At 61.9% G+C, this 57,671-nt stretch carries 47 protein-coding genes and 2 pseudogenes (2 of these 49 running past the window's edge); 27 read left to right on the top strand and 22 right to left on the bottom strand.

Features of this window, described 5'->3' with window-relative positions; genetic code table 11:
• The 4 genes from hrpA to GGI48_RS07110 form a co-directional block, all read left to right on the top strand.
• Window positions 1-3,587, top strand: the 3' portion of a protein-coding gene (gene hrpA, locus GGI48_RS07125; RefSeq protein ID WP_047302531.1) for an ATP-dependent RNA helicase HrpA. Its footprint begins 325 nt before the window's first position; the window shows 3,587 of its 3,912 coding nt (coding positions 326-3,912); the start codon falls outside the window, past its left edge; the stop codon is at window positions 3,585-3,587.
• Between the two features lie 220 nt (window positions 3,588-3,807).
• Window positions 3,808-4,929, top strand: coding sequence for a beta-ketoacyl-ACP synthase III (locus GGI48_RS07120; RefSeq protein WP_047302532.1), 1,122 nt, complete (start codon window positions 3,808-3,810; stop codon window positions 4,927-4,929).
• Window positions 4,930-5,009: 80 nt separating this feature from the next.
• Window positions 5,010-5,624, top strand: coding sequence for an RNA polymerase sigma factor (locus GGI48_RS07115; RefSeq protein WP_016964978.1), 615 nt, complete (start codon window positions 5,010-5,012; stop codon window positions 5,622-5,624).
• Window positions 5,618-5,851, top strand: a complete 234-nt coding sequence (locus GGI48_RS07110; protein ID WP_179597625.1) for an anti-sigma factor family protein — start codon at window positions 5,618-5,620, stop codon at window positions 5,849-5,851. Before GGI48_RS07115 ends, GGI48_RS07110 begins: the two co-directional genes overlap by 7 nt.
• A 135-nt stretch (window positions 5,852-5,986) precedes the next feature.
• Here the strand turns inward: GGI48_RS07110 and GGI48_RS07105 are convergent, their stop codons facing one another.
• The 3 genes from GGI48_RS07105 to GGI48_RS07095 form a co-directional block, all read right to left on the bottom strand.
• A complete protein-coding gene (locus GGI48_RS07105) occupies window positions 5,987-7,309 on the bottom strand; it encodes a putative porin (RefSeq protein ID WP_016964976.1) in 1,323 nt (440 codons plus the stop codon).
• A 324-nt stretch (window positions 7,310-7,633) separates the two neighbouring features.
• A complete protein-coding gene (locus GGI48_RS07100) occupies window positions 7,634-8,035 on the bottom strand; it encodes a DUF4440 domain-containing protein (RefSeq protein ID WP_179597623.1) in 402 nt (133 codons plus the stop codon).
• Window positions 8,016-9,383, bottom strand: coding sequence for an MFS transporter (locus GGI48_RS07095; protein ID WP_179597621.1), 1,368 nt, complete (start codon window positions 9,381-9,383; stop codon window positions 8,016-8,018). Before GGI48_RS07095 ends, GGI48_RS07100 begins: the two co-directional genes overlap by 20 nt.
• Before the next feature lie 73 nt (window positions 9,384-9,456).
• Here GGI48_RS07095 and GGI48_RS07090 point away from each other — a divergent pair, with 73 nt between their 5' ends.
• Window positions 9,457-10,362: a LysR family transcriptional regulator gene (locus GGI48_RS07090; protein ID WP_016964973.1), complete on the top strand. Its 906-nt coding sequence runs from the start codon at window positions 9,457-9,459 to the stop codon at window positions 10,360-10,362.
• A gap of 86 nt (window positions 10,363-10,448) precedes the next feature.
• Entirely contained in the window at window positions 10,449-11,573 is a 1,125-nt protein-coding gene (locus GGI48_RS07085; protein ID WP_179597619.1) for a GNAT family N-acetyltransferase, read from the top strand.
• 16 nt (window positions 11,574-11,589) lie between these two features.
• Here GGI48_RS07085 and aqpZ read toward each other — a convergent pair whose 3' ends face one another.
• The 5 genes from aqpZ to GGI48_RS07060 all read right to left on the bottom strand — a co-directional run bounded on the left by aqpZ (window position 11,590) and on the right by GGI48_RS07060 (window position 16,872).
• A complete protein-coding gene (aqpZ, locus tag GGI48_RS07080; protein ID WP_179597617.1) occupies window positions 11,590-12,288 on the bottom strand; it encodes an aquaporin Z in 699 nt (232 codons plus the stop codon).
• Window positions 12,289-12,624: 336 nt separating this feature from the next.
• On the bottom strand, window positions 12,625-14,457 hold the full coding sequence (locus GGI48_RS07075) for an ABC transporter ATP-binding protein (protein ID WP_179597615.1): 1,833 nt from the start codon (window positions 14,455-14,457) through the stop codon (window positions 12,625-12,627).
• Window positions 14,458-14,548: 91 nt separating this feature from the next.
• Window positions 14,549-15,112, bottom strand: coding sequence for a peptidylprolyl isomerase (locus GGI48_RS07070; protein ID WP_016967472.1), 564 nt, complete (start codon window positions 15,110-15,112; stop codon window positions 14,549-14,551).
• Between the two features lie 3 nt (window positions 15,113-15,115).
• The gene (locus tag GGI48_RS07065; protein ID WP_016967471.1) at window positions 15,116-15,919 is read right to left on the bottom strand and encodes an alpha/beta fold hydrolase; all 804 of its coding nucleotides are present in this window, start codon (window positions 15,917-15,919) and stop codon (window positions 15,116-15,118) included.
• A 29-nt stretch (window positions 15,920-15,948) separates the two neighbouring features.
• Window positions 15,949-16,872, bottom strand: a complete 924-nt coding sequence (locus GGI48_RS07060; protein WP_016967470.1) for a LysR family transcriptional regulator — start codon at window positions 16,870-16,872, stop codon at window positions 15,949-15,951.
• A gap of 49 nt (window positions 16,873-16,921) precedes the next feature.
• Here GGI48_RS07060 and GGI48_RS07055 point away from each other — a divergent pair, with 49 nt between their 5' ends.
• The 3 genes from GGI48_RS07055 (at window position 16,922) to GGI48_RS07045 (ending at window position 19,116) form a co-directional block, all read left to right on the top strand.
• Window positions 16,922-17,236: a hypothetical protein gene (locus GGI48_RS07055; RefSeq protein ID WP_016967469.1), complete on the top strand. Its 315-nt coding sequence runs from the start codon at window positions 16,922-16,924 to the stop codon at window positions 17,234-17,236.
• Window positions 17,237-17,394: 158 nt separating this feature from the next.
• Complete coding sequence (locus tag GGI48_RS07050) at window positions 17,395-17,994, top strand: FMN-dependent NADH-azoreductase (protein ID WP_179597614.1); 600 nt, start codon at window positions 17,395-17,397, stop codon at window positions 17,992-17,994.
• Between the two features lie 258 nt (window positions 17,995-18,252).
• The gene (locus tag GGI48_RS07045) at window positions 18,253-19,116 is read left to right on the top strand and encodes a carboxylate/amino acid/amine transporter (RefSeq protein ID WP_016967467.1); all 864 of its coding nucleotides are present in this window, start codon (window positions 18,253-18,255) and stop codon (window positions 19,114-19,116) included.
• Window positions 19,117-19,260: 144 nt separating this feature from the next.
• Here GGI48_RS07045 and GGI48_RS07040 read toward each other — a convergent pair whose 3' ends face one another.
• Window positions 19,261-20,559: a mechanosensitive ion channel family protein gene (locus tag GGI48_RS07040; RefSeq protein ID WP_016967466.1), complete on the bottom strand. Its 1,299-nt coding sequence runs from the start codon at window positions 20,557-20,559 to the stop codon at window positions 19,261-19,263.
• Window positions 20,560-20,752: 193 nt separating this feature from the next.
• Between GGI48_RS07040 and GGI48_RS07035 the strand changes: the two genes are divergently transcribed.
• A complete protein-coding gene (locus GGI48_RS07035; RefSeq protein ID WP_042941946.1) occupies window positions 20,753-22,093 on the top strand; it encodes a DEAD/DEAH box helicase in 1,341 nt (446 codons plus the stop codon).
• An 85-nt stretch (window positions 22,094-22,178) separates the two neighbouring features.
• On the opposite strand, the gene GGI48_RS07030 is transcribed toward GGI48_RS07035, so the two are convergent.
• A complete protein-coding gene (locus tag GGI48_RS07030; protein ID WP_103741196.1) occupies window positions 22,179-22,487 on the bottom strand; it encodes an addiction module antidote protein in 309 nt (102 codons plus the stop codon).
• Window positions 22,484-22,783 (bottom strand): annotated as a pseudogene (locus tag GGI48_RS07025) (type II toxin-antitoxin system RelE/ParE family toxin). The gene GGI48_RS07030 and the pseudogene GGI48_RS07025 overlap by 4 nt, the downstream one beginning before the upstream one ends.
• Window positions 22,784-23,102: 319 nt before the next feature.
• Between GGI48_RS07025 and GGI48_RS07020 the strand changes: the two are divergent.
• The 4 genes from GGI48_RS07020 (at window position 23,103) to GGI48_RS07005 (ending at window position 34,258) form a co-directional block, all read left to right on the top strand.
• Window positions 23,103-24,848: a ShlB/FhaC/HecB family hemolysin secretion/activation protein gene (locus GGI48_RS07020; RefSeq protein ID WP_313771305.1), complete on the top strand. Its 1,746-nt coding sequence runs from the start codon at window positions 23,103-23,105 to the stop codon at window positions 24,846-24,848.
• Window positions 24,849-24,875: 27 nt separating this feature from the next.
• A complete protein-coding gene (locus tag GGI48_RS07015) occupies window positions 24,876-32,885 on the top strand; it encodes a DUF637 domain-containing protein (protein WP_179597612.1) in 8,010 nt (2,669 codons plus the stop codon).
• 1 nt (window position 32,886) lies between these two features.
• On the top strand, window positions 32,887-33,183 hold the full coding sequence (locus GGI48_RS07010; RefSeq protein WP_260620631.1) for a hypothetical protein: 297 nt from the start codon (window positions 32,887-32,889) through the stop codon (window positions 33,181-33,183).
• A 640-nt stretch (window positions 33,184-33,823) separates the two neighbouring features.
• Window positions 33,824-34,258, top strand: coding sequence for a hypothetical protein (locus GGI48_RS07005; protein ID WP_179597610.1), 435 nt, complete (start codon window positions 33,824-33,826; stop codon window positions 34,256-34,258).
• Between the two features lie 120 nt (window positions 34,259-34,378).
• Here GGI48_RS07005 and GGI48_RS07000 read toward each other — a convergent pair whose 3' ends face one another.
• Window positions 34,379-34,684, bottom strand: coding sequence for a hypothetical protein (locus tag GGI48_RS07000; RefSeq protein WP_260620630.1), 306 nt, complete (start codon window positions 34,682-34,684; stop codon window positions 34,379-34,381).
• Window positions 34,685-35,133: 449 nt separating this feature from the next.
• Here GGI48_RS07000 and GGI48_RS06995 point away from each other — a divergent pair, with 449 nt between their 5' ends.
• From GGI48_RS06995 to GGI48_RS06980, 4 genes are all read left to right on the top strand, one after another.
• Complete coding sequence (locus tag GGI48_RS06995; protein ID WP_179597608.1) at window positions 35,134-35,715, top strand: hypothetical protein; 582 nt, start codon at window positions 35,134-35,136, stop codon at window positions 35,713-35,715.
• 261 nt (window positions 35,716-35,976) lie between these two features.
• Window positions 35,977-37,104, top strand: a complete 1,128-nt coding sequence (locus GGI48_RS06990; RefSeq protein WP_179601936.1) for a merozoite surface protein 3b — start codon at window positions 35,977-35,979, stop codon at window positions 37,102-37,104.
• Between the two features lies 1 nt (window position 37,105).
• Complete coding sequence (locus GGI48_RS06985) at window positions 37,106-38,533, top strand: DUF6384 family protein (protein WP_179597606.1); 1,428 nt, start codon at window positions 37,106-37,108, stop codon at window positions 38,531-38,533.
• Window positions 38,533-39,849, top strand: a complete 1,317-nt coding sequence (locus GGI48_RS06980) for a hypothetical protein (protein ID WP_179597605.1) — start codon at window positions 38,533-38,535, stop codon at window positions 39,847-39,849. Before GGI48_RS06985 ends, GGI48_RS06980 begins: the two co-directional genes overlap by 1 nt.
• A gap of 79 nt (window positions 39,850-39,928) precedes the next feature.
• Here the strand turns inward: GGI48_RS06980 and GGI48_RS06975 are convergent, their stop codons facing one another.
• Together GGI48_RS06975 and GGI48_RS06970 are read right to left on the bottom strand one after the other, a co-directional pair.
• Window positions 39,929-40,876 carry a GyrI-like domain-containing protein gene (locus tag GGI48_RS06975; RefSeq protein WP_179597603.1) on the bottom strand — a complete coding sequence of 316 codons (948 nt, stop codon included), beginning with the start codon at window positions 40,874-40,876 and terminating at the stop codon, window positions 39,929-39,931.
• 118 nt (window positions 40,877-40,994) lie between these two features.
• Window positions 40,995-41,738: a thioredoxin family protein gene (locus GGI48_RS06970; RefSeq protein ID WP_179597601.1), complete on the bottom strand. Its 744-nt coding sequence runs from the start codon at window positions 41,736-41,738 to the stop codon at window positions 40,995-40,997.
• Between the two features lie 194 nt (window positions 41,739-41,932).
• On the opposite strand from GGI48_RS06970, the pseudogene GGI48_RS06965 reads away from it, so the two are divergent.
• Window positions 41,933-42,326: pseudogene (locus GGI48_RS06965) on the top strand (transcriptional regulator).
• 1 nt (window position 42,327) lies between these two features.
• Here the strand turns inward: GGI48_RS06965 and GGI48_RS06960 are convergent.
• The 3 genes from GGI48_RS06960 to GGI48_RS06950 form a co-directional block, all read right to left on the bottom strand.
• A complete protein-coding gene (locus GGI48_RS06960; protein WP_179597599.1) occupies window positions 42,328-43,203 on the bottom strand; it encodes a DUF6279 family lipoprotein in 876 nt (291 codons plus the stop codon).
• A gap of 66 nt (window positions 43,204-43,269) precedes the next feature.
• Window positions 43,270-43,989 (bottom strand): TorF family putative porin, encoded by a 720-nt coding sequence (locus GGI48_RS06955; protein ID WP_179597597.1) that lies wholly within the window; start codon window positions 43,987-43,989, stop codon window positions 43,270-43,272.
• A gap of 198 nt (window positions 43,990-44,187) precedes the next feature.
• The gene (locus tag GGI48_RS06950) at window positions 44,188-44,376 is read right to left on the bottom strand and encodes a hypothetical protein (RefSeq protein WP_016962619.1); all 189 of its coding nucleotides are present in this window, start codon (window positions 44,374-44,376) and stop codon (window positions 44,188-44,190) included.
• A gap of 353 nt (window positions 44,377-44,729) precedes the next feature.
• Between GGI48_RS06950 and GGI48_RS06945 the strand changes: the two genes are divergently transcribed.
• From GGI48_RS06945 to GGI48_RS06935, 3 genes are all read left to right on the top strand, one after another.
• Window positions 44,730-45,566, top strand: a complete 837-nt coding sequence (locus tag GGI48_RS06945) for a S1 RNA-binding domain-containing protein (RefSeq protein ID WP_103742133.1) — start codon at window positions 44,730-44,732, stop codon at window positions 45,564-45,566.
• Window positions 45,567-45,594: 28 nt separating this feature from the next.
• Complete coding sequence (locus GGI48_RS06940; RefSeq protein ID WP_179597595.1) at window positions 45,595-46,023, top strand: DUF2177 family protein; 429 nt, start codon at window positions 45,595-45,597, stop codon at window positions 46,021-46,023.
• Between the two features lie 101 nt (window positions 46,024-46,124).
• Window positions 46,125-47,048 (top strand): DMT family transporter, encoded by a 924-nt coding sequence (locus GGI48_RS06935; protein ID WP_179597593.1) that lies wholly within the window; start codon window positions 46,125-46,127, stop codon window positions 47,046-47,048.
• Between the two features lie 8 nt (window positions 47,049-47,056).
• Here the strand turns inward: GGI48_RS06935 and GGI48_RS06930 are convergent, their stop codons facing one another.
• On the bottom strand, window positions 47,057-48,217 hold the full coding sequence (locus GGI48_RS06930; protein ID WP_179597591.1) for an MFS transporter: 1,161 nt from the start codon (window positions 48,215-48,217) through the stop codon (window positions 47,057-47,059).
• Between the two features lie 103 nt (window positions 48,218-48,320).
• On the opposite strand from GGI48_RS06930, the gene ptrR reads away from it, so the two are divergent.
• Together ptrR and GGI48_RS31125 are read left to right on the top strand one after the other, a co-directional pair.
• A complete protein-coding gene (gene ptrR / locus GGI48_RS06925) occupies window positions 48,321-49,214 on the top strand; it encodes a putrescine utilization regulator PtrR (RefSeq protein WP_047302599.1) in 894 nt (297 codons plus the stop codon).
• 133 nt (window positions 49,215-49,347) lie between these two features.
• Window positions 49,348-49,476 carry a PA1414 family protein gene (locus GGI48_RS31125; protein WP_011059908.1) on the top strand — a complete coding sequence of 43 codons (129 nt, stop codon included), beginning with the start codon at window positions 49,348-49,350 and terminating at the stop codon, window positions 49,474-49,476.
• Window positions 49,477-49,718: 242 nt separating this feature from the next.
• Here the strand turns inward: GGI48_RS31125 and GGI48_RS06920 are convergent, their stop codons facing one another.
• Both GGI48_RS06920 and speB read right to left on the bottom strand, forming a co-directional pair.
• Complete coding sequence (locus GGI48_RS06920) at window positions 49,719-51,107, bottom strand: sodium:solute symporter (RefSeq protein WP_016962624.1); 1,389 nt, start codon at window positions 51,105-51,107, stop codon at window positions 49,719-49,721.
• A gap of 334 nt (window positions 51,108-51,441) precedes the next feature.
• On the bottom strand, window positions 51,442-52,392 hold the full coding sequence (speB, locus tag GGI48_RS06915) for an agmatinase (RefSeq protein ID WP_011059912.1): 951 nt from the start codon (window positions 52,390-52,392) through the stop codon (window positions 51,442-51,444).
• A 358-nt stretch (window positions 52,393-52,750) separates the two neighbouring features.
• Between speB and GGI48_RS06910 the strand changes: the two genes are divergently transcribed.
• Together GGI48_RS06910 and GGI48_RS06905 are read left to right on the top strand one after the other, a co-directional pair.
• Window positions 52,751-53,644 carry a LysR family transcriptional regulator gene (locus GGI48_RS06910; protein ID WP_016962625.1) on the top strand — a complete coding sequence of 298 codons (894 nt, stop codon included), beginning with the start codon at window positions 52,751-52,753 and terminating at the stop codon, window positions 53,642-53,644.
• Window positions 53,645-53,653: 9 nt separating this feature from the next.
• Complete coding sequence (locus GGI48_RS06905) at window positions 53,654-54,259, top strand: tRNA-uridine aminocarboxypropyltransferase (RefSeq protein WP_179597589.1); 606 nt, start codon at window positions 53,654-53,656, stop codon at window positions 54,257-54,259.
• Between the two features lie 81 nt (window positions 54,260-54,340).
• On the opposite strand, the gene GGI48_RS06900 is transcribed toward GGI48_RS06905, so the two are convergent.
• Together GGI48_RS06900 and GGI48_RS06895 are read right to left on the bottom strand one after the other, a co-directional pair.
• Window positions 54,341-54,733: a YbaN family protein gene (locus GGI48_RS06900; protein ID WP_047302605.1), complete on the bottom strand. Its 393-nt coding sequence runs from the start codon at window positions 54,731-54,733 to the stop codon at window positions 54,341-54,343.
• Between the two features lie 10 nt (window positions 54,734-54,743).
• Entirely contained in the window at window positions 54,744-55,331 is a 588-nt protein-coding gene (locus tag GGI48_RS06895) for a YecA family protein (protein WP_016962628.1), read from the bottom strand.
• A gap of 275 nt (window positions 55,332-55,606) precedes the next feature.
• Here GGI48_RS06895 and recQ point away from each other — a divergent pair, with 275 nt between their 5' ends.
• A protein-coding gene (gene recQ / locus GGI48_RS06890) for a DNA helicase RecQ (protein WP_016962629.1) crosses the window boundary here: on the top strand, window positions 55,607-57,671 show its 5' portion. 62 nt of this gene lie beyond the right edge of the window; only the first 2,065 of its 2,127 coding nucleotides appear in the window; the start codon lies at window positions 55,607-55,609; its stop codon lies off the right edge, out of view.

The raw sequence follows: 57,671 nt of genomic DNA, 5'->3' as shown, positions 1-57,671 counted from the left end.
GCCTGGAGATCGGTCGCGGCCAGCATGGCCTGATCGGCCATACCCAGCCTCGGCGGATCGCCGCCCGCAGTGTTGCCAGCCGGGTCGCCGAAGAACTGGCCACGCCTTTGGGTTCGCTGGTGGGTTATCAGGTGCGTTTCGAGGATCAGAGCGACTCCAGCACCCTGATCAAGCTGATGACCGACGGCATCCTGCTGGCGGAAACCCAGAATGACCGCTACCTGGAACGCTACGACACGATCATCGTCGACGAGGCCCACGAGCGCAGCCTGAACATCGACTTCCTCCTCGGTTACCTCAAGACCCTGCTGCCACGGCGCCCGGACCTGAAGGTCATCATCACCTCGGCGACCATCGACCTGGAGCGCTTCTCCAAGCACTTCGATAACGCGCCGATCGTCGAAGTCTCCGGCCGCACCTTCCCGGTGGAAACCTGGTATCGCCCGCTGACCCTGGAGCAGGACGAGGAGGGCAACCGGGTCGAGGACGACCTCACGGTGGATCAGGCGATCCTCGCCACCCTGGATGAAATCGCCGCCTACGAGCGTAGCGAGCGGCGCAGCCCCGGGGACGTGCTGGTGTTCCTGCCCGGCGAGCGGGAGATCCGCGACGCCGCGGAGATGCTGCGCAAGGCCCAGCTCAAGCACACCGAGATCCTGCCGCTGTACGCGCGCCTGTCGCCGGCGGAACAGCAGCGCATCTTCCAGTCGCACCCTGGCCGCCGTGTGGTGCTGGCGACCAACGTCGCGGAAACCTCGCTGACCGTGCCGGGCATCCGCTACGTGATCGATAGCGGCACCGCGCGCATCAGCCGCTACAGCTACCGGGCCAAGGTCCAGCGCCTGCCCATCGAGGCGATTTCCCAGGCCAGCGCCAACCAGCGTAAAGGCCGTTGCGGCCGGGTCGAGCCGGGGATCTGCGTGCGCCTGTACAGCGAGGAAGATTTCCTCGGCCGTCCGGAGTTCACCGATCCGGAAATCCTGCGTACCAACCTGGCGGCGGTGATCCTGCAGATGCTCCATCTGCGCCTGGGGGAAATCACCGCCTTCCCGTTTATCGAGCCGCCGGATGGCAAGGCCATCAGCGACGGTTTCAACCTGCTGCAAGAACTCTCGGCGGTGGACCGCAACAGCCAGCTGACGCCGCTGGGCCGGCAACTGGCGCGCCTGCCGGTGGACCCGCGCATGGGCCGCATGCTGCTGGAAGCGGCCAAGCTCGGCAGCCTGCAGGAAGTGCTGATCGTCGCCAGTGCGATGTCGATCCAGGACCCACGCGAGCGTCCGCCGGAGCGTCAGCAGGCCGCTGATCAGGCCCACGCGCAGTGGAAAGATGTGGACTCGGACTTCGCCGGGCTGGTCAACCTGTGGCGCGGTTTCGAAGAGCAGCGCCAGGCCCTGAGCGCCAGCCCGTTGCGCAACTGGTGCCGCAAGAACTTCCTGAACTACCTGCGCCTGCGCGAGTGGCGCGACTCGCACCGGCAACTGAGCCTGATCTGCCGCGACCTGCAACTGAGCTTGAACAAGGAACCAGCGGACTACCCGAAACTGCACAAGGCTGTCTTGGTGGGGCTGCTGAGCCAGATCGGCCAGAAGACCGAAGACGGCGATTATCTGGGGGCTCGTCAGCGGCGTTTCTGGATTCACCCGTCCTCGGGCCTGGGCAAGAAACGCCCGCAATGGCTGATGACCGCCGAACTGGTGGAAACCACCAAGCTCTATGCGCGCATGGTGGCCAAGATCGAGCCGGACTGGATCGAGCCCCTGGCCGGCCACCTGGTGAAGAAGAACCACTTCGAGCCCCATTGGGAGAAGAAGCGCGGCCAGGTGGTGGCCTACGAGCAGATCACCCTGTTCGGGCTGATCGTGGTCGGTCGCCGGCCGGTGCATTACGGCCCGGTGGACCCGGTGGTGTCCCGCGAGCTGTTTATCCGCGAGGCCCTGGTGCGCGGCGAGATCCAGTCCAAGGCCAAGTGCCTGAGCGCCAACACCCAGTTGCTGGAGCAGCTCGACGCCCTGGAAGCCAAGGCCCGGCGCCGCGACATCCTGGCGGACGAGGAAACCCTGTTCGCCTTCTACGACGCACGTTTGCCGGCGGAGATCCACCAGACCGCGACCTTCGACAGCTGGTACCGGGTGCACAGCCAGAAGAACCCGCAACTGCTGATCATGCGCGAGGAAGACGTGCTGGCCCGCGAGGCCAGCGAGGTCACTGCCAAGCAGTACCCGGACACCCTGCATATCGGCGATCTGGAACTGGCCCTGAGTTATCACTTCGAACCCAACCATCCCCGCGACGGCGTGACCCTGCGGGTGCCGGCGCCGCTGCTGCCGGCGCTGCCCGCCGAACGCCTGGAATGGCTGGTGCCGGGGTTGATCGAGGCCAAGTGCATTGCCCTGGTGCGCAACCTGCCCAAGGCCCTGCGCAAGAACTTCGTGCCGGTGCCGGACTTCGTCAAGGCGGCCTTGCAGCGCATGGTCTTCGCCGAAGGCTCCTTGCCCCAGGCCCTGGGCCGCGAGCTGCTGCGCATGACCGGCGCGCGGGTCAGCGACGAAGCCTGGAGCGAAGCCGAACAACAGGTGGAAAGCCACCTGCGGATGAACCTGGAAATCGTCGACGCCCAGGGCAAGTTCCTCGGCGAAGGCCGTGACCTGGCCGAACTGACCGCGCGTTTTGCCGAAGCCAGCCAGGCCGCCCTGGCGGTGCCGCAGACCGCCAAGAGCCAGCAGCCGGTGGAAGCCCGTGTGTTCGCCGCGGTGGCGGAAAAGACCCAACAGAAGATCGCCGGGCTGTCGATGACGGTGTATCCGGCGTTGGTCGAGGAGGCGGGGACGGTCAAGGAAGGGCGTTTCTCCACTGCTGCCGAAGCCGAGTTCCAGCACCGCCGGGCCTTGCAGCGCCTGCTGTTGCAACAACTGGCCGAACCCGCCAAGTTCCTGCGCGGCAAACTGCCGGGGCTGACCGAGCTGGGCCTGCTGTACCGCGAACTGGGCCGGGTCGATGCGCTGGTGGAGGACATTCTGCTAGCCAGCCTCGACAGCTGCATCCTCGACGGCGAAGCCACGCTGCCTCGGGATGGCGCGGGGCTGGCGTCCCTGGCCGAGCGCAAGCGCGGCGCCTGGACCGAGCACGCCGAGCGTCTGGCGCGCCTGACCCTGGAGATCCTCAAGCTCTGGCACGGCCTGCAAAAACGCTTCAAGGGCAAGATCGACCTGGCCCAGGCCGTGGCCCTCAACGACATCAAGTCGCAGTTGGCGAATCTGGTGTACCCGGGCTTTGTCCGGGAAACCCCGGCCCTGTGGCACAAGGAACTGCCGCGCTACCTCAAGGCGGTGGAACTGCGTTTCGAGAAACTCGGCAGTCAGGTGCAGAAGGACCGGGTCTGGAGCAGCGAACTGGCCGGTCTGTGGAGCCAGTACCAGACCCGGGCGCAGAAACATGCCCAGGAAGGCAAGCGCGATCCGCAACTGGAGCTGTACCGCTGGTGGCTGGAGGAGTACCGGGTGTCGCTGTTTGCCCAGCAGTTGGGGACCAAGGTGCCGATTTCCGACAAGCGCCTGAGCAAGCAATGGAGCCAGGTCGAAGCCTGACCCTCGCGCGCTCCGTCGATCTTGCAGTTGCGGCGAAAGATCGATGGTTATGGCAAACTTCGCCGTCATAAATGCCGGCCCCGGTTAGCAGCACCCCAGCCAGCCCGGGCGGATCGGAATAAAGCGATGCCAGCAACGGCTCCCTCAGCGGGAGCCGTCCCTTTACGGTTTGGTACGACGGTGCCAATACCTTCTGCCTCAACACATTAGAGGAACGACCGTGCATAACGTCGTCATCAGCGGCACCGGCCTGTTTACCCCGGCCAACAGCATCTCCAACGAAGAGCTGGTGGAGTCCTTCAACGCCTACGTCCATCAGTTCAACAGCGACAACGCCGCCGCCATCGAGCGCGGTGAAGTGCAGGCCCTGACGGAATCCAACGCCGCGTTCATCGAAAAAGCCTCGGGCATCAAGAGCCGCTTTGTCATGGACAAGGACGGCATCCTCGATCCGCAGCGCATGACGCCGCGCCTGCCGGAGCGCTCCAACGACGAGTGGTCGGTGCTCTGCCAGATGGCCGTGGCCGCCGCCGAACAGGCCCTGCAACGGGCCGGCAAGACCGCCGCCGACATCGACGGGGTGATCGTCGCCTGCTCCAACCTGCAGCGCGCCTACCCGGCCATCGCCATCGAAGTCCAGGCCGCCCTGGGCATCCAGGGCTTCGGTTTCGACATGAACGTGGCCTGCTCCTCGGCGACCTTCGGCATCCAGGCCGCCAGCAACTGCGTGCAACTGGGCCAGGCCCGGGCGATCCTGATGGTCAACCCGGAAGTCTGCACCGGGCACCTGAACTTCCGCGACCGCGACAGCCACTTCATCTTCGGCGACGCCGCCACCGCGGTGATCATCGAGCGCGCCGACCTGGCCACCTCCCCGCACCAGTTCGAGATCGTCAGCACCAAGCTGCTGACCCAGTTCTCCAACAACATCCGCAACAACTTCGGCTTCCTCAACCGCGCCGCGGAAGAGGGCGTCGGCGCCCGCGACAAGCTGTTCGTCCAGGAAGGCCGCAAGGTGTTCCGCGACGTGTGCCCGATGGTGGCCGAGCTGATCGCCGCGCACCTGGAAGAGAACCAGCTCAACGTCAGCGACGTGAAGCGCTTCTGGCTGCACCAGGCCAACCTCAGCATGAACCACCTGATCGTCAAGAAGCTCCTGGGCCGCGAAGCCTCGGTGGAAGAGGCGCCGGTGATTCTCGACACTTACGCCAACACCAGTTCGGCGGGGTCGGTGATTGCCTTCCACAAGTACCAGGACGACCTGGCCAGCGGCTCCCTGGCGGTGCTCAGCTCCTTCGGCGCCGGTTATTCGATCGGTAGCGTCCTGCTGCGCAAGCGTTGATCTAGGCTGATGCGGGTGTGGCGCCGGGCGGCATTGGCGCGTCACACCCTCTTGAACCTGCATGATTGAACGAGGCACGAATGGCTGCTGCTGATGACACGCAACTGCTAGAGCGCCTGTTGGCGGGCGAACAAAAGGCTTACAAGGAACTGGTCAGCACCTACCAGAGCGCCATGCGCGCGGTGGCTTACGCGATTGTCGGCAATCGTCACGCCGATGAAGTGGTGCAGGACGCCTGGCTGTCGGTGGTGCGCAATCTGTCGGGCTTTCAGGGGCGTTCCAGCCTCAAGACCTGGCTGCTGACCATCACCGCCAACGCGGCCAAGGGCCGCTATAAACAGAATCGCCGGGAAGTCTTGCTCGATGATCTGCCCGCGCCTCACGGCACCGTGGGCGATGAGCGTTTCTCTTCCAGCGATGGCCACTGGCTGGTGGCGCCTTTCGCCTGGCACGAAGACACCCCCGAAGCCCTGCTGACCGAGTCCGAGCTGCGCGAGTGTCTGGAACACACCCTGCTCAGCCTCTCGGAACTGCAAAGCAGCGTCCTGCTGCTGCGCGAGCGCCAGGGCCTGGAGCTGGAAGAAATCTGTAATCTTTTGGGGCTCACGCTCTCCAATGTCCGGGTGCTGTTGCATCGGGCACGTCTGAAGGTCTTCGCCACCGTGGAGCATTTTGAGGAAACCGGCCAATGCTGACCTGTAAGGAACAAGTGGCACGTTCCAGCGATTATCTCGATGGTCAGTTGAGCTTTCGCGAGCGCCTGATGGTGCGCCATCACCTGTTGTTCTGCCCCAATTGCCGGCGTTTCATTCGGCAGATGCGCCTGCTCCAGGCCACCTTGCGGGTGTTGCCGGAGCCGCCCCTGGAGGGTTTGGATGACTTGGCCGAGCGTCTGGCGACGCAACGCAACAAGGACGTTTGAGCGGGAAAAACACAGGCCGGCGCGGCGACCACGAACGGATGATGGGGGAGCGTTGCCCCGCGCCGGACTGTTGAAACCCGGCAGACGTTGTGCGCGGTTGGCACGCCCAGCGTCTGCGGTGTACGAGCAGGTCGCTTAGAACTTGGCTTCGGCGTCCAGTTGCAGGGTGTTGGTATTGGCGTCGCGCTGGGTGCGGCTGGAGTAGTCGGCCTTGGTCAGGAAGTAGGTCGCGCCCAGGGCGAAGTTCTTGTCGATGTCGTAACCGACCTTGAACTTGTGACCGCGGGAACCGGTAGTGCCGTTGGCGAAGTCGGAGTCGGTAAAGGCGCCGACCACGGCATTGCGCTGCACGTCGCGGTAGTTGTAGTCGAGGTTGAAGCCGAAGACCTTCGACTTGGCGCCCAGCAGCCAGGCGGTGTCCTGATCGTTCACCGCATCGTTGTTCTTCACGTACTGGCCGTAGAACGACAGCGGCATCGGCAGGCCGCCGATGTCGATCTGGCTGAAGCCTTCGTACAGGCGGAACTGGTTGTCGGCCGAGTTGCCGTTGACCGCCAGGGCGCAAGGGGTGGAGGTGCCGGTGCAACGGCTGTCCTTGTCGTTCTGGTAGGCATAGACGCTGCCGCCGAGGGTCAGCTTCAGGTTGTCGGTGAGGGCGAAGCGGCTACCCAGTTGGCCGGCGGTCAGGCGCAGGTCATGACGGAACTGCACGCCTTCGCCGTCGACGTTGTCCTTGAGAGTGTAGTTACCCAGGCTGCCGAACAGTTCGGCACTGCCGCCCAGTGGGTATTTGTAGGTGACGGCCAGGCCTTCTGGGTTGATGTCACTGTCCCAGATCACGTCGCCCATGCTGACCCAGGGTTGCAGCATCTTGCCGCCGATCACGTGCAGGTTCTTGACCGCGTCCGGGTGATAGTCGATGTAGCCCAGGTCCAGCCAGATCTGTTTCTTGTCGAAGTAGTTGTCCATGTCCTGGTTGGTGGAGCGGGCATCGTCGCCGCCGCCGGTGGCGATGCGGATGCCGGTGTCCACCTGCGGGTTGATCTCGCTGTAGGCGCCCAGGCGAGCACGGATGCGCTGGCGATCCTTGTCGCGGCCGCCGTTGTTGGCTTCGCCATCGATCTTGACGGTTTCCTGGCGGATTCGAACGTCGCCCTTGAACTGCGTCTTGGCCGCCCAGGCCAGCTTCTGGTCGAAGGCGCTCAGCTCGTTGGCTTTCTTGGCCGCCGCCGCCACTTGTTCATTGGTTTCTTGCTGCGCTTGCTGAGCGATTTGCTGGGCCTTCTGATCCTTGGCCAGTTCGGCTTGCAGTTCAACGTACTGCGCCTGGGAAATCGAGCCGTTGGCCTTGAGCATGTCGAGCAGTTTGGCGTCGACCGCAGCACTGGCGGGCACGCTCATGGCCAGTAACAGGCCGCCACACAGGGCTGCCGCGGTTTTCGTGGAAGCAAGACGCATAGCAATCTCCGAAGGTAAGAGTGGATGGCTCAACCATCCTGGACACAACCGACCTGTGCAGATCGGAAAACAGTGGTCGGGTAGAACCCGGCGCTCTAAAAACAGGCGCCAGTATCACGATGGTTTATGACAGCGGGGTGGCAAAGTAATGGCGTGTCGATGACGATTGCTGACGGCCATACACCCCCGAGCGGGGGCGTGGTGGGTGCCGGGAAAGGGGAAATGTCGGGGGGCGTTCAGCCGCCGCTAAGCGAGTGGGTGCCGCCCAGGAAGAGGTCGGGGCATCGGGGTGAAGCGGCTTGGCCCGAGGTCGGGCCTGCGGGGTCAGGGGCAGGTGGTTTCGTGCAGGTACAGCCACTGCACCGAGTTGTCCTGGACACGGATGATCGCCAGGGACAGGCGCGCGGTTTCGAGCGAGTCCAGGCGCTGGATTTCCTTGTAGCGGATCGCCGCGCACTGGCCTTCCTGCCACACGCAATGCAGGTCGCTGAGCCTGATCTGCAGCCCCGGGCGCTTGCCCAGGCCCGTGCGAAACAGCTGTTGCACCTGCTCGCGGCCCACTAGGGCGCCGCCGGTGGTGACCATCTGGAAGTCTTGGGCGAACAGTTCCAGCAAGGGGTCGAGGCAGGCCGCGGCGTCCCCCTGCTGGTTGCTGAAGACGCGGTGAATCAGTTGGTGAATCCGCTGCACGCTGTGTTGCGCTTGTTCAATGATCGAGTTGGGCATGTGAGGCCTTCATGGAGGGGAGTCGGTTCAGGGTCAGCAGCGGCAGCAGACCGGCTGCAGCCGCCAGCAACAGGCTCAGGTGATAGGCGCCGGTGGCATCGGAGTACCCCAGCAGCAGGTTGTAGAGCATCAGCAACCAGGCGGCGCCGAGGCTGAATGCCACCTGCCGGTTGATGTTCCAGATCACGCTGGCCTGGTGCGTATCGGCGCCGTCGAAGTCCAGCAGGGCAGTGGTCTGCGCGGTGTTGGCGCCGGCACCGCCGCCCAGGCCCATCAGCAGGTAGGCCAGCGCCAGCAGCGGCAGATCGGCAGTCGAGTCGACCCCGCACAAAGTGGCGATGCCGGCGCTGTGCAGCACCAGGGCCGTGGCGAACAGCCGCGTGGCGCCCAGACGATTGTAGAAGCGCCCGCCCGCCAGCATCGCCAGCAGCGCGCCGGCGGCGTACAGCAGCATGAACATGCCGCTGTGCCGGGCGCTCAGGTGCAGGTGCTCCTGGAGGAAGAACAGGCTCAGCAGATTGACCCCGGTGAAGATCCCCGGAATGGCGTGATAGATCGCCACCGACAGGCTCAGGCGCGGGTTTTTCAGCAGTCGCAGTTCGACGATGGGCCGGGCACGGGTCTGGCAATGGCGCCGGTAGCACTCGGCCAGGAACAGCCCGGCGCCCAGGCTCGGCGCCGCCTGATACAACGGGTAGCCGCTGCCGTACAGCGACATGCCGAGCAGCAGGCCGCCCAGGCTGGCGCTCATCAGCAGCAGGCCGCGCAGGTCCGGTCGATCCGCGGGCGCCGTGGGTTCAGGGTTGATCCAGCACCAGGACAGCAGGGCCGCCAGCAGCGACAGCGGCAGGCTGGCGAAGAACACCCAGCGCCAGGAGCTGTGATCGACAATCGCTCCGCCCAGCGTCGGTGAAAGCGCCGGCGCCAGCAGGGCCACGGCCATCACCAGGGTGGAGATTCGTGCCCGTTGCACGCCCTGGAACAGGTTGAAGGTCAGTGCCTGCCCCAGGGGAATCAGCAGACCGCCGGCCATGCCCTGGAGCAGCCGCCAGAACACCAGCGACATGAAGCTGTCGGCCAGTCCGCACATCAGCCCCGCGCCACTGAACAGCAGCATCGAGGCGCAGAGTACCTGGCGGTTGCCGAAGCGTGCGGCCAGCCAGGTGCTGATGGCAATGACCAGGGTCAGGCCGAGGATGTAGGCGTTGGCGACCCAGGCCACGGCGGCGCTGGACACCTGCAAGTGGCTGGCAATGCTGGGCAGGGCCACCGCCGACATGAAGATGTTGACGCAGTCGATAAAGAACCCGAGGAGAAATACCACCGCCACTTTGTATCTGTCAGTCATGCCGTCTCCCTTTTTGCGCGCAGCTTAGGGAGCTTGGGGGCGGAGTGTCGATTGACGCATTGTTTAACGAGGCTTGACAGTGAGCGAGACTTTTCACAGCCAGTTGCACCGGGTGCAGACCTTCCTCGCGGTGGTCGACTTCGGTTCCTACACCCGCGCCGCGCAGTACCTTGGCATTAGCAAAGCCATGGCCAGCCTGCATATCAAGGCCCTGGAGCAGGCACTGGCGAGCACCTTGCTGGTGCGCACCACGCGGCAGGTGACCCTGACCGAAACCGGCCAGGATCTCTACGACGAATTCAAGGGGATTGTCGCCAATATCGACACGGCCTTCGACAACGTGCTGCATGGGCGCAACCGGGTCAGCGGCAAGTTGCGCATCAGTTCCACGGCGGAGTACGCCGAGACTTTCGTGCTGCCGATCCTGCCACTGTTCACCGCGCGCTACCCCGAGGTGCGCCTGAGCTATCACTTCAATTCATCGCTGAATGATCTGGTCGCGGAAAAGCTCGACCTGGTGATCCGCCTCGGCCATCTGGCGGACTCGGGATTCAAGGGGCGCAAGCTTTCGGACTACGCCATTGCCCTGGTGGCCAGCCCGGCGCTGCTCGAGGGCCGGGAGTTGCAGCAGATCGAGGATCTGAGCGCATTGCCGTGGATCGGCAACAGCAATCTGGCCGGGCCGCCCAGCTGGACCTTCAACCATCCGCGCCGTGGCGCGGTGGAGGTGAAGGTCGGCCCCGGGCACGAATCCAACTCGGCGACGGCGATTCGCGCCCTGGCCCTGGCTGGCCTGGGGCTGGCGGTGCTGCCGGAGTGGATGATCCTCGACGACCTGGGCAGCGGCCGCCTGGTGCGGGTCCTGCCGCAGTACGGCCTGGCCACGCAGCCGGTGCATGTGCTGTTTCCCAACAGCGCGCACCTGCCGCGCAAATCCCGGGTGTTCATCGATTTTCTCGCCGAGCATCTGGGGCGTTGAGGACGTGCCCGGCTGGCAGCGGTTTCGGTGAACCCGGGGATGGAGGATACTCGCCGGGTTGTCCGATCTGAATTCCGGGGACCCCGATGCCGCTGCAATCCTTGAACAGTCTGTCTGCCGTCGATCCCACGCAATGGGATGGCTTGCTCAAGGACGGGCAACCCTTTGTGCGCCACGCTTTTCTCAGTGCCCTGGAAGACAGTGGCAGCCTCGGTCCGCGCTCGGGCTGGCAGGCCGAGCACCTGTTGCATGTGGAGGACGGCCGCCTGCTGGCGGCGCTGCCCAGCTATCGCAAATTGCATTCCTACGGTGAATACGTGTTCGATCACGGCTGGGCCGATGCCTGCGCGCGGGCCGGGATCGACTATTACCCCAAGCTGCTGACGGCGGTGCCGTTCAGCCCGGTGAGTGGCGCGCGGGTGCTGGCGGCGACCCAGGCGGATGCCTTCGAGCTGTTGAAAAGCCTGCCCGGCTATCTGGAGATCGAAGGGCTTTCCAGTGCCCATATCAACTTCACCGACGACTTCAGCGACGCCGCCCTGGAACAGCAATCGGGTTGGCAGCAGCGCCTGGGCTGTCAGTTCCACTGGCAGAATCGCGGTTATCGCGACTTTCAGGATTTCCTCGACGCCTTGAGCTCGCGCAAGCGCAAGCAGATGCGCAAGGAGCGCGAGCAGGTGGCGGGGCAGGGCTTTGATTTCCAGTGGTTCGAAGGCCATGAACTGGACGAGGCGCAGTGGGATTTCGTCTACGCCTGCTACGCCAACACCTATGCGGTGCGGCGTCAGTCGCCGTACCTGACCCGGGCCTTTTTCAGCCTGTTGGCCGAGCGCATGCCCGAAGCGATTCGCGTGGTCCTGGCCAAGCAGGGCGGGCGCCCGGTGGCCATGGCCTTCAGCCTGGTGGGCGGCGACAGTTTCTACGGCCGCTACTGGGGCTGCCTGGCGGAGTTCGACCGCCTGCATTTCGAGACCTGTTTCTACCAGGGCATGGAGTACGCCATCGCCCAGGGGCTGCAGCGTTTCGACGCCGGCGCCCAGGGCGAGCACAAGCTGATTCGCGGCTTCGAACCGGTGATCACCCGCTCCTGGCATTACCTGCGCCACCCCGGCTTGAACGCCGCGGTGCAGGACTTCCTGCAACAGGAGCGGGCCGGGGTTCGCGCCTATGCCGAGGAGGCGAGGGACGCCTTGCCCTATCGGCAGGCGTGACCCTCGCCGCTGCCGGTCAGTTGTCTTCCTTGCCCAGCCAGCGGTAGACCACACCGCCGATCACCGCGCCGAGGATCGGCGCCAGCCAGAACAGCCACAGTTGCTGCAAGGCCCAGCCGCCGACGATCAGCGCCGGGCCGGTGCTGCGGGCCGGGTTGACCGAAGTGTTGGTGACCGGGATCGAGATCAGGTGGATCAGGGTCAGGGCCAGGCCGATGGCGATCGGCGCCAGTCCCGCCGGGGCGCGCTTGTCGGTGGCGCCGAGGATGATCACCACGAACATCAAGGTCATCACCAGCTCGCAGACAAACCCCGCAGCCATGGAATAGCCGCCGGGGGAGTGTGCGCCGTAGCCGTTGGAGGCCAGCCCCGAGGCCAGCTCGAAGCCCGGCTTGCCGCTGGCGATGAAGTACAGCAACGCCGCGGCGATCACCCCGCCGATCACTTGGGCGACGATATAGGCCGGCAATTCCTTGGCCGGAAAGCGTCCGCCCACCACCAGCCCTACGGACACCGCGGGGTTCAAGTGACAACCGGAGATATGGCCGATGGCGAAGGCCATGGTCAGCACCGTCAGGCCGAAGGCCAGGGCGACGCCCAGCAGGCCGATGCCGACATTGGGAAAGGCCGCGGCGAGCACGGAGCTGCCGCACCCGCCCAGGACCAGCCAGAAAGTACCGAGCATTTCGGTAACGGAACGTTTGAACAAAGACATGGAGGAGTCCTTGATAGGTCAACCTATCAACGCGATACAGCTGTTATGCATCCCGCAGGTTAACTACAGGTTCCGCTCCGGAACCTAGGGTGAGTACAGCAGGCTTTTGGCGCAATTCCAGCCCGCCCAAAAAAACGCCAGAGCCCTTGAAACCAAGGCCCTGGCGCGTTGTGCGGCGACTTTGTGTAACTGATCAGCACCCTGTAGCCGCTGCCGCAGGCTGTGACCGAGTCCGCAGGACTCGCAAGGCGGCCGCCGCGATTGACCAGGCAAACCGCGGATGCAGGTTCTGCGGCCCCTGCGGTGCCGATCGCAGCCTGCGGCAGCGGCTACAGATCAGTCGATGCCGACGAAGCCTCCGGTCTGGTGCTGCCACAGGCGTGCATAAAGACCGCCGTGGGCCAGCAGTTCGGCGTGGGTGCCAGTCTCGGCGATGCGCCCGTGCTCCAGGACCACCAGGCGGTCCATGCGGGCGATGGTGGAGAGGCGGTGGGCGATGGCGATCACGGTCTTGCCCTGCATCAGGGTTTCCAGGCTTTCCTGGATCGCCGCTTCGACTTCCGAGTCCAGGGCCGAGGTGGCCTCGTCCATGATCAGGATCGGCGCGTCCTTGAGCAGGACCCGGGCAATGGCGATGCGCTGGCGCTGACCGCCGGACAGCTTGACCCCGCGCTCCCCGACATGGGCATCGAAGCCGGTGCGGCCCTGGGCATCGGACAACAGCGGGATGAACTCATCGGCGCGGGCCTTGCGCACCGCTTCCCAGAGCTCCTCGTCCGTGGCGTCGGGGCGGCCGTAGAGCAGGTTGTCGCGGATCGAGCGGTGCAGCAGCGAGGTGTCCTGGGTGATCATGCCGATGCGTTCGCGCAGGCTTTCCTGGGTCACTTCGGCGATGTTCTGGCCGTCGATGAGGATCTGCCCGCCCTGCAGGTCGTAGAGGCGCAGCAGCAGGTTGACCAGGGTCGACTTGCCGGCCCCGGACGGGCCGATCAGGCCGATCTTCTCGCCGGGACGGATCTCCAGGTTGAGGTCGCTGATCACCTTGTTGGCCTTGCCGTAATGAAACTCCACATGCTCGAAGCGTACGCCGCCCTGGGCCACGGCCAGCTTGGGCGCCTGCTCGCGGTCGGTGAGCTGCAGCGGCTGGGCGATGCTCTGCAAACCGTCCTCGACCATGCCGATGTTTTCGAAGATGCCGTTGATCACCCACATGATCCAGCCGGACATGTTGACGATGCGGATCACCAGACCGGTGGCCAGGGCGATGGCCCCGGCGCTGATCAGCGACTGGCTCCACAGCCACAGGGCCAGGCCCGTGGTGCTGACGATCAGCAGGCCGTTGAGGCTGGTGATGGTCACGTCCATGGTGGTGACCACACGCCCGGCCAGCTGGCTTTTCTCGGTCTGCTCGGCAATCGCCTCGCGGGCGTAGCTCTGCTCGAAATGGGTGTGGGCGAAGAGCTTGAGGGTGGTGATGTTGGTGTAGCCGTCGACGATCCGCCCCATGAGTTTTGAGCGGGCGTCGGAGGCGTCCACCGAGCGCTGCTGGATGCGCGGCACGAAGTAGCGCATGGCGCCGATGAAACCTGTGATCCACAGCAGCAGGGGGATCATCAGGCGCCAGTCGGCGTCGGCGAACAGCACCAGGGAGCCGATGGCGTAGATGGTCACGTGCCACAGGGCGTCGATCACCTGCACCGAGGAGTCCTGCAGCGAGTAGCCGGTCTGCATGATGCGCTGGGCGATGCGCCCGGCGAAGTCGTTCTGGAAGAAGTTCAGGCTCTGGCGCAGCACGTAGCTGTGGTTCTGCCAGCGGATCAGGCTGGTCATGCCGGGGTTGATGGTCTGGTGCATCAACAGGTCATGCAGGCCCACCATCAGCGGCCGGAACAGCAGGGCCACCACCGCCATCCAGGCCAGTTCCAGGCCGTGGTCGCTGAACACCTGGGCGCTGGGCGTGCCCTGGGCCAGGTCGATGATGGTGCTCAGGTAGCTGAACAGCGACACCTCGATCAGGGCCACGAACAGGCCCACCACCAGCAGGGCGACGAAGCTCGGCCAGACTTGCTTGATGTAGTGGAAGTAGAACGGCAGGACCCGATTGGGTGGGGTGGCGCTGGGGGCGTCGCGGAAGATATCGATCAGTTGTTCAAAACGACGAAAGAGCATGGGGGTATTGAAGCCCGGGGTGCGGGCTCTCCTGTGCTGAAAGCGGACGGGGCGCCGGGTGGGGCGCCGCCGTCGGGACAGGCTGGCGGATTCAGTCGATGCGCTTGGCCGACTTGATCAGCACCGGGTCCACAGGCACGTTCTGCATGCCTTGCTTGGTGGTGGTCTGGGAATTGACGATCTGGTCCACCACGTCCATGCCGCTCACCACCTTGGCGAATACGGCGTAGCCGGCGTCGCGGCCCGGGTCGAGGAAGGCGTTGTCGGCGACGTTGATGAAGAACTGGCTGGTGGCCGAGTTGGGGTTGGAGGTGCGGGCCATGGACAGGGTGCCGCGCACGTTATGCAGGCCGTTGGAGGCTTCGTTCTTGATCGGGTCGCGGGTGTCTTTCTGCACCATCTGCGCGGTGAATCCGCCGCCCTGGACCATGAAGCCCGGGATCACCCGGTGGAAGATGGTGTTGGTGTAGAAGCCGCTGTCGACGTAGTCGAGGAAGTTCTTGCTGGAGATCGGTGCCTTGACCGGGTCCAGCTCGACTTCGATCTTGCCGAAGCTGGTGTCCAGCAGGACGTGGGGCGCCTTGGCCGGTTGCGCGGCCATCAGGTTGGCCGCGAACAGCACGGAGCCGGCGACGAGGGCGATTTTTTTCAGCATGGTTCAGTGATCCTGGGTGGTGGTGTCGACTGTGGTTGTGAAGTCCAGCAGGGTTTGGTTGAAGCGCTGCGGCTGGTCCAGCGGCGTGGCGTGTCGGGAATCCTCGATCACCACCAGCCGTGCATCCGGCAGCAGTTTGACATAAGCCTCCTTGACCGCCACCGGGGTGTAGTCGTGGTCGGCACTGACGACCAGGGTTGGACAGGTGATACGGCCCAGTCGTTCCTGCACCCCCCAGCCGACGATGGCGTCGAAGCTGGCGAGATAAGCACGTTTGTCGTTTTTTGCCCAGCGCTCGGCCATTTTTTGCCGCAACTCGCCTTGCTCCGGCTTGGGAAACAGCCGCTGGCCCAGGGCCTGGCCGATGGTGGCCAGGCTCAGCACCCGGGCCAGGCTCCAGCGTTTGAACCACTGCCAGTAGTCATTGGCGCTGCGCACCTTGACCTCGGGGGCGCTGTTGACGATGCACAGGCTCTTGAGCAGTTGCGGCTGATCCACGCCCAGCTGGAAGCCGACCATGCCGCCCATGGACAGCCCGACATAATGCGCGGGGCCCAGGTTCAGGTGTTCGATCAGCGCCACGATGTCGGCGGTGAAGCCCGGGATGCTGTAGCGCTCCCGAGGCTTGTCGGAGCGTCCGTGGCCACGCAGGTCGGGGACGATCAGGCGGTAGCGGGTCGAGAGCTCGGGGATCTGCTTTTCCCAGTCCTGGGCGCTGGAGCCCAGGCCGTGAACCAGCAGCAGGGGCTCGCCCCGGCCGTATTCCTCGTAGTGCAGGGTGCAACCTTCATGCTCGAAATAGGCCATGGCAGAACTCCTGTTCTGGTGAGTGGACGTCAGGCTTGCTCGGGGGCGGCAAAGGGCGCATCCAGGGGCGCGGTGTCGAAGGTGCGCAGCAGTTCCACGAGGATCTGCGTGGCCGGGCCCAGGGGTTTGTCCTTGTTGGAATAGAGGAAGAAGGTCGGGTGGCGACTGCCGCCCTGGTCCAGGGGCAGGACCTTGAGCAGGCCTTCGCGCAGTTCCCGTTCGATCAGGTGCCGGGGCAGCCAGGCAAAACCCAGGCCGCTGCCGACGAAGGTCGCGGCGGTGGCCAGGCTGCCCACGGTCCAGCGCTGCTCGGCGCCGAGCCAGCCGACATCCCGTGGCTGCTGGCGGCCGGAGTCGCGGATCACCACTTGCAGCTGGCTTTCCAGGTCCTGGAAGTGCAGCTCCCGTTGCAGGCGGTGCAGGGCGTGTTCCGGGTGGGCCACGGCGACGAATTCCACCGAGCTCAGCTCGGTGCCCAGGTAGCCGGAGATGTTGAAACTGCTGATGGCCAGGTCGGCCACGCCTTCGAGCAGCACTTCCTCGACCCCGGACAGCACTTCCTCGCGCAGACGCACGCGGCAGCCGCGGCTTTGCGGCATGAAGGCGGTCAGGGCGCGCACCAGCCGCGCGTTGGGGTAGGCGGCGTCCACCACCAAGCGCACTTCGGCTTCCCAGCCCTGTTCCATGTGGTGGGCCAGGTCTTCCAGTTGGCTGGCCTGCTTGACCAGTTGCCGGGAGCGGCGCAGCAGCACGCCGCCGGCTTCGGTGAGCACCGCCTTGCGGCCATCGATGCGCAGCAGCGGCACGCCGAGCTGGTCCTGCATGCGCGCCACGGTGTAGCTGACCGAGGATTGCGAGCGGTGCAGGGCTTCGGCGGCCTGGGCGAAGCCGCCGTGATCGACCACCGCCTGCAGGGTGCGCCATTGATCCAGGGTCACGCGGGGCGCTTTCATGAGGGACTCCTCTTGTCCTAAGCTGGCGCTCCTTATTGGAGACTGCCGAATGAGAAAATTCTGTTGTGTGTTGCTGGCGCTGTTGCCCCTCGGCGCCTGGGCCTATCCCATCGATGTCGAGAAGCAGTTGAACGGCCTGAGCATCGACTACACCACCTTTGCTACCGATGAAGACATCGGCTCCATCCAGCTGAACAACTTCGGCAAGAGCGACGCCGTGTGTTCGGTGGTGTTTCGCAATGGCCCCGAGTCGCCGCGCAACCGCAAGGTGGAAGTTGCCGCGGGGCAGAGCAAGAACGTCACCGCCAAGTTCAACCGCAAGATCATCAAGCTGCGCCTGGAACTGAACTGCCAGGCCAAGTGATCGAAGCCGGCTCGGCCCCGGGAATTGCGCTGAGGCCGGCTGTGCTTATAAACGAATTTATTGATTGGTTATAGCAGTTATTTGCGCTTTTTCATCGATATCACTCTGTTTAATCTGCCCCCCATCGACTTACGCATACCCCGATGGAGGCTTCAGCCATGTCCCGCGTCCTGATCATTGAAAGCAGCGCCCGCCAGCAGGATTCCGTATCCCGGCAACTGACCCAGACTTTTATCCAGCAATGGCAGGCCGCTCACCCCGGCGACTCGATCACGGTGCGTGATCTGGCCCGCCAACCGGTGCCGCACCTGGACGCCAACCTGCTGGGGGGCTGGATGAAACCCGCCGAACAGCGCAGCGCCGCCGAACAGGACTCCCTGCAGCGCTCCAACGAATTGACCGACGAACTGCTGGCCGCCGACGTGCTGGTGCTGGCCGCGCCGATGTACAACTTCGCCATTCCCAGCACCCTGAAGGCCTGGCTCGACCATGTGCTGCGCGCCGGGGTGACCTTCAAGTACACCGACACTGGGCCACAAGGCCTGCTCACCGGCAAGCGTGCCTACGTGCTCACCGCTCGTGGCGGCATCTACGCCGGCAGCAGCGCCGATCACCAGGAACCCTACCTGCGTCAGGTGATGGGCTTTATCGGCATCCACGACGTCGAGTTCATTCACGCCGAAGGCCTGAACCTGGGTGGCGACTTCCATGAAAAGGGCTTGAACCAGGCCAACGCCAAGCTGGCCCAGGTGGCCTGAGCGGCGATTCCTGAGCCGAGGCGCCGCTCAGCGAAGGGCTCTGCGGCGCCGTTAATCCGCAGATAATCCCCGGGTGTTCAAGTAGCGCCTGCGGATCCCCTTCAAGCCGGTTCGCGCATCGAACCTCCCTTTGCACTGGTTGCTCCTTCAGTGCCGACGCCCGATTGCACGCCTAGCGAGATCGGGCTTTTTTTTGCCCGGGATTTCATCTGCGCGGGCAAAACCGCTATCGTCGCCGCCATTCAAGATGAGGCGAACATGGGCTACCTACTTTTTGTCACCCTGATCCAGGCGTTTTCCTTCAGCCTGATCGGCGAATACCTGGCCGGGCATGTCGACAGCTACTTCGCGGTGCTGGTGCGGGTGCTGCTGGCGGGGCTGGTGTTTCTTCCGCTGACCCGCTGGCGCCGGGTGGAGCCGGCCTTCATGCGCGGCATGCTGCTGATTGGCGCGCTGCAGTTCGGCATCACCTACGTGTGCCTGTACCTGAGCTTTCGGGTGCTGACGGTGCCGGAGGTGCTGCTGTTCACCATCCTCACGCCCCTGCACGTAACCCTGATCGAAGACGCCCTGAACCGGCGCTTCAATCCCTGGGGCCTGCTGGCGGCGCTGGTGGCGGTGGCGGGCGCGGTGGTGATCCGCTACGACAGCGTCAATCCGGATTTCTTCATCGGCTTCTTGCTGCTGCAACTGGCCAACTTCACCTATGCCGCCGGGCAAGTGCTGTACAAGCACCTGGTGGCGCGCTACCCCAGCGACCTGCCGCACTACCGGCGCTTCGGCTACTTCTACCTGGGAGCCTTGCTGGTGGTGTTGCCGGCGTTCCTGCTGTTCGGCAAGGCCCATTACCTGCCTGATGCGCCGCTGCAATGGGCGGTGCTGCTGTTTCTTGGCCTGGTGTCCACGGCCCTGGGCATGTACTGGTGGAACAAGGGCGCGTGCCTGGTGACCGGCGCCACCCTGGCGGTGATGAACAACCTGCATGTGCCGGTGGGGCTGCTGGTCAACCTGCTGATCTGGAACCAGCATGAAGATCTGGGGCGCTTGTTGCTGGGTGGGTTGGTGATTCTCGGGGCGGTGTGGATCAGCCGCCGCGGCGGCCGGCCTGTGCAGGCCAGCTGAGAGCGTTGTGGCGAGGGAGCTTGCTCCCGCTCGGCCACCGTGGTGGCCGCAAGAGCTGCTTGTGCGATTGACCTGAAGCCATGCCCTGGCCGCCTTGGGCGGGCGCTGCCCGCCAGCGGGAGCAAGCTTCCTCGCCACACTTGCTTACAGTGCGTGTTTCTCCAATTGCGGCACATGGCTGGCGCCCGCTATCGCCGGCAGCAAACCGGCCCGCAGGTCGGTGCCGCTGGGCTGCTGGTACAGGTTCAGGCCGAATTCCGGCATCACCGCCAGCAGGTAATCGAAGATATCCCCCTGGATGCGCTCGTAATCGACCCAGGCGGTGGTGCGGGTAAAGCAGTAAATCTCCAGGGGAATGCCCTGGGCCGTGGTCTGCATCTGGCGCACCATGCAGGTCATGTTCGGCTGGATCTCCGGGTGGCTCTTGAGGTACGCCAGGGCGTAGGCGCGGAAGGTGCCGATATTGGTCATGCGCCGGCGGTTGGCCGACAGCGCGGCGACGTTGCCCTGGGCTTCGTTCCAGCTTTTCAGCTCGGCCTGCTTGCGCCCGATGTAGTCGGTGAGCAGGCGCACCTTGCTCAGCCGCTGTTCTTCGTCGTCATGCAGGAAGCGCACGCCGCTGGCATCGATGTACAGGCTGCGCTTGATCCGCCGACCGCCGGATTGCTGCATGCCGCGCCAGTTCTTGAACGACTCGCTCATCAGGCGCCAGGTGGGGATGGAGACGATGGTCTTGTCGAAGTTCTGCACCTTGACCGTGTGCAGGGTGATGTCCACCACATCGCCGTCGGCGCCGACCTGGGGCATCTCGATCCAGTCGCCGACCCGCAGCATGTCGTTGCTGGTCAACTGCACGCTGGCGACGAAGGACAGCAGGGTGTCCTTGTAGACCAACAGGATCACCGCCGACATGGCGCCCAGGCCGGACAGCAGCAACAGCGGCGAGCGGTCGATCAGGGTGGCGACGATGATGATCGCGCCAAACACGTACAGCACCATCTTCGCCAACTGCACATAGCCCTTGATCGAGCGGGTACGGGCGTGTTCGGTGCGCGCGTAGATGTCCAGCAGGGCATTGAGCAGGGCGCTCAGGGCCAGCAGTTGGAACAGGATGGTGAAGGCCATGGCCAGGTTGCCGAGGAACAGCAGGCTGGTCTTGCTCAGCTCCGGCACCAGGTGCAGGCCGAACTGGATCACCAGGGATGGGGTCATCTGCGCCAGGCGATGGAACACCTTGTTGTGGCGCAGGTCATTGAGCCAGTGCAGCGCCGGTTGGCGTCCCAGCAGCCTGACGGCGTGTAGCACCAGGTAGCGGGCCACTCGTCCGAGCACCAGGGCGATCACCAGTAACAGGGCCAGGCCGATGCCGGCGTGCAGGAGGGGGTGTTGATCGAGGGCTCCCCAGAGGTCCTGGGTATTGAGCCAGAGCTGTTTGAAATCCATGGGCTAAAACGATTCTTCTATGAGGCACGAGGGGAGGATTAGAGCATTTAACCCTGGGAAAGTTACGGTTAAGGACAAATCGGCTAACAAAAAACCAACTCTTTGCCACCGTTTGCACAAAGAAACTCGGCCTGCGCGCTCGAAACCGTTACCCTATGCAGCTGTTTTTTTGCATATCTTCGAGGTAGCACCCGTGTTTTCCCAATTCGCCCTGCACGAACGCCTGCTCAAAGCCGTGGCCGAGCTTAAATTTGTCGAGCCGACGCCGGTGCAAGCAGCGGCTATTCCGCTCGCGCTGCAAGGGCGTGACCTGCGGGTGACGGCGCAGACCGGTAGCGGCAAGACCGCGGCCTTTGTCCTGCCGATCCTCAATCGCCTGATCGGCCCGGCGAAGATCCGCGTCAGCATCAAGACCCTGATCCTGCTGCCGACCCGGGAACTGGCCCAGCAGACCCTCAAGGAAGTCGAGCGTTTCTCCCAGTTCACCTTCATCAAGTCCGGCCTGATCACCGGCGGTGAAGACTTCAAGGTCCAGGCCGCCATGCTGCGCAAGGTGCCGGACATCCTCATCGGCACCCCGGGGCGCATGCTGGAGCAGCTCAACGCCGGCAACCTCGACCTCAAGGAAGTCGAAGTGCTGGTGCTCGACGAAGCCGACCGCATGCTCGACATGGGCTTTGCCGAAGACGTGCAGCGGCTGGTGGATGAATGCCCGAACCGCCAGCAGACCATGCTGTTCTCCGCCACCACCGGCGGCTCCGGCCTGCGCGAGATGGTCGCCAAGGTCCTCAACAACCCTGAGCACCTGCAACTCAACAGCGTCAGCCAGCTCAACGAAACCACCCGTCAGCAGATCATCACCGCCGATCACAACCAGCACAAAGAGCAGATCGTCAACTGGCTGCTGGCCAACGAGACCTACCAGAAGGCCATCGTCTTCACCAACACCCGGGCCATGGCCGACCGCATCTATGGCCGCCTGGTGGCCCAGGACTACAAGGCGTTCGTGCTGCACGGCGAAAAGGACCAGAAGGACCGCAAGCTGGCCATCGACCGCCTGAAGCAGGGCGGAGTGAAGATCCTCGTGGCCACCGACGTCGCCGCCCGTGGCCTGGACGTGGACGGCCTGGACCTGGTGATCAACTTCGACATGCCCCGCAGCGGCGACGAATACGTGCACCGCATCGGCCGTACCGGCCGTGCTGGCAACGATGGCCTGGCCATCTCGCTGATCTGCCACGGCGACTGGAACCTGATGTCGAGCATCGAGCGCTACCTCAAGCAGAGCTTCGAGCGCCGCACCATCAAGGAAGTCAAAGGCACCTACAGCGGCCCGAAAAAGGTCAAGGCGTCCGGCAAGGCCGTTGGCGTGAAGAAGAAAAAGACCGACGCCAAGGGCGACAAGAAAAAGTCCGTGGCCAAGGCCCCGACCAAGCGCAAGACCGCCAACCGGCCGAAAAGCGACAGCCTGGTCAGCCAGGACGGCCTGGCGCCGCTCAAGCGCCGCAAGCCACAGGCACCGGCGGCTGAATAAAACCGCCGCCAGCGGTAAACGAAAAACCCGGACCTGGTCCGGGTTTTTTTTTGGCTGGCTTTCAGGTACTTCGGGCCTTGATGGCTCAACTGGCCTTGGGTTTCTCCACATGCCCTGGCTGGGCCTGCAGATCGATCCCCAAGGCATGAATGACCTTCAAGACGGTGTCGAATCGCGGTTTTGAGCCCGGGGCAAAAGCCTTGTACAGGCTTTCCCGGCCCATCCCGGCATCCCGGGCAATCTGGGACATGCCCCGAGCTTTGGCTACGTAGCCAATGGCTCGAAGAAACTCCTCGGTATCACCGTCGGCCAGCACTTGTGACAGGTATTCTGCGATGGCCTGGTCGCTGTCCAGCAACTCGGCCATGTCGAAGTGGGTCAATATCTGGGTCATGTTGAAAGATCCTTTGCCAATATCTTTGCCCGGCGAATGTCCGCGTCTTGAGAGGATTTGCCCCCGCCTGCCAGCAACACAATGATCGCGCCGCCACGCTGGGTGAAGTACAGCCGTTACCCGGGACCCACGTCCACGCGCAGTTCCGAAATACCTTCTCCCACGGATTTCACATCCCCCAGATTGCCTGTTGCGGCGCGATCGATGCGGCGGGCAATGGAGATTTTTGCGCGCAAGTCCTTCAGCGATGAGTGCCATCTGGCAAAGGACTGGGTTTGCTGGATGAGATATTTAATGCAGAAAACGTATCCATTTGGATACATTTTGGCAAAAGGGGTAGCACGGACTCGACTCGGGCTTTTTCTCGGTGTGGGCCAGTTCCTTGGGTTGCTGGTCGATCAACAGCCCGCTGCCAAGAAAACTTTCCTGAAGATTCAGAAGTGTCTGATGTGTCGGTGATCGGGGCAAATCTAGTATCGGCACCCGCTGCACGGTCCGGATTCTGGGGGGATGTGCAGTTTGTCGGCGCGCTCTGCGCTTATTTGACGTCAAGATGATGGCACATTAACATCCCCGCCCTGTCGTGACCCCTGCTGCCCTTTCGAAGGATCGAACATGTCTGTCTCTACCCTCGGGATGAGGTTGTGCCGTGCCTTGTCTTGCCTGCTGCTGACAGCCCCGCTGTCTATGGCGTTCGCCGCCCCTTTGCCCATTCCGACCTCCAACCCCGGCGACCAGGACCTGATCCGCGACCGGCAGAACCGCCTGCTGGAAGAACAGCAGCGGCGTCTCGAAGAGCTCAAGGACCTGCCCGGCAAGAGCGCCACGCCGGTGGCGCCCAGCGCGCCGGCCGACAGTCGCTGCTTCCCGATCAAGGACATCGAGCTCAAGGGTGCCGACTCGCTGTCCACCAGCGAGCGCGAGAGCCTGCTCAAGCCCTACATCGGCCAGTGCCTGGGGGTGTCTCAGCTCAACGAGCTGCTCAAGGTCATCACCAACCGCTACATCGAAAAGGGCCTGGTCACCAGCCGCGCCTACCTGCCGCAACAGGACCTGTCCAGCGGCCACCTGCAGGTGCTGGTGGTGGAAGGCAAGCTTGAAGGCCTCAAGGCCGCCGAAGGCAGCAAGCTCAGCGCCCGTGAACTGAACATGGCCTTTCCCGGCAGCAGCGGTGAGCTGCTCAACCTGCGGCAGATCGAGCAGATGGTCGACCAGCTCAACCGCCTGCCATCGAATCAGGCGCAGATGGAACTGGCCCCGGGGCAGGCCGTGGGCGGCAGCGAAGTCCTGGTCAAGAACAACCCGCAAAAGCCCTGGCGCGTTGGCCTGTCACGCAGCAACGAGGGCCAGAAGAGCACCGGCGAGCAGCAGTGGGGCAGCTCTTTCGAATGGGACAGCCCTCTGGGATTGGCGGATCAATTGGTACTGCGCGGCGGCCACGACGCCATCAGCGACCACCAGAAGACCTCGCGCAACGCCATGCTCTATTACAACCTGCCGTTTGGCTGGTGGAACCTCAGCTACAGCTACAGCCAGAGCGAGTACCGCTCTCAGGCCCAGGGGCAGGGCTTCAACTTCAAGCAGACCGGCGACAGCCAGAACCACCAACTGCGCCTGGAGCGAGTGATCCACCGTGACGCTGTGAGCAAGACCTCGCTGAACAGCGGCCTGAGCTACCTGCGCACCAACAACTACATCGAAGACAGCAAGCTGAGCAACAGCAGCAACCGCCTCAGCGAAGCCCAGTTCGGCATCAACCATGGCCGGCGCATCGGCGGCGCCTTCGTCAACCTCGACCTGGGGCTGCAGGACGGCATCGGCGCCTTCGACGCCCAGCGCCAGAAGGAACGCGACGACAAAACGGGCAAGCGCCAGGCCAACGCGCGCTATCGCAAATACACTGCCACCGCCAGCTACCTGCAGCCGTTCAAACTGTGGGACGAGTCCCTGGTGTTCAGCAGCCTGGTCACCGGCCAGCGCAGCGAGGATGTGCTGTTCAGCTCGCAACGCATGAGCCTGGGCAGCCAGTCTTCGATCCGTGGCTACAAGGACCAGAGCCTCAATGGCGACAGCGGCTACTACTGGCGCAACGACCTGCGCTGGAGCCGCCCGGTGACCTGGAACTGGCTGCGCCCGGCCTTCGCCGAGTACGGCACCGGGCTGGGCTATGACGTCGGCGCGATCCGCAACGACCGCTACAACGCCGAGCAGCATGGCCGCGTTTCCAGCGACTCCATCGAATTCTTCGCCCGCGGCAAGCACCTCGCCGCCAGCCTGACCTTCGCCCATTCCCTCGAGCGGCCAGATGCCCTGAGTGAGCGGGAAGCACCGATCTATTTCCGTTTGGATCTCTTTCTCTGATTGCACTGATTCATTGAGGCTTTTGACATGGACGTTCGCCAACTCGCCTTCCTGGCCCGCCAGCCTTCGGCTGCCCTGCAACCGCGCGACACCTTCTGGGGCCTGTCGAAACGCGGGTTGGCGTTCATCCTCGCCAACATGATGTTCTGGCAGCCGGTGGTGGCGATGGCCGACGGCATCGTGGTCAACGGCAGCGGCACCAGTCTCGGCCAGGCCGGCAATGGCGTGCCCATCGTCAACATCGCCGCTCCCAATGGCGGTGGCTTGTCCCATAACAAGTTCAGCGACTACAACGTCGGCCAGCAGGGCGTGATCCTCAATAACGCCACCAACCGCACCCAGGAAACCCAACTCGGCGGGATCATCCTCGGCAACCCCAACCTGGGTGGTCGCGCGGCCAATGTGATCCTTAACGAGGTCAACGGCGTCAGTCCCAGCCAGCTCAAGGGTTACACCGAAGTGGCCGGGCAATCGGCCCATGTCATCGTCGCCAACCCCTATGGCGTGACCTGCAACGGCTGCGGCTTCATCAACACCCCCAAGGCCACCCTGACCACCGGCAAACCAGTGATCGAGAACGGTCAGATCCAGCGTTACCAGGTGGATCAAGGCAGCGTCGCCATAGAAGGCGCGGGGCTCAACGCGAGCAATATCGACCGGTTCGAAATCATCACCCGCAGCGCCAAGATCAACGCCGAAATCCAGGCCAAGCACCTGGCGGTGATCGCCGGGGCCAACGATGTCGACGCCAAGACCTTGAACGCCACGGCGCGTACCGCCAACCCGGCGGATGCACCGCAACTGGCCATCGATTCTTCAGCTCTGGGCGGCATGTATGCCGGAGCGATCAAGCTGGTGGGTACTGAGGCCGGGGTCGGGGTGAAGCTTGACGGCAACATGGCCGCCAGCGCCGACGATATCCAGATCGACGTCAACGGCAAACTGAACGTTGCCCAAATCGCCGCCAACGGTGCAGTGAACGTCAAGGCCGCCAGCGCCGACCTGCAAGGCACGGTCTACGGCAGCAACGTCAACGTGCAGACCCGAGATACGCTGAACATTCAGCAAAACATCGCGGCTCGTGACCAGATCCAAGTGGGCACCCTGGGGCAGTTGAACAATAACGCCATCGTCGAAGCAGGTGTCAACGACGACAACACCCGTAATACCACGGGCGATATCAAGATCCGCGCCCAAAACATGCGTAACAACGGCAGTGTGGTTGCTAGCCGCGATGTGCGTGTTTTGGTAGATCAAACCCTGGATAACAGTGGCGGTACGCTCAGCGCACAACGTGCCGCGAAAATGACTGCGGGAACGCTGGATAACCGCAATGGCGGCAAGGTCCTCAGCGCCGATACGGCCCGCATCAACGCAGATAATCTTCTCAATACACAAGGCAAAGTTTATAGCCAAGGCAACCTGCGCATTGTCGGCTCAGACCTGGATAACCGTGGCGGTGAAATCGCTAGCAAGGCGAGTATCCGGCTGACTGGCGGCACCCTCAACAACAGCGATAACGGCAGCTTGATCGGCGAACAAACACTCACCATCAAAGCTGATCAGGTACTGAACCAACTGGGCCTGATCTCTGGATTGCAGGGCCTTGAAGTCAAAGGTGGCAAGCTCGACAACAGCAGCTACGGCAAGCTTTCCAGCCTCAACGGCGAAGTCAGCGTCCAGCTCAGTGGCGACCTGAACAACAGCAAGGGGGGGGCGCTGGTCAGTAAGACGGCGCTGACGGTCAGCGCTGCCAACATCGATAACCGCCAGGGCAGCCTGTCCAGCGGAGCAGGGCAGACGCTCACCGTCAACGGCGTGCTGGATAACAGCGACAAGGGCCAGATCGACAGCGCAGAGTCGCTGATGATCACCGCCACGACTCTGCGCAACGTCAGCAGCACCATCAGCTCCCAACTTGGCCTGACCGTCACCGGTACCGACCTGGACAGCACCGACGGCAGCATCGCTACCAACGGCACAGCGACCCTCGATTTGCTGGGTACTCTGACCAACACCAACGGCACATTCGCAAGCGTTGGGGACCTGCTGCTCAAACGCGCCGATCAGGTCAATAACCAGGGCGGCCAATTGGCCAGCCAGAGCATGGTGACCCTGCTCACTGGCGGCCTGGATAACCGCAATGGCGGTACTGTTGCCGCCAATGGTCGATTGCTGCTGACCGCCAGCGGTGTGGTGCAAAACGACAATGACGGCTTGATCTACAGCGAGAACGCCAGCCTCAACCTGCACGGTTCGCGCTTAGAAAACAGCAAAGGCACTCTACAAAGCCAAACCGCACTCGAGCTAAAAACCAGCGGCGATGTCGACAACCACGACGGCAAGATTGTCGCTCAAGACGGCGAGCTGAGCGTCGCGGCCGATCACGTCGATAACCGTGGCGGCACATTGTCCAGCCTGCGAAACGCGTTCACCGCGCGTATCACTGGCGTGCTCAAAAACGGTTATGACCTCGACAGCAAAGGCGGCACGATCCAGGCTCGGTCTCTGGATATACGTGCGTTGGCGGGCATCAGCAACTCCGGCGGCCGCATCGCGGCACAAGATGGCGACGCGCTGATCGACACCCGAACCGCTGACTTCGACAACCGCAACGGCGGGATCTACGCCAAGCAAGGAGTGATCGTCACCGGCCACAACTTCGATAACAGCGGCGATAACGATGGCCAGATCACCGGCCAGAACATCGACCTGACCCTCGACGGTGAGTTGAACAACCGACTCGGCATTATCGAAAGCAACAGTACCCTCACCATCACTGCCGCAAGCATTGACAACCAGACCGGCAAATTGCGCGCACTCGGCAACAGCGGCATCACTCGCTTCCAGATTGGTGGGCGGTTGAATAACCAGAGCGGCATGCTGGAAACGGCAAACAACGATATCAGCCTCTCGACCGGCAGTTTGCTGAACGCTGGCGGCAATATCGTGCATACCGGCAAAGGCAATTTTGGTGTGGCCAGCACTGATGTAATGAACGCTGGCGGCAGCTTCACCACGGGCGGTGACCTAACCCTGGATGCCGACAGCTGGACCAACAGCGGGGTTATTCAGGCCGGCACGCTCAACGTCAATGTTACGAACTTCACACAAGCCGCCACGGGGCAATTGTTGGCGTCGACGGCGTTTATCGGCACAGGCGACACCTGGGTCAATGATGGTGTGATCGGCAGCGACGGAACGCTGGGCTTGAAGTTGACGGGCGCCTACTCTGGCAGCGGTCGGATAAGCAGCCTGGCCGAGCTTAAAATGGCCGCCGCTCAGCTGGACCTTGGCGCCACCGCCAGCATCAAGGGCGGCGGTAAAACCGATATCAACGTCATCGGCCAGTTGAACAACTACGGCCGCCTGACCTCTGGCAGCGATATGGCTGTCACCACCACGAGCCTCGCCAACTACGGGGCCCTGGCCGCCGCGCAAGACCTCGTCATCAACGCTGAGACAATCCTCAACGATCAAGTGGAAGACGGCAGCCGAGGCTTCATATTCAGCGGTCGGAATATGAGCCTTCAAGCGGGCAGCATCACAAACCGCTACGCCGACATCTACAGCATCGGCAATCTCCTCGTCACTGGCAGGGCGCCGGGCAGCTCAGCCCAACGCCTGGAGAACCGTTCCGGCAGCATCGAAGCCGGCGGTGATATCAACGTCGATGCCGCAAACTTCGCTAACCAGCGCGACAAATTCAGCATGGAGCAACGGGTCACCGGCGGCTACATGACCATGTCCTGCGTGCAGCATTGCGATGGCCCTAGAAGTCCGCGTGTGCGTGGCCCGGTGTTCATCTACAAAACCGTTGAAAGCACTGTGAGCGAAGACTCACCGATGGCCACCTTCATGGCCGGGCACAACCTCACGGTTAACAGTGAAAGCGTCCTCAACCAATACAGCCTGCTGTCGGCGGCAAACGATCTGGCTATCAGCAGCACTAACATCACTAATCAGGCAGCTCTTTCCGTGTCGGGCACATCCGGTCGTGAGGTGGGGGCCGGTAACTGGATCTCGGGGCAGAGCTTCTACCAATTGATGAGTGATGTGCACCGGTATAACCAGCAGCATCCCAGCTCTGGTCCGTTCGACCCGGTAGCTTTTGGTGAGTTGGTTGCAAAGTTCAACCCGACCCTGTTCTACGGCATCAACGACCCTGTAGTCGTTCAGGCTGACGGTAAGGCGGCAGCCCCGGCCATCATCCAGGCAGGGGGTACGCAAAAGCTTAGCGCCTCCAATGACATCAGCTCGATTGTGGTTCAGAAAACCACCACCGCCGTCAGCGAGCGTTCCGCCAATACCAGCGTGTTCAGCGTCATCGAACCCTCAACCCTGTTGCTCAACCGCCAGCTGCCGCCCGACCTTGCCCAACTGCAAGTAGATCCAACCGCGTTGCCGGGCTTCAGCCTGCCGGTTGGCCAAAATGGCTTGTTCCGACTCAACGCCCAGGACACCTCGGGTGCGGCCGTCAGCCACATCGCGGGCGTGCAAGGCATCCCCAACAGCGTGACGGCGGTCAAGCCGCCCAAGTACCTGATCGAAACCAACCCCGCACTCACCGACCTCAAGCAATTCATGAGTTCGGACTACTTGCTCACACGCCTTGGCTACGACCCTGATACCAGCGCCAAGCGTCTCGGTGATGGGCTCTACGAACAACGCCTGGTACAGCAAGCCGTGGTCGCTCGCACCGGTCGAGCCTTCATCGAAGGACAGACCTCCAATGAGGATCAGTTCAAGTACCTGATGAACAACGCCATCGCCAGCAAGAATGAACTCAATCTCGCCGTGGGTGTGACCCTGACATCGCAACAGGTCGCGGCATTGACTCATGACATCGTGTGGCTTGAAGAGCATGAAGTGAATGGCGAAAAGGTACTGGTGCCGGTGTTGTATATGGCGCATGCCAATAATCGGCTGGCACCTAATGGTGCGCTGATTCAAGGCACTGATGTGACGATGATTGCCGGCAAGAATCTGACTAACGTCGGTACGTTGAAGGCCACCAGCAATCTGTCCGCCATCGCGGGCCAGGACATGGTCAGTAGTGGGCTGGTGCAGGCAGGGGGGCGACTTGATCTGTTGGCCAGCAAGAACCTCACCAACAAGTCGGGCGGCGTAATTGCTGGTAAGGACGTGGCGTTAACGGCGCAAACAGGCGATGTAACGAACGAGCGCACGGTCACTTCATCACAGATTGCCTATGGGAAAGACCAGGTCCGCAACGACTACGTCGACAGCTCGGCTCGCGTCGAGGCGGCCAGCGACCTGACAATTTCGGCGGGCCGTGACATCAACAACATCGGCGGCGCACTGCAAAGTGGGCGTGACGTAATACTGAACGCTAGTCGGGACGTGAATATCGTTTCCGCGCAGGCCACCAATAGTCTGGATCGCGGCATCAACCGCAACAGCAGCAACACTACTCAGTACAGCGCAAGCGTCAGTGTCGGGAGGGACGTTTCGGTTCAGGCTGGCCGCGATGTCACGGTGGTTGCGGGTGACATCAATGCTGAGAGGGATATCAGCATGAAGGCCGCCGAGAACCTGACCTTGAGTTCTGCGGCTGACGAAAGCCATGCCTACTCCAAGTCCAAGAAACTCACGGTGCAAGAGGATCACGTCAAGCAGATCGCCAGTCACGTGACGGCGGCCGGTGATGTGGTGTTCAGTGCCGGCAAGGACATGACGCTGATATCCAGCCGGATCAATGCTGGAGATGAGGCTTATCTGGTAGCGGGTGGGCAACTGGACCTGCTCGCGGCACAGGACAGCGACTATTCGCTCTACGACAAGAAAAAGAAGGGCAGTTTCGGCAAGTTGCAGACCCGCCGCGATGAAGTGACCCATGTGACAAATGTGGGGAGCGAGATCAAGACCGGGGGAGACCTGACGCTCAAGAGCGGCGGCGATCAGAAGTATCAAGTTGCCAAGCTGGAGAGCGGCAAGCACATCACCCTGGATAGCGGTGGTGCCATCACCTTTGAAGGGGTGAAGGACCTGCACCAGGAGAGCCACGAGAAGACCAATAACAACTCCTTCTGGGTGTCCTCCAAAGGCAAGGGCAATACCGACGAAACCTTGCGCCAGACCCAGATGGTGGCGGCCGGCAATATCGTGATCAAAGCCGTTGATGGCCTGAAGATCGATGTGAGGCAGGTCAACCAGCAAACCGTCAGCCAGAGCATCGACGCGATGGTCAAGGCCGACCCGCAACTGGCGTGGCTCAAGGAGGCCGAGAAACGCGGCGATGTTGATTGGCGGCTGGTGAAGGAGATCCACGACTCCTACAAGTACAGCAACTCCGGGCTGGGGCCGGCTTCGCAGATCATTATTGCGATTGTGATGGCGGCGGTGGTTGGGCCTATGGCAATGGGAGCTATGGGGACTGCCACCGGTGGAGCGGTTGCTGCGGGGACCATGAGTTCGGGAACTGCTGGAATGCTGGTGTCGGGTGCAGGAGCTATTGCTACAGGCGCTGCGACTAATGCAACTGTTAGCTTTATCAACAATGGTGGAAACCTGGGGGCGGTCTTCAAGGATGTGACCTCTTCGGATGCAATGAAGGGGTATGTGATTTCAGGGGTGACAGCTGGTTTGACTACTGGTTACTTCGACAAGTGGGTTGGAGGTAAAACCAACGTATTGACCGGCAAAGTTGATCTGCAATTAAACACTTGGGCAGGTGTTGGGAAGTTTGCGGCCAACCAGACCTTGCAAGGTGGGACCTCGATGTTGCTGAGCAAGGCGCTGGGGCAGGGTGGCAATGCCAGTGATGTGCTGAAGAATGCCCTGTTCAACACCTTGGCGGCAGCCAGCTTCAATGCGGTGGGTGATTACACCCTAGGTGTGTTTGACGACGGTTCGCTGCCGAAAATAGCCATTCATGCGATGGTCGGAGGACTACTGTCGGAAGCTACCGGTGGGGACTTTAAGACTGGCGCTCTGGCGGCAGGTGCTAGCGAAGCTTTGGTCGTGGAACTAGGCCAGTTGGTCAAAGGTGATGAAAACCTATTGGTCATGAGTTCACAAATTGTCGGTGTATTAGCAGCTGCCTCGCAAAAGGATGCCGATGCACAGTCAATAGAGAAGGGCCGCTGGGTCGCACAGCAGGCAATCCTTTACAACAACCTCAATCATGCGGCGGCAGAAAAGCTGCTCAAGGAGATCAAAGACTGTCGTGCCGCGGGAGGCTGTAGCGAAAGCAAACTTAAAAGCATTCTGGGGAAATATGAGAGCTTGTCTGCGGAACGTTCCAATGCCATCAATGCATGTGGTACCCGCGCGTGTGTAGACAAAATCCTGAATAGCTCGATCCGAATGGACGACCCCGTTTCTCAGGAGCTTCTTGGGCTATTACGGCAGACAACCTATGACACCCCTGGCTTGTTGCAGGGAAATCCAGATTTGGTTAGTTGGCAGAGTCCTAACCCGAGCGGTTGGGGAGATACTTTTGCACTGGACAAGCAACAGGCGTTTGCGAAGAACCTCAAGGAGGGATGGCTGACTCCTCAGGAGTTGGCCGACCTCGACCGTTGGAATGACTCTACCTCTTGGGTGGATAGATCCGCAGGACGGAAGTTAGAGCCTAAAGAAAAAGCTAGTATTCTGTTGGAGCTGGGCACAGCGGCCGCGATGGCACTGATGGGAGGCAGGGGAAGCGTTGGGGGAGCGGCAAAAGGAAGACTTACACCTAAGGATTTCCCTGAGGTTGCCGCACAAGTTAGTCGCCAAAAGCAGTTAAGACATCTAGAGGGAACCACACAGTTGGCTGATAGAGGGAAAGGGGGGTATATGAGCAATGCCGCTGATGCGCAGAAAGTTTTAGATGCTTATCGCTCAGGTAATGCGGTTATTTTAGGTAAAAATGCCCATGGTTTTCCTGTGGTACGAGTTGATGGTGTCACCGGAACGAATGTGAACATTGGAGCCGGGATAAAAGCTCAACCGACAAATGTTTTTGTGATCAAAGGAACAACAAGCCCGAGCATTGTTCCTACTAGCCCGAATCCTAAATTGGTAGATTGATATGAATTTGAATGTTAGAAATCAAATAATTATTGCATTAATGCAGGCTTTGCTAGGAGCCATCTCTCCTAATTTCAGAGCTGTTTCAATTGACTTTTCGCGAGGGTTGGATGTCAGGTTTTTCTTGGGGCGAGACCTGATTGAGGATACTAATGAAATAGAAGATGTAATCACGGAGTTTGACTCGCTCATAATGGGAATTAAGGCGTTGTCAGTAAGATATAGTATTGAAGTGGGCGACGGCAGAATGGATTTTTCTGGTGATGATGTGATACCTGTTTATATTAGGCGCGAGTAGCTGCGGCAAAAGGAACTGGTGGTGCGGGGCAAGCCGCCAAGAATCCTAATTCGACCAGTGCGATGACGGATGCCGAGGCGGGAATGCCCTATAGTCATCCGGTGAAGCCAACTGCAAAAGAGACCGCGAAAAATCTAGTCTCAGGGGAAACTAAGGTTGTAGGTATTGATAAGCCAGCGGCTAACTATGCTAATTTTACGTTGGCATTACCTTCAGGAAAGAAAGGCTCTGTAGTTAGGGGGCTTTAGAGAAACACGAGTTTAAACAGGCATCTGATATCGTTTCCTTTAGAGGTGGTGAATTTAAGGGGGCTGATACACCTAGTTTTGCGGGCATTGATGGCTGGCTTGATGGTGTTCCTGTTTAACTTAAGATAATCAAAAGGGCTAGTATAAAATTCGGTTAGAAGAAATATTCTTAGTGGCGCTGAGGATATGGCTAGAGCTGGGTGTAAGGGGGGGTATATTGATGTAGCTAGTACAGGAGTGTCCATGGAGAAAATGTTAAGTCACTTTAAGTCGGGGTCCTCAGTCTCAAATGTTGTTGGTGAAGGGGCGGTGAGTAATATTTATATAAAAACTCAGGATGGCTGGATGAATATATCCTCTGGTCGAGTTTCTCAATATAAAGGGTGGGAATGATGTCGGCTGGTTTATTTGTTCCGATCAGGGTGGTTCCTGATTTTAAGAGTCTCTTGGGTGGGCTGTTTACCTTTCTTTCCGGTTTTTTTATATCGGCAGGTCAGCTAAGGGTTGGTGTGAGTCTTGGCGGAGGGGGGGAGCTAGTTAATAGTTTTGTCTTTGTGCATGATCAAGAGCAGAAGCCTCTGTGTTGGATTAGTTTTATGGAAGTGGCTGAGGATTTGAGAGAGATCTCAGAAGTGGATTTGCCTATTGTTGCTCAAGTTACAAGGAGCTCGAAACATAATATGTTGTTTTCAGTGGCTGTTGCTTGTGCGATAGGAAAAACGTTCGGAGGACGAGTGATATATGATGATGGTCAGGTGTATTTTGATTGCAAGAAAGACGTTTATACTCTCTTGGAGAGTGAAGAGTATCTTTCCGTCAGATGGTGAAAGTGTTTGCTGAGTTTGGTGGGATGTGTTTTTTGAGTTGGGCGGATACTGTGCTTTTAGTTAGATATCAAGGTTGAAGTGGAGCTGCTTTGTACCTCCCCTTTCTGTTTATGCGAATTTTCAACAGGCTGCGTTTTCACACAGCCTGATCAAGCTGCCTTTTTGGCTTACTGGAGCACTTGCTCCTGCATCCGCCTCGTCGTCACACCCATCTCGCAGCAAAATGCTGCACACCAGCGACAGTTCCTGCAGCACCACTGCACCTTTGAGCGCGTCATCACAAATCGCGAAGTTTTCCAGTAGTTGAGTCACAGCGCGAATGCGATACGCCGCCGCATCGTGCAGCACATCAATGGGAGCTTGGGTATCGATCCGCAGCGAGGGAATGTTGCAGTCGTGGCCGGTAATCGGCATGTATCTGTTCATGTGTAGACCTCTGTTTGACTGGCTGAATGCCTACACCCGTTGTCGCCAAACAAGAGGGTGACGGCTGTACGCAGGTTGGCGAACCGACTACAGAGGTAAAGTCGGCAGATCCTGAGATCTCCCGCGCACAGCCGTCATAGAACTGCGTGTGCGGACGCAAAATACCTGCAAGCTGGATCTTTTGCATTCCCTCTGTAAATCAGGTCGCCAAACCCGGTCGTTCTTTCAACGACCCCTCGACTATATCCAGCGCTTCCCCCGTCCTTAAAGGCCCATTCCTACTGCATCGTCTGCTTCTGCCGTAAGGCAATTCCTAATTTGCCGAGAGGATCTTTTCGAACCGGTCCGCCGCGATTTTCCTGGCTTACAATGCCGCCGCTCATCGCCATGCCATCGGTGGTTTTCAGATGGCGGTGCGTTGTTGAAAACCCTCTCAAGGAAGATCCGTCATGCGTCTGTTGTCTCTGCTGTTCACCCTCGCTTTGCTCGCCGGTTGTGCTTCCACCCAGGACTATTACATCTCGCCCAAACCGGTGCAGATTCCCGCCAACGCCACCTATTGGATCGACACCTTCAACCTGCAACTGGTCGGCGAGAGCGAGCGCTTTCTGCCCGAGGACAAGTTGCGTCAGCAACTGGGCATGGAGTTGATCCGGCAATTGGGCAATGCCAATCGCTATGCCGCCAGCAAGGACAGCGCCGACTACCTGCTGGATGTGAATGCAGTGTACAAGCGCCGCCTCAGTGATTCCAAAGGTGGGCTGGTGTCGATGGTTGTCGATGACAATACGATCCTCGCCAGTGTCGATTTCGGCTACAAGGTGCAGGTCAAGCGCAACGGCGCCGAGGTGTTGCACTTCGCTCAGGAGCGCAATGGCTTGCAGCCGGCCGGGGCCATGGGCCAGTTGCGCAATATGAAGACCATGTTGGGGGTGATCACCAACAGTGGTAATTCGGATGTGGAGAGTTTCTACATTCGTGCTCTGCCGAAGTTCATCGTTCGCGATATCACGGCCATTCCTTCTCGTTGAGAAGGGGCGGGCGGCGATGAATTCTCTCTGTCCAACTCGGGTGTTATGCTCGCGCACGCCGGGTTGCTGGCTATCTGCCACGGATGTATTGGGCCCCGTTCGATGAGGGGCTCCGGGTCATCCCGGCCGTTGCGTAGAAGCTGCCAGCAACGCTGCAACCGATTGTAAAGTGGGGGGTGGAAGCCCCCTTCGCCTATTCACCTGTCAATGGATGATGGAGCCTCGGTGTCGTGGCTCCACCCCGGGAATATGCCCATGCTCATGAGTTATCTCGAACGCTCCATGTCGGCCTTGCGCTCCATCGGTATCACCTTTCCCAAACAGGAGATGCCGGTCCTGGCGCTGCTGGACAAGGTGGCGGTGTACGACGTCGAGCGGGTGACCCAGATCGCTGCCACCCTGCAGCAGGCCACGGTGTTCAACGCCGCGGTGCGCGACAAGTTGCAGGGCATGGACATCAGCACCCGCTATGCGGATATCGCCACCAGCTTCGATTCGATCCGCAATGACGCCCAGCAGATGATGGAGTGGATGGCCGACGGCAAGTTGCAGTTCTCCGAGCGCATTCAGCTGGCCTGGTTGAACATGCGTCGCGGCTCGATTCCGGATCGCTTCGAGAGCATCCGCGAGAATTACCTGGCGGTGGCCAAGTCGGCCAATGAGCAGATCCAGCTGGAAACCCTGATCCTCGAGGCGTACCAGGATTACCGCCTGGCCATGAAGTCGGCCGAGGTGGATGCCTGTGAAGTGCAGAAGATTGCCCAGTCGCAGATGGACGCCGCGCGCAAGGCCCTAGCCGATGCCAGTGCCGCCCTGGAAGTGGCGGGGCTGGTAGCGGCGGATCAGGCCAAGCTGGAGCTTGAGCGGGATGTGGCCCTGCGCAATCTACAGGATGAAGACAAGCGCTTCCAGATCATCACTGACATTGCCGATCAGTTGAAGGCCGCTTATGGCGCGGCGGAGCTGGTGTTTGCCCGGCTCAATCAGTACCACGCGGTGAAGGAGCGCCTGTATCAGCGGGCGGTGAGTTTCTTCGCTACCAACGAGATTGTGCTCACCGGGTTGGCGGCGGGTTTCACTTCTTCCGGCGGTCTGGCGGAAACCACCCAGACCCTGAACGCCATGACCGACGGCATCAACACCAGCCTTGAAGTGCAGGCGCGGGTCGGTGGCGATCAGCTCAATGCGGCGCTCAAGGCCGGTTACGGTTCCAGCCTCAAGGCCAGTTCGGTGAAGGCCCTGGCCGATGCGGTGGTGGAGTTCCAGGCCAGCAGCCTGAGCCTGATCCAGGAGCTGCGCAAGGAATCGGCCTCGGCCGCGGCCGAGATCGAGTCGGTGACCGAGGACAGCAAGCGCCGCTTCACCGCGCTCCTGCAGAAGGGGGTGTGAGGTGAGCGGGGTTTCTCTCAGCGAACAGATGGGCGCCATGGCGCTGATCGATGAGCTGCGCCACAACCAGACCGAGATCCAGAAGTACCTGGACCTGCCCAAGCACCGCAAAGCGGTGGCCGAGCGTATTCGTGAGTTCTACAAGGCCCAGGGCGTCGAGGTCGAGGATGCGCTGGTGGAGCAGGGTGTGCGCAAGTACTTTGCTACGCGCCTGACGTACGAAGCGCCGGCGCTGCGCTGGTGGGAGCAGCGCTTGGCAGACGGTTACCTGCGTCGTTATCACTGGTTGAAATGGGTGGCGATCTGGACGCCTATTGTCCTGTTTTCGCTGAATGCCTGGACCCACGTAATCATCGATTTCAAGGAGCAGCGCCGCTATACCTATGCCGATCTGGTGGGCCTGCAGAACGAGGCGCACTCGCGCACCCAGCAGGTGTTTTTGTTGCAGGAGCAGATCGCCAAGCTGGAGCCAGCGGTCGCAAGCTCGCAGCTCGCATCAGCGGGGCGTTTGCTGGACAAGGCCAAGAGTCGGTTGGCGACGGCTCGCCAGCAGACAGCGATCAAGTTGCCGCAGTTTGCCGTGCCTGAGGAGCAGCGCAGTTTCAACGACGGCACGATGGTTTCCAATGCCAGAATCGACTTGAGAAGAAGTGTCACCTCGCTCAAGGATGTGCGCTCGCAACTGGACGAGATCGACACCCTTCTGACGGCGGTGCAGAAACTCAAGAGCCTGACCGCCAGTCGCGAGTTTCTCGTGGCCAGCAAGGTTGTGCCCGAGGTCGCGGCGGCCGCCAAAGAGGCTCAAGGGGCCTTGGAAGAGGCTGACAACAGGGGCGCGGTGCGCGCCATGGCCAAGGTCGACCAGGCGGTCAGGTTGACCGACCAGCAAAGCCTGAACCCCAACTACCTCGCCACCCTTGAGGCGGCTCGGGCCAGCGTGCGCCAGATGAACTTGAGCCAGGCGGATGCGGCGCAGTTCCAGCCGCTGTTGAGCCAGGTGGAGCAGGCGATTCAGGCCCTGGATGTGGCGACTACTACCCGTGGGCTCAAGGAGATCGAGCAGTTGCTGGCGTTTGCCAAGACGCCCTTGACCCTGGACATCGTCAGCCGTGCCGGTGAGAAATCCATGGTCGAGCGCAACTTCGATCCCACCGGGGGCAAGAGTTGGTACCTGCTGACCGAGGCCACCGATGCGGCCGGCAATGTGCTGCCGGTGCCGATCACCAGTATCGAGACCGGGGAGAAGCGCTACGCCAGTGTCTTCGGCGTGCGGGTCAATCAGGCCACCTATCAGGAGGTCAAGAACGACAAGCTGGCCGACGGCCATGTGGATAACCGGCGCCTGGGCAGCAAGGATGCCAATTCCTTGGGCTTCAAGTTCCTCAAAGGGCGGACCACCGCCAAGCCTGCCTACATCCTGGAGTGGTGATGAGCGCGAACAGCATGATGGCGACCCTGAGTGAAAACTCCCGACGCTACGAGTATGAACTGCGCAAATTGCAGCAGGAGTTGTCCAACGCCCATGAGCGGGAATTGCGTCTGGAGCAGGACATCAGCGACGCCCTGGCGCGGATTGCCGGCCACCAGCTCAAGGGCGGCGGCCAGCAGTCGGCTGAGGTCAAGCGCTTGCTTGACCAGCGCAACCAGGGCGAAGCGCAATTGCGTGAGCGCCTGGCCACGGCCGAGGCCGCAGTAGCGCAGCAATTGCAGGCGGCGATGGGCGTGTCCGGAGAGTTGCAGGCCCGGGTGGCGGGGATCGATCGGCAACTGGCCGATGACCCGGCCTATCAGCGCCAGGTGCAGGCGCTGCGCGAAGCCGAGGCGGCTCGGGTGGCGGCCTCCGAGTCCTATGAGGAGCTGCGTGATGAGTGCCGGACCAAGCTGCAGGGGTTCCAGGTGGATCGGCTGTACCTGTATCTGAAAGGCCGCAAGTTTGGCACCGAGGGCTATCCGCGCTGGACACCTTGGCGGCAATTGGACCGTTGGGCGGCCAAGCTGTGCAACTTCACCGAAAACTGGCGCACCGAGCAGACCCTGTTGGCCATTCAGCAGGCCAACGAAAGCGCCGCCAGTCGCCTGGAAAAAGAGGAAGCGGCGCAACAGGCCAAGCTGTCGCAGCTCTACCAGGAGGCTTCAACCGGCGGTGAGTTCATTGCGCTTCAGCAGCGCCTGCAGAGCGCCTTGCAGGCGGTGGAAGTGGCCAAGGCCCAGGCCAACGAGGTGCATGCGAGCCTGGATGCCTACAGCGCCAAACGTGACGAATACCTGGCCCAGGCGTCGGCGTTGCTGGCTGAGCAATTGGCTGAGATGAGCGACAACAGGTTGGAGCGTCTGGCAGCACAAACCGCCGGCAAGGAGGACGATGTGCTGGTGCGCAAGGTGCGTGAGCTGCGTGCCGAGTTGGATGAATTGCGGGTGCGCGTGCCTTTCCTGCAAGGACAGTGTGAGGAGGCGCAGAACGAATACGAGCGCGCCAAGCAACTGGAACGCAGCCTGTTGGCCAGCGAGGCCGGTCGGGTCAGCCAGAGCGCGTCGAGCCGCAGCAATGTCGACTCGCTGATGGTCGGATTCATGAAGGGCGCACTGTCGGCGGCCCAGGCAAGCAATAGCCGCAGCTCCGGATCATCAGGCTCCAGCAGTTTGCGGGGCAGTTCCAGCAGCTCGTCTAATAGCTCGCCCAGCAGTTCATCGAGCAGCACCCGCTCCCGTGACAGCGGCGGCTTCTCCACCAGCGACAGTCTCTAGCACAGCGCAGGGTTCAAGGAGCAAGGCACGGGGGAGCATGGGCTCCCCCGTATCGTTTCTGGCTGGTGATGGGGCTGCGTTACAGCTTTTTCACCGGAATACAAATCTCACACTCCAGCTCTCCCGTCTTGACGTCGTAATACGCATCCGCCGGATAGCGTTCGAACGCCGGGCGCGGGTCGAACTGCAGGCCGCTCTTGGGCAGCCAGTCGCGGCACAGTTCGATCCAGGCGTCGGCGATGGCTGGGCCCAGGCCGCGGTAGTGGGCCACGGCGTACAGGCCGCCGGGCAGGGTGGTGATCACGGCGGGAGGGCTGGCCTTGAAGTCTTCGGGCACTTCGACGCAGGCGTCGTAGCGGCATTTGTCGGCGGGGGTGAGGTCCGGGTCGTCGTGGCCGATGCCGTAGCGCACGCGGTTGAACAGTTGGTGTTCGAGCATCCATGGCGCGGCGGTTTCGCGCCAGAAAACGCCAATGCCCGGGCCGTAGGCGCCGATGTAGCGCAGGTAGGCTACGCGGCTGGCGGGCAGTTGCTGCAGGGTGACGTTCATCGTTGTTTCCTTCAGGTGAATGAAGGCGTCAGGATCGTCGAAGGCGGGAATGTGGGTCTGATCAGGATTGCGCAATTCACGCAGGCGCCGTTCACGGATGTCGTCGAGGCGGCGGTGCCAGCGTTTGGGTTCGGTGTCGCGCCAGGTGCTGGGGGAGACCGAGAAATGTTGCTTGAAGGCCCGGGAGAAGGCTTCGCCGGAGCCAAAACCGACTTCCAGCGCGATTTCCAGGATCGAGGCTGCGGGTCGGCTGGCCATCAGGTAGGCGCCGCAGGCCAGGCGTCGGCGGCGCAGGTAGGCGCCCAGGGGCTCGCCGACCCAGGCGCTGAACAGGCGGTGGAAGTGGTAGGGCGAGAAATGCGCCACCCGCGCCAGATCCTCTAGCTCCAGGGGCTGGTCCAGGTGTTGGTCGATGTGCTCCAGCACCCGGTTCATGCGCAGGGTGTATTCGTGGAGGCTGTGGTAGGCGGCGCTCATGTCTTCAGATTAGTTGGCTGGGAGAATCGTCGCAGTCTGCCGCAGATTTGTGCCAATTGTGTGTGCGATTCGCCGGCAAGCCGGCTCCTACGGTAGGTTTCTGCCGGCGAACAGGCTGTCAGTCGTCACAGCAGCAACTGCTGCCCTTGTTCCGGGGTGTTTCCTGATAACGGTCGTGGTGTCGAACCCAGTCCATGATCTGTTCTTCGTTGCGCCCCTTGGGCGTCAGGTCGAGGAAGTTGTACGCCCCCAGCAACAGGTCCAGGCCGCGGGCATAGGTGGAGTAGGTGTGGAAGATTTCACCGTGCGGGTTGCGATAGAACACGCTCAGGCCGGGTAGCTCCCGCTCATCGCCGCTGACCTGTTCGTAGTTGTAGCTGGCGCTTCCCCGGGCCAGTTGCTCGTCGCTGAGGCTGACGCCAAAGTCCTGGTTGAAGTCGTCGCCGGCGCTGGAGTACCAGTCGAAATGCCAGCCCATGCGTTGGCGAAAGGCTTGGAATTCGGCGTAGGGCGCGTGGGATACCGACACCAGCGCTACATCGTGGTGGGCCAGGTGCTGGTTGGCGCCATCGAAGTGGTCCGCGAGGAACGAGCAGCCCTTGCAGCCATCTTTCCAGCCGGTGCCGAACATGAAGTGGTAGACCAGCAGTTGGCTGTGCTCGCCAAACAGGTCCGCCAGGCTCAGCGGGCCATTGGGGCCTTGGAACCGATAGGGCTTGTCGATTTTTACCCAGGGCAGCGCCCGGCGTTCGGCGCTGAGCTGGTCGCGCTGGCGGGTGAAGGCCTTCTCGTGGATCAGGTGCTGTTTGCGGGCTTGTAGCCATTGTTCCCGGGAGACCACGGGATGATCGGTAGCGGGCATGACATCTCTCCTCTGGCTGTGGGCGAAGCGTCTTACACACGCTAGTCGTTTGACTCCGGGGCGGATCGACAAACCGCCCAGCGGTTTTCCGCTCAGGGCGCGCAGGCCTGGGGTGGATTTCCTGAACGGCTGAAGGGCCTGCCGGTCACAACCTGTGAAGGCATTTCCTGCTCTTGTCTGGAGGTTGAATCAGCATGACAACTTACAACTGGGACCTGATCGAACGGCTGCTGCACGAAGTGCAGAACGGCGCCGGCCACAGCTTTACTTCGCGCCCTTATGCCGAGCAGCATGCGGCGGCCAAGGCGGCGCAAGGTGAGTCCACCGGTAACCTGGATGATCTGAAAGTCACCGCTACCGAGTATGAAAAGCTGCTTCTGGACCGGGGATTTATCGAAACCCGGCCCTGAGGAAGAGGGTGGCAATGGTGAGAATTTCATCCTGACGCCCCGGGGCTCCAGCCTGCTGTGCCTGCTCGACAGCAGTATTCCGGGTCATGAGCATCCTCGTCAGGTGCTGGATGAGCAGGCCGATGCCCTGGCGCCGGAAACCTTCGACGAGCTGGCCTCCAAGGCTCAGATCGCCTAGCTCAGGCCGGATCCCGGTGGGCATTTTGCAGGCATTTCAGTTGTGCGAAATCCTGGCGCACGCTGTCGATCTTCTTCAGCAGGCGCTGACGCTGCTCAAGACTGCTGGTGGCCATCAGGTCCACCAGCAGTTGGCGGGCGGCCTGTTCGGTGTGGGCGTAGGCCTGACGGTAATCGTCTGTCCATAACTGCTCGCGGTTCACCAGCAGTTGCTCGATACGTTGTGGGAAATCACTGTTTTGCCGTTGCGCCACGGCGGCGCTGAATTGTGCCTGCCAGTGGATGCGGTTGGCGATCCACTGCTGGTTCTGCTCACCCAGGGACGCCGACCATTGCTCGACACGTCGTTGCTGGCCGGGGCTCAAGGGGCCGATCCAGGTTTTCAGGCGTTGGCTCATGCGCTGACTGCGCTGTTCGATCTGCTGCGCCAGAGAGGGCTTGAGGTACTGCTCGCGATGTTCCTGCTGGTCCTTGGCAAGGGCCTTGTTCATCTCGGCGACTTGTCCGTCGTCCAGGCCCTGGAGCAGCTCCACCGCGGAGGGCACGATCTGCCGCGCGGTTTCGGCGATGGCTTGCTTGGCTTCCTGGGTTCGCTGTTGCAGGGCTTGGTCACTGACCTGATTGCTCTGCACCATGGCTTGCAGGCGATCGAGCCAGTCCAGGTAGCCCGGCAGTTGGGTGGTGCAATGCCAGCTCAGGTGCTGCTGCAGACGCTGGTTGAACCAGCTCTTCTGCTCGCGGTTCATGTCCAGGTAGTCGTTGAGGGTCCAGGGAATGATCACGTCGAGGTTGCGATAGGCCAGGCCGACCCGACTGCATGCGCCCAGCAGCAGGCTGATGATCAGGAGCGGAATGAGCAAGTGCCAGTGGCGCGCCATGTGCGAGTCCTTGCAGGGAGCGGATTTCTGTATCTGAACCCTGAACGCGCCCCGCAGTTCAGCCGTTCAGTAGAACGCTCGCTCAGCCTTGAAGGTGAGCAGGCCATCGCACTGGGGGTTGTGCCCGGAGTAGGCACTGCAGTCGTTGCCGCTGAGGCTGGAGTCACTGTAGATCAGGTTCAGGTCGATCCCCAGCCAGGGGCGCGAGAGCTTGATCGACCAGTCGTTGAAGCCGGCCACGTAGCCAGCGTTGGCCACGGCGACGCGATTGTTCAGACGATAGGTGGTGTATTTGACGCTGACGCCGATGCCAAACGGCGGGTGGCCACCCAAGTCGGCGAACACTGTGCTGTTGCGTTTGTCCGGGGCGTTGCTGAAGGCCGCGCCAAAGCGGCTGCCCAGCAGAGTCAGGCCGCCGTAGAACTCTTGGCTGTCCTGGGGCCGCCACTGTGGGTAGTTGTAGTGGATCATCCCCAGCTCGTAGCCCAGGGTCTGGTCGAAGGGCTGCTTGAAGCCCAGGTAGGAATCCACTTCCAGTTTGCTGGAAGGGCTCAGGCCCATGCTCGGGGACCATTGGCCGGCGTACCAGCCACTGTCGTGACTCAGGTCGAGGCCGCCATGGAATGAGCCGCTGGACGAAGGCTTGACCAGGCCCTGGGCCATGCTGCGGCTGGGGCTGGTGCCCAGTTTGAGGTCGAAGGCGCCCAGTTCTCGCTGGACTATCTGGCCCAGGGCGATGGGGCAGGCCAGTAGCAGGCTGAGGGCCAGTGTGGCGGGTGTGCGCATGCAGCACTCCTTGAACGGCGGGGAGTGACAACCTGAAAGTCGGCTGAAACGATTTATCCGGAAGGCGGCAAGGATACCGGCGAATACCAGGGGATGAGGGCCGTTCGTCGATTTTTGCTGGAGTTGGGTGCGGAGCTGGGTGCCAGTCCTAGCGCTTTGAGGGCAAAGCGCTAAGGGACCAGGATAGAGCGAGGAGAATTACTTTTTGCCGAGGCTGATCTGTTTGGAGGGGCCGAAAGTCTGGCCGCTGACGCCTTTGGCGATTTGCTGGATTTCGCCGCCGGATTTGAGGAAGGCTGCGATTTGTTCGTTGATCGATTCGCTGGTTTCAACGGCGGGAGCTGGTTTTGCTTTGCTGTTGGAGGCTTTTACTCGCATGGCGGCCATTTAACCTTTCTGGAAAATTAATTTGGCCAGGTATCTTATCAGAAATACTTGACAATTGCTTGGCAAATATCCTCTGGAATAACACGCCGCTTTTTGTGTTTTTTTCTAAGTTGATCTCGCTGATATCTACCTAAGTGGCTGTTTTAAATAAGGACTACTGGGCGGCGAGGCGGACTTGGCGCTGCGGGTCCCGGTCAGGCTGGCGCGCCTTTGCCTGACGAATGGCCGCTTGAACGGCGTCAAGGCCAGAAAAATCAAGGCCGTTCGTGGCTTTTTCCTGTGGGTGACTCAGGAGCATCAACGCAACTGTGGAAAACAGGTAGAATGCCGCCCACGTAACGAGGGTATTGGAAATGGCTTTAGTCGGGCGCTACAACAGTTTGCAAGTGGTAAAACACACTAACTTTGGTTTGTATCTGGATGGCGGGGCGGACGGCGAGATCTTGCTGCCCAACCGTTATATTCCCAAGGATATTCCCAGTGAAGATGAAGACTGGTTGAATGTTTTTGTCTACTTGGACAGTGCCGACAAGTTAATCGCAACTACTGAAAAGCCGAAAGTTCAAGTCGGCGAGTTCGCCAGTCTTAAAGTTGTCGAAGTTAACAGCATCGGGGTATTTCTGGATTGGGGGTTGCCCAAGGATCTGTTGCTGCCGTACTCCGAGGAAAAGCGCCAGATGAATGCTGGCGAATACTGCGTGGTGCATGTCTATCTGGACAAGCACACCCGTCGTATCACTGCCACGGCCCGCCTGGATCGCTACCTGGACAAGACGCCTGCCAACTACAAAGTGGGCCAGGAAGTCGACTTGCTGGTGGCCGAGTCCACTGACATGGGCTTCAAGGCAATCATCAATAACAAGCACTGGGGCCTGATTCACAAGAACGAAGTGTTCAAGTTCCTGCGCTCCGGCATGCAAGAGAAAGGCTTCATCAAGGAAGTCCGCGCCGACGGCAAGATCAGCCTCAGCCTGCAACCTGTGGGTGAAGCAGCGGCCACCAGTCTGAACTCGAAGATCCTCGCCAAGTTGCGCGAGAACAATGGCTCCCTGGCCGTCAGTGACAAGAGCGACCCGGCATTGATCAGCAGTTTGTTCGGGGTCAGCAAGGGCAACTTCAAGAAGGCCATCGGCGCCCTCTATAAACAGGGTCAGATTGTCATCCACGCGGATCGCATCGAGCTAAGCTGACACTCACTTCACGCTGCAGGCGAGTCTCATGAAAACCACTCTGGTCGCCTGGCTCGCCACCCTGCTGGCGTTCCTGCTGCTCGACGCGCTTTGGCTGGGGCTGATGATGGGCCCCACCTACCGGGCCCAGCTGGGCTCGCTGCTGCTGGAGCAACCACGGCTGTTGCCGGCGGCTCTGTTCTACCTCCTCTACGTGAGTGGTTGCCTGCTGTTCGCGGTACACCCCGCCCTGCAACAGGGTGGCTGGCGTCGGGCTGCGCGCCTGGGGGCGCTGCTCGGGCTGGTGTCCTACGGCACTTATGATCTGAGCAATTGGGCGACCTTGCAGGCCTGGCCGGCATCCCTGGCGCTGCTGGATATGGCCTGGGGCATGCTGGTCAGTGCCCTGGCCAGTGGTTTCGGCGTCTTCTGTGCTTGCCGTTGGGCGCCCGGTGCTGGACGCGGGCCGCAAGTCTGAGCGGGTTTGCCACTGGGTTTTGCAGCGCTGTTCAGCCCGCAGGGGCGTAACTTTTTATCTTGGGTAGGTGTCATGTCATTCAAACACTGTGAGGCACTGTGGTGAGCATCGAACGGCGCAGCGCCGACGGCTTTGCCCTGCAGGTGATGTTGGGGTTGTGCCTGATCTGGGGCGTACAGCAGGTGATGATCAAGTGGGCCGCGGCGGACATTGCCCCGGTGATGCAGGCGGCCGCCCGTTCCGGAATCTCGGCGCTGCTGGTGGCCCTGCTGATGTGTTGGAAGGGCGGCTGGTCCCAGGTTTCCAGCACTTGGCGCGGCGGCTTGCTGGCCGGGGCCCTGTTTGGCCTGGAGTTCCTGTTCATTGCCGAAGGCCTGAAGCTGACCAGTGCCGCGCACATGTCGGTGTTTCTCTATACCGCGCCGATCTTCACCGCCCTGGGGGTCAATTGGCTGCTGCCCAGTGAGCGCTTGCGGCCCTTGCAATGGCTGGGGATCGTTCTCGCCTTCATTGGCATCAGCATCGCCTTTGCCGGTGGCATCTCCCTCGACAACCTGGACCGGCGCATGCTCCTGGGCGATCTACTGGGATTGCTGGCGGGCCTGGCCTGGGGAGCGACCACGGTGGTGGTGCGGGCTTCACGGCTGTCGGAGGCGCCCGCCACCCTGGCCCTGTTCTATCAGTTGATCGTCGGGTTTGTCGGCCTGTTGCTGATTGCCGTGCTCAGCGGTCAGGTGACCCACGTCAGCCTGACTCCGGTGGCGGTGGCCAGCGTGCTGTTCCAGGGGCTGGTGGTGTCGTTTTTCAGCTACCTGACCTGGTTCTGGCTGTTGCGCCGCTATCTGGCGGCAAACCTGGCGGTGTTTTCCTTCATGACGCCGATGTTCGGTGTGACCTTCGGTGTCCTGTTGCTGGGTGAGCCATTGAGTCTCAACTTTGTGCTCGGCGCCATGCTGGTGCTGCTGGGCATCACTTTTGTCAGCGCCGAGCAATGGTTGCGTCGGCGGATCAAGCGCTTGCTGTAAGCCGCTGTCTAGGACGCCAGCGGGCAGCGCTGGGGCGCGGACCGCGGTTGCCAGAGCAGGCTGGCGCTGAGCAGCAAGCCGCAGCCTGCGACCACCAGCGCCGGCTGCAGATTGCCACTGAAATGACTGCTCAGGGCCGCCAGCAATGGACCGCTCAACTGACCCATGGCGAAGCAGGCGGTCAGCAATCCGGCATTGCGCTGGGCCGACTGGGGCGCCAGTTCCCGTGAGCGCTGCATGACCAGTTGCATGCAGGCCAGGAACGGCGTGCCACACAGCAACACCCCGAGGACCAGCCCCAGGCCACTGCCCAGCAGGCAAGCAAAGACCCCCGCGGCCTGCAGCCACAGGGTCGCCATCAGCCAGTGCCGAGTGCTGTCCGGGCGGTGTCGGCGCAGGCTGACCAAGGCCACTCCCAGGGCGGCGGCCAGGCCGAAGCCGGGCCAGAACAGATCGGCTTGCCACTGGCCGTGAAAGCGCGCGCTGGCCATCTGCGAGAGAAAAGTCGCGGGGATGATGTAGCCCACTCCGTACAGGCCGTAGACCAGCCCCAGGCGGCCCACGCCTTGCTCGTTTTCCGCACTCGGCGGTGGGGCTGCATGCTGGCTGCGGGAGGTCCGGGGCAGGATCGGCAGGATCGCCAGCAGCATCAACAAGGCCACGGCGCCATACAGCAGCCACAGGTTGGCCGAGCTCTGCCCCAGCAGATTGGCGCCCAGGGCCAGCAGCCCGGTGAGCATGATTCCCAGTCCGGGGCCGGCAAACACCAGGGCGCCCAGGCGTGGCCGGCCTGCCGCCAGGGCCAGTGGCTGGCTCAGGGCCGTGATCATCACCAGCACCCAGGCACTGGCCAGGCCGGTGCCGAAGCGCAGCAGCAGGTGCGCCCAGAAGCCCTGGGCCCAGAACGACGCCAGGGTCAGCAGTACGCACAGCCACAGGCCGCCCAATAGGCGCAGGCGCACCTGGGCTGGGCGCCGGGCGAACATGGCGTCCAGAGCGCCGATGAAATAGCCCAGGTAGTTGGCGGCGGCGATCAGTCCGGCGGCGGTCAGGTCGACCTGGCCTTCGCTGATCAGGTGCGGCAACTGTGGCGTCAGGGCGAAGCGGCCAATGCCCATGGCCATCATCAGGGCAATGAAACTGGCAAGCAGGCGCAGCAGGGGGGACATGGTGGTCTTCCATCGGCAAGGACAATGACCGTCAGGCTAGGGCGGATTGACTTTCCTTAAAAATGAATAATAGTGAGAAACTTGTTCAGTTTTGGAGAAGGTCATGGAGTTCAGCCAACTGCGTATTTTCCAGGCGGTGGCCGAGGAGGGTTCCATTACACGGGCCGCCGAGCGCTTGCATCGGGTGCCGTCGAATCTCTCGACCCGGCTCAAGCAACTGGAGGAGCAGTTGGGGGTCGAGCTGTTTCTGCGCGAGCGCCAGCGCTTGCAACTGTCGCCAGCGGGCAAGGTGCTGCTCGATTACGCCGCGCGGCTGTTCGCCCTGCACGACGAAGCCCATGCCGCGGTGCAGGGTGGTCAGCCCGCCGGGGATTTCGTCCTCGGCACCATGTACAGCACGGCGGCGATTCATCTGCCGGCGCTGCTGGCGCGCTATCACCGGACCTACCCGGCGGTGAACCTGCAAGTGCAGTCCGGGCCCAGTGGCGAGTTGCTGGAAGGCTTGCTCAGCGGACGCCTGGACGCGGCCCTGGTGGATGGCCCCCTGGAACTGGCAGGGCTGGATGGGGTGCCGTTGTGCGAGGAAACCCTGGTACTGATCAGTGAGGCCGATCACCCTCCGGTGCGCACTGCCCGGGATGTGCAGGGCCGGGCGGTGTTCACCTTTCGTCAGGGCTGTTCCTATCGCATGCGCCTGGAGTCCTGGTTTGCCCACTATCACGCCGCCATGGGCCGGGCCATGGAGATCGAGTCCTATCAGGGCATGCTGGCCTGTGTGATCGCCGGTTCCGGGGTGGCCTTGATGGCCCAGTCGATGCTCGACAGCCTGCCGGGGCGCGAAAGCGTGGCTGTGCATGCTCTGGCCGAGCCGTTCGCCCACACCACCACCTGGCTGATGTGGCGCAAGGGCATGTTGGGGGCCAACCTCAATGCCTGGATCGAACTGCAGCAGGGCGCCTTTGGGCAGCAGACGCCGGTGCTGCGGGCCAGTGGCTGAATCGTCATGGCCGATTCGTCTCAATCCAGTAACAGTTCATTGCGATTGCGAGGCAGCGCGCGGGAAAAGTTAGGACTATTATCTGCTTGAGGCGGCGCAGTACCGCCGCTCGGCACGACCCTGAGGGGGCACTATGAAAGACAAACTGCAAAGCTGGCTTCACGACCTTGGCGTCGCTTTGGGCCTGATCGAGCCACCGCTGCAACCGGTGCCGATTCCTACCGACGAAGAGCTGCGGCGCCGTCAGCAACGTCGCCGTTGAGCTTGCCGCGAGTGCGGAGTGCAGACTCCGTCTCGCGCCTGGTTTCTTCCACCGCGAGACTCTGGGCCTGACCCCGGGGTGACCGCGCCAGTCCCTATAGTTTCAGTCCACTGCCTGGCTTCTGCAGCACTCAGCTGTTTTGCCCGCCCAGCGCCTGGGCACTTTTTTGTGGGCGAAAAAAAACGGGTGCGGCCACCGACGCCGCACCCGTCGAAGAAAAGCTTCAGGCGTCCGACTTCAGGTCAGATCGCGTTGGCCAGCGGCGCCGGGCGCCGAGAGAGCAGGCTCACCACCACGAAACTCACCAGGCCCACGGCCAGGCTGTAATAGATCGGGGTGTTGGCGTCCAGGCCGTCCTTGAACATGAAGAACAGGGCCGTGATGAACCCCAGGGACATGCTGGTAATGGCACCGGCGGTGGTGGCGCGTTTCCAGTAGATGGCCCCTATCAGCGGAATCAGCATGCCGCCCACCAGCAGGTTGTAGGCCAGGGTCAGGGCGCTGATCACGTCACTCACCACCAGGGCGATGCCCAGCACCACGATGCCCAGCAGCAGGGTCGCGATACGGTTTTCATGGACGTCGCCGTTGCTGCTCTGGCGACCACCACGCAGGCGTGGCAGCAGATCCTGGGTCACGGTGGTGGAGGCGGCCAGCAGACCGGCGCTGGCGGTGGACATCAGGGCGGCCAGCGCGGCGGCGATGACCAGGCCGCGAATGCCGTTGGGCAGGCTGGTCTGGACGATGCTGGCGAAGGCGTTGTTGACGTTGTCCAGATCCGGCAGGACCACCTTGGCGGCCATGCCGATCAGCGCGCCGGCCAGCCCGTAGAGCACGCAATAGATGCCGGCGGCGGTCCCCGCAACCTTGGCTACCCCTTCACTGCGGGCGGTGAACACTCGCTGCCAGATGTCCTGGCCGATGAAGATGCCAAAGAAGTAGATCAGGAAGTAGGTGAGGATGGTGTCCCAGCCGATGGCGGTGAAGTCGAAGTAGCTGGCCGGCAGTTTGGCCACCAGGGTGTCCCAGCCGCCGGCGTCGACGATGGACAGCGGCATCAGCAGGAACACCAGGCCGATGGTCATGATCAGGAACTGCACGATATCGGTCAGGGTCAGCGACCACATGCCGCCGATGGTCGAGTAGAGCACCACGACACCACCACCCACCAGGATCGATACCCAGAACGGCAAGCCGAACAGCACTTGCATCACGGTGCCGATGGCAATGGTCGAGGTGGCGCCGATCATCAGGGCGTAGACCAGCATGATCAGGCCGCTGGCATGGCGTGCCGCGGGGTTGTAGCGGCGCTCCAGCACTTGGGTGACGGTATAGATCTTCAGTTTCAGCAAGGGTTTGGCCAGGAACAGGCTGAGCCCGACGATGCCCAGGCCGATGGCGCCACAGAGCCAGAAGCCGGAAATGCCGTGGACGTAGCCCAGGCGTACGGTGCCGATGGTCGAGGCACCGCCCAGTACGGTGGCTGCCATGGTCCCCAGGTAGAAGCCCGGCCCGAGATTGCGGCCGGCTACCAGATAGTCGTCACGGGTCTTGGCCCGGCGCATGCCGTACCAGCCCAGGGTGATCATGCCGGCGGCATAAATCAGTACTACGAGAATATCCAAGCCCATGTTCGGGTCCTCAAAAGCAAATTGTTATTGTTGTTGCCACCCGCTGATGCGGACGGCCAACCGTTCGACCGGTGGCGACCGGTCTGTCGCAAGAGCTGCGGTTGCTGGGCAGTTCAGGCCAAGGGCGGCCTGTTTCGAGAGAGGTCGTACAGGGTGTTGCAGCGCGGGGCGGGGATCTGTGCGTCCCCTTGGTTCATGTGGTTGAGGCGGTGTTCTTTATTGTTATTCATGATCTGCTCCGATCACGTTGGCTAAGGTGTTGCGCTCCTTTGCATGACGGATCCATGGCCGCGCTCGTGTTCGAGCGCGGCACCAGCCCTCCCAGGGCCGGGACTTAGCGGTGGGCCACGCCGGGCAGCACGCAGAGCATTTCGTACAGCAGGTTGGCACCCAGCAGCGAGGTGTTGCCGGTGGTGTCGTAAGGCGGCGAAACCTCCACCAGGTCGCAGCCCACCAGGTCCAGGCCCTGACAGCCACGGACGATCTCGATGGCCTGGATGGTGGTCAGGCCACCGATTTCCGGAGTCCCGGTGCCCGGTGCCCAGGCCGGGTCGATGCCGTCGATGTCGAAGCTCAGGTACACCGGGCCGTTGCCGACCTTTTCACGGACTTCGGCCATCAAGGGTTCCAGCGACTTGTGCCAGCACTCTTCGGCCTGGACCACACGGAAGCCCTGCTTGCGGCTCCAGTTGAAGTCTTCGGCGGTATAGCCCTGGGCGCGCAGGCCGATCTGCACCACCCGGTCACAGTCCAGCAGGCCTTCTTCCACCGCGCGGCGGAAGGTGGTGCCGTGGGCGATCTTCTCGCCGAACATGTGGTCGTTGACGTCGGCGTGGGCATCGATGTGCACCAGCCCGACCTTGCCGTGCTTCTTGTGGATGGCCCGCAGGATCGGCAGGGTGATGGTGTGGTCGCCGCCCAGGGTCAGGGGAATCACATTGTGTTCGAGGATGCCGTCGTAGGCCTCTTCGATGATGCGTACCGCGTCCAGCAGGTTGAAGGTGTTGATCGCCACGTCGCCGATGTCGGCCACCGACAGTGAGTCGAACGGAGCGGCACCGGTGGCCATGTTGTAGGGGCGGATCATCACCGATTCGGCGCGGATTTCCCGCGGGCCGAAACGGGTGCCGGCGCGCAGCGAGGTGCCGATGTCCAGGGGCACGCCGACGAAGGCCGCGTCCAGGCCGGCAGCGGATTGCAGATGGGGAAGACGCATCATGGTGGCGATGCCGCCGAAGCGCGGCATTTCGTTGCCGCCCAGTGGTTGGTGGAGAATCTTGTCCACGGGATAGGCCTCATCGTTGTTTTATATTTATGGGGCTGAGGGCGCAGCAGGTGTCGCCCGCTCAACCGAGTGGACCGATTCTGCGAAATGTAGTGCGGCGAAAGAATCGCTACGGACAAATACTTAGTTCAGATTTTTCTAAACTAATGGCCGGGGTCGCGCTAGACTCCCGCGCTGCTTCCAGGGCCCTACGTGGCGAGGGAGCGAGCACCCGCTCGGCGGCGTAGCCTGCGTTATCCGGGTTGCAGGGTCAGATTGAAAGTGCGCATGGAGGTCATCGGGCTTGCCTGGCCGCTCGGCGCAAGCAAGCTCTCTTGGCACAGGGAAGTGGTTGTGTTGCCTGTTATCGGAGCCTGTCATGGCCAACGCTTTACCTGATCTGAAACTATTGCGCATCTTCGTCAGCGTGGTGCGCCATCAGGGGTTCGCCAATGCCCAGCACGAACTCAATCTCTCGACGTCGGCCATCAGTACCTACATGAGCCAGCTGGAAGCGTCCCTGGGACTGGTGCTCTGTCACCGTGGCCGGGGCGGCTTCAGCCTGACCAGCAAGGGCGAACTGTTCCATCAGGAAACCCTGCGCTTGCTCGCAGAACTGGAGGGTTTCGAACAGTACGCCGCGGCCCTCAAGGGCGAGTTGCGCGGGACCCTCAACCTGGGGGTGATCGACTCCACCGTCAGCGACAAGGCGCTGCCGTTCGCCGAGGCCATCGGTGCCTACAGTCAGGAGCATCCGGCGGTGCATTTGCACTTGTCGGTGATGAGTCCTCATGAGCTGCAGCTGGGGGTGCAGGACAATCGCCTGGACCTGGCCATTGGCGCCTTTTCCACGCGCATGAGTGGCCTGGTGTACATGCCGCTGTACCGCGAACAGCACTGGCTGTATTGCAGCAACCGGCATCCGCTGTACAGCGAGCGGCGCATTCCCGAGCAGGTCATCACCCAGCAGCGCATGGTCGGGCGCGGCTACTGGAGCCAGGCCGAGCTGGCCCGTCACGGCTTCAAGCACAGTGCGGCGACCGTGGAGAGCATGGAGGCGCAGCTGATCCTGGTGCTGTCCGGTGCCTACATCGGCTACCTGCCGGAACACTATGCCCAGGCCTGGGCCGACAAGGGCGATCTGCGGGTGCTGCTGCCGGCGACCTTCGGTTATCAGGCGCCGTTCTCCATGATCATGCGCCGTGGCCGGGGCCGTGAGCCGCTGATCCAGACCTTCCGCGATCTGCTCAAGGCTCAGCTCAACCAGTCATAAGGAATTCCCATGTCCCGAGCACGCTGCGAGCGTTGCCTGCGCCCCACGGGCCACTGTCTGTGCCCGCTGATCCCGCGGTTGTCCAGTCGCACCCGGGTGTTGCTGTTGCAGCATCCCAGCGAGGTCAACCATGCCCTGAACACCGCGCGACTGGCCGCGCTGGGGTTGAGTAACGCCCAGTTGCTGGTTGGCGAGGTGTTCGAGGACTTGCCGGCGCTGCTCGCCCAGCCCGGATACCGGGCCTGCTTGTTGTTCCCGGCCGATGATGCCCAGCCCTTGCAGGCCTACGCTGAGACGGATGAACCCTTGCTGCTGGTGGTGCCCGACGGCACCTGGCGCAAGGCGCGCAAGCTGCTGCACCTCAACCCGTTGCTGGCGGCCTTGCCACGAGTAACCCTGGCGGCCGCGACGCCTTCGCGCTATCGCCTGCGCAAGGCCCCTGGGCCGGGGGCGCTGTCGACCCTGGAAGCCATTGTCCAGGCGTTGCAGGTACTGGAGGCGCCAGCCTCCTTCGAGCCCTTGCTGCGCCCCTTCGAGGCGCTGATCGACGGGCAGATCGCCGCGATGGGTGAAGACACTTACCAACGCAACCATGGTCCCAAGGCTTCCCGGTAGGTGGACGGGCGGAAGCGGGGACCAGGTTGCACGGATTTTCTTCTGCGAGCAGGCCTCTACGTGGGGCCGCCGTTTAGCGTCTCAGGTGCGCATGGTTTTCTGCCGCAGGATGTAAATGCTGACCAGCACCGCGCTGGTCAGCATGAAGCTGCGGGCCCAGATTGACGGCACCAGGTAGCAGGAGAGGCCGATGCTCAGCCACATCAGGCCGATCGCATACGCCTTGCCCTTGAGCGGTATGCCGTTGCCGTCCAGGTAGTTGCATATCCATGGACCCAGGCGCGGGTGCTGCACCAGCCACTGGTAGAAGCGCGGCGAACTGCGGGCGAAACAGGCGGCCGCCAGCAGCAGGAAAGGGGTGGTGGGCAGCACCGGAAGGAAGATGCCGATGACCCCGAGCGCTACGCTCAACCAGCCGATGGCCAGCAGAACGTAACGCAGTACCCGGGGGCGTTGGCCTATGGGCTTGGCCATAGGCGCCGACTCAGTGATGGCGAGGCTTGAGCAGTGCGGGCTTTTCGTCAGGAGCGTTGCACAGCAGGTACAACGCCGTCAGGGCTTCGGGGATCTGCACGATCATGTCGTCCATCAGGTTGGCATCGGTGGCGATGTCCGAGAACTCCGGCTGCTCGTCGAACAGGCCAGAGCCGACCATGATCGGCAGCAGCATCTCGCTGACTTCTTCCTCTGCGGTTTCGAACCAGGCCGCTTCGCGCAGGAACACGCCTTCCATGAAGCCGATGCACCAGCCGCGCAGGTCGGAGTCGTCCGGGTCGTCGCCCAGGTCGAGTTCGCAGGGCAGTTCGAATTCCTCGTCGGAGGCCAGTTGGCGGGCGATGTGCGCCTTGAGGGCCAGCAGGGTGGATTCGATGGCTTCGCGTTCGGCGTCGTCGCGGTAATGCGGCTCTTCGGCGAAGAGGGCGTCGATCCACTCACGGTCGGGAACGCTTTCCGAACAGATCGACAGCGCGGTCAGGTAGCCGTGAGCGGCCACGTAGTCCAGCGCCTCGTCGTGCAGATCATCTGCGTCGAGGAAGACTTGCAGGCGGGTTAGTTGCTCAGCGAAGGACATTGACGGGCTACCTTGGGGAATAAACGATGTTGAATTCTAGGCTTTCTTGCGCGCTCAAGCCAGCCACGGGGCAGATTTGAGCGGTTCTAAAGGTTACCAGCGGTCCCTTGTCCGCGCCCTCTGTCGGGTAGGGCTCGGGTATACTCCCGCGTTTTGTGATGCCCTGCAGGCCCGAACGCAGTTGCGGACAAGTCCGCTAACGCATTTGTCGGTGAAGCGCGCCGGTTTTTCGGCCAGTCTGCGCCCAGGGAATTCGGTGATTTTTGGAGTTTTTCATGCTCGAACAGGCTCAACGCGTCCTCAAGGACATCTTCGGCTACGACAGTTTCCGTGGTCGCCAAGGTGCGATCATTGAGCGCGTGGCCAGTGGCGGCGATGCCTTGGTACTGATGCCCACTGGTGGTGGCAAGTCCTTGTGTTTCCAGGTTCCGGCCCTGCTTCGCGAAGGATTGGCGGTGGTGGTATCGCCACTGATCGCGCTGATGGACGATCAGGTAGCCACCCTTGAGGAACTCGGTGTCGCGGCTGCCGCCTTGAACTCGACCCTGAGCGCCGAGCAGCAGCGTGATCTGGCGGCGCGTATTCGTCGCGGCGAGGTGAAGATGCTTTACCTGGCGCCAGAGCGCCTGGTGCAGCCGCGCATGCTGGCGTTCCTGCAGAACCTCGACATTGCCCTGTTCGCCATCGACGAAGCCCACTGCGTGTCCCAATGGGGCCACGACTTCCGTCCCGAATACCTGCAACTGGGGCAACTGGCGGAGATGTTCCCCAACGTGCCGCGCATTGCCCTGACCGCCACCGCCGACAAGCGCACCCGGGAAGAGATCGTCAATCGCCTGCACCTGCAGAACGCCGAGCGCTTTCTCTCCAGCTTCGATCGGCCGAACATCTTCTACCGCATCGTGCCCAAGGAGCAGCCGCGCAAGCAGTTGCAGGCGTTCCTCAACGAGCGGCGCAGCGATGCCGGTATCGTCTATTGCCTGTCGCGCAAGAAGGTCGACGAAGTGGCGGCCTTCCTCTGTGAGCAGGGCTTCACTGCATTGCCGTATCACGCCGGCCTGCCCAACGAGCTGCGGGCCTATCACCAGAAACGCTTCCTCAACGAGGAGGGCCTGATCATGGTGGCCACCATCGCCTTCGGCATGGGCATCGACAAGCCAAACGTGCGTTTTGTCGCTCATATGGACTTGCCCAAGTCCCTGGAAGCCTATTACCAGGAGACCGGTCGCGCCGGTCGTGACGGCCTGCCGGCGGATGCCTGGATGGCCTACGGACTGCAGGACGTGCTGATGCTCAAGCAGATGCTGCAGAACTCCGAAGGCGACGAGCGCCACAAGCGTCTCGAGCAGCACAAGCTCGATGCGATGTTGGCCCTGTGCGAGGAAACCCGCTGCCGGCGCCAGACATTGCTGGCCTATTTCGATGAGGACATGCCCCAGCCTTGTGGCCATTGCGACAACTGTGTCGACGGGGTCCAGACCTGGGACGCCACCGAGCCGGCGCGCCAGGCGCTGTCGGCGATCTATCGCACCGGCCAGCGGTATGGCGTCGGTCATCTGGTGGATGTACTGCTGGGCAAGGACACGGAAAAGGTCCGGAGTTTCGGGCATCAGCATCTGTCGGTGTTTGGAGTTGGCAAGGCCCGCAGCGAAGGCGAGTGGCGTTCGCTGTTCCGCCAGTTGGTGGCGCGCGGCTTGGCGGATATCGATCTGGAGGGTTATGGCGGCCTGCGCTTGAGCGACACTTGTCGCCCCTTGCTCAAGGGTGAAGTGACCCTGGAGCTGCGCCGCGATCTCAAGCCGCAAAGCTCCCCGAAAAGCAGCACCAGTCAGGCCAGCCAGCTGGTACGGGGCGAGGAGCGCGAGCAGTGGGAAGCGCTGCGAGCCCTGCGGCGCAAGCTGGCGGAAGAGCATGGGGTGCCGCCCTATGTCATTTTCCCCGACTCGACCTTGCTGGAGATGCTGCGCAGCCAGCCCGGCTCCATGGCGGAGATGGCCGAGGTCAGTGGCGTCGGTGCGCGCAAGCTGGAGCGTTATGGCGCGGCCTTCCTCGAAGTGCTGGGAGGTGGTGTGGAGGCGCCGAAGGTGGTTGCCGATATCCGTCACGAGCTGATCACCCTGGCCCGTGCCGGGATGACACCGTTGCAGATCGCCGGGCAACTGCAATGCACGGAAAAGAATGTCTACACCCTGCTGGCCGAAGCCATAGGCAAGCAGCAGTTGTCTCTGGAACAGGCTCTGGACCTGCCGGAGGACCTGCTGGGAGAAATCCAGGATGCTTTCCTCGACGGTGAGGGTGAACTGCCTCCGGTGGCCGAGATCAGCGAGTTGTTCGCCGGAC

Origin of the sequence: Pseudomonas protegens (genome assembly GCF_013407925.2) — a bacterium.
Taxonomy (GTDB): Bacteria; Pseudomonadota; Gammaproteobacteria; order Pseudomonadales; family Pseudomonadaceae; genus Aquipseudomonas; species Aquipseudomonas fluorescens_AP.
This window is presented reverse-complemented; position numbering and strand designations above follow the sequence as displayed.

Bases quoted from the DNA above. Each gene is read 5' to 3' on its own strand.
- GGI48_RS07055 (WP_016967469.1), top strand. From the start codon at position 16,922: ATGAGAAAATTCTGTTGTGTGTTGCTGGCGCTGTTGCCCCTCGGCGCC.
- GGI48_RS06950 (WP_016962619.1), bottom strand. From the start codon at position 44,376: ATGGCCGCCATGCGAGTAAAAGCCTCCAACAGCAAAGCAAAACCAGCT.
- GGI48_RS07050 (WP_179597614.1), top strand. From the start codon at position 17,395: ATGTCCCGCGTCCTGATCATTGAAAGCAGCGCCCGCCAGCAGGATTCC.
- GGI48_RS06980 (WP_179597605.1), top strand. From the start codon at position 38,533: ATGAGCGCGAACAGCATGATGGCGACCCTGAGTGAAAACTCCCGACGC.
- GGI48_RS06920 (WP_016962624.1), bottom strand. From the start codon at position 51,107: ATGGGCTTGGATATTCTCGTAGTACTGATTTATGCCGCCGGCATGATC.
- GGI48_RS07005 (WP_179597610.1), top strand. From the start codon at position 33,824: ATGTCGGCTGGTTTATTTGTTCCGATCAGGGTGGTTCCTGATTTTAAG.
- GGI48_RS07110 (WP_179597625.1), top strand. From the start codon at position 5,618: ATGCTGACCTGTAAGGAACAAGTGGCACGTTCCAGCGATTATCTCGAT.
- GGI48_RS07060 (WP_016967470.1), bottom strand. From the start codon at position 16,872: ATGAAAGCGCCCCGCGTGACCCTGGATCAATGGCGCACCCTGCAGGCG.
- GGI48_RS07095 (WP_179597621.1), bottom strand. From the start codon at position 9,383: ATGACTGACAGATACAAAGTGGCGGTGGTATTTCTCCTCGGGTTCTTT.
- GGI48_RS07105 (WP_016964976.1), bottom strand. From the start codon at position 7,309: ATGCGTCTTGCTTCCACGAAAACCGCGGCAGCCCTGTGTGGCGGCCTG.
- GGI48_RS06940 (WP_179597595.1), top strand. From the start codon at position 45,595: ATGAAAACCACTCTGGTCGCCTGGCTCGCCACCCTGCTGGCGTTCCTG.
- GGI48_RS07015 (WP_179597612.1), top strand. From the start codon at position 24,876: ATGGACGTTCGCCAACTCGCCTTCCTGGCCCGCCAGCCTTCGGCTGCC.
- GGI48_RS07000 (WP_260620630.1), bottom strand. From the start codon at position 34,684: ATGAACAGATACATGCCGATTACCGGCCACGACTGCAACATTCCCTCG.
- GGI48_RS06970 (WP_179597601.1), bottom strand. From the start codon at position 41,738: ATGCCCGCTACCGATCATCCCGTGGTCTCCCGGGAACAATGGCTACAA.
- GGI48_RS07065 (WP_016967471.1), bottom strand. From the start codon at position 15,919: ATGGCCTATTTCGAGCATGAAGGTTGCACCCTGCACTACGAGGAATAC.
- GGI48_RS07070 (WP_016967472.1), bottom strand. From the start codon at position 15,112: ATGCTGAAAAAAATCGCCCTCGTCGCCGGCTCCGTGCTGTTCGCGGCC.
- GGI48_RS06900 (WP_047302605.1), bottom strand. From the start codon at position 54,733: ATGGCCAAGCCCATAGGCCAACGCCCCCGGGTACTGCGTTACGTTCTG.
- GGI48_RS07085 (WP_179597619.1), top strand. From the start codon at position 10,449: ATGCCGCTGCAATCCTTGAACAGTCTGTCTGCCGTCGATCCCACGCAA.
- GGI48_RS07010 (WP_260620631.1), top strand. From the start codon at position 32,887: ATGAATTTGAATGTTAGAAATCAAATAATTATTGCATTAATGCAGGCT.
- GGI48_RS06960 (WP_179597599.1), bottom strand. From the start codon at position 43,203: ATGGCGCGCCACTGGCACTTGCTCATTCCGCTCCTGATCATCAGCCTG.
- GGI48_RS07075 (WP_179597615.1), bottom strand. From the start codon at position 14,457: ATGCTCTTTCGTCGTTTTGAACAACTGATCGATATCTTCCGCGACGCC.
- GGI48_RS06975 (WP_179597603.1), bottom strand. From the start codon at position 40,876: ATGAGCGCCGCCTACCACAGCCTCCACGAATACACCCTGCGCATGAAC.
- GGI48_RS06995 (WP_179597608.1), top strand. From the start codon at position 35,134: ATGCGTCTGTTGTCTCTGCTGTTCACCCTCGCTTTGCTCGCCGGTTGT.
- GGI48_RS07045 (WP_016967467.1), top strand. From the start codon at position 18,253: ATGGGCTACCTACTTTTTGTCACCCTGATCCAGGCGTTTTCCTTCAGC.
- GGI48_RS06990 (WP_179601936.1), top strand. From the start codon at position 35,977: ATGAGTTATCTCGAACGCTCCATGTCGGCCTTGCGCTCCATCGGTATC.
- GGI48_RS07100 (WP_179597623.1), bottom strand. From the start codon at position 8,035: ATGCCCAACTCGATCATTGAACAAGCGCAACACAGCGTGCAGCGGATT.
- GGI48_RS06930 (WP_179597591.1), bottom strand. From the start codon at position 48,217: ATGTCCCCCCTGCTGCGCCTGCTTGCCAGTTTCATTGCCCTGATGATG.
- GGI48_RS07020 (WP_313771305.1), top strand. From the start codon at position 23,103: ATGTCTGTCTCTACCCTCGGGATGAGGTTGTGCCGTGCCTTGTCTTGC.
- GGI48_RS31125 (WP_011059908.1), top strand. From the start codon at position 49,348: ATGAAAGACAAACTGCAAAGCTGGCTTCACGACCTTGGCGTCGCTTTG.
- ptrR (WP_047302599.1), top strand. From the start codon at position 48,321: ATGGAGTTCAGCCAACTGCGTATTTTCCAGGCGGTGGCCGAGGAGGGT.
- GGI48_RS06945 (WP_103742133.1), top strand. From the start codon at position 44,730: ATGGCTTTAGTCGGGCGCTACAACAGTTTGCAAGTGGTAAAACACACT.
- aqpZ (WP_179597617.1), bottom strand. From the start codon at position 12,288: ATGTCTTTGTTCAAACGTTCCGTTACCGAAATGCTCGGTACTTTCTGG.
- GGI48_RS06910 (WP_016962625.1), top strand. From the start codon at position 52,751: ATGGCCAACGCTTTACCTGATCTGAAACTATTGCGCATCTTCGTCAGC.
- GGI48_RS07040 (WP_016967466.1), bottom strand. From the start codon at position 20,559: ATGGATTTCAAACAGCTCTGGCTCAATACCCAGGACCTCTGGGGAGCC.
- GGI48_RS07115 (WP_016964978.1), top strand. From the start codon at position 5,010: ATGGCTGCTGCTGATGACACGCAACTGCTAGAGCGCCTGTTGGCGGGC.
- GGI48_RS07030 (WP_103741196.1), bottom strand. From the start codon at position 22,487: ATGACCCAGATATTGACCCACTTCGACATGGCCGAGTTGCTGGACAGC.
- GGI48_RS06955 (WP_179597597.1), bottom strand. From the start codon at position 43,989: ATGCGCACACCCGCCACACTGGCCCTCAGCCTGCTACTGGCCTGCCCC.
- GGI48_RS06895 (WP_016962628.1), bottom strand. From the start codon at position 55,331: ATGTCCTTCGCTGAGCAACTAACCCGCCTGCAAGTCTTCCTCGACGCA.
- GGI48_RS06905 (WP_179597589.1), top strand. From the start codon at position 53,654: ATGTCCCGAGCACGCTGCGAGCGTTGCCTGCGCCCCACGGGCCACTGT.